We start from the raw sequence: 56100 nt of genomic DNA, 5'->3' as shown, positions 1-56100 counted from the left end.
GGTGGTGCGGCACTTGAATGAGTGCAGCACCGAATGCGCAGTACCTAACGAAGACGGTAATAAGCATGAATCTTCACGAGTATCAGGGTAAGCAGCTGTTCGCTGAATACGGCCTGCCAGTATCCCAGGGTTTCGCCGTAGACACCCCGGAAGCAGCAGCAGAAGCGTGCGACAAAATCGGTGGGACCGAATGGGTTGTCAAAGCCCAGGTTCACGCTGGTGGTCGCGGCAAAGCGGGCGGCGTCAAGCTGGTTCGCAGCAAAGAAGACGCTAAAGCATTCGCTCAACAGTGGTTGGGCAAGCGTCTGGTGACTTACCAGACTGATGCCAATGGTCAGCCAGTCACCAAGATCCTGGTTGAATCGTGCACTGATATCGCTAAAGAGCTGTACCTGGGCGCTGTCGTTGACCGTTCGAGCCGTCGCATCGTGTTCATGGCTTCCACCGAAGGTGGCGTGGACATCGAGAAAATCGCTCACGACACCCCTGAGAAAATCCTCAAGGCCACTATCGATCCACTGGTTGGCGCTCAGCCATTCCAGGGTCGCGAGCTGGCATTCCAGCTGGGTCTGGAAGGCAAGCAAGTTGCTCAGTTCGCCAAGATCTTCGTAGGTCTGGCCAAGCTGTTCAAGGATCACGATCTGGCTCTGCTGGAAGTGAACCCGCTGGTGATCAAGGCTGACGGCGATCTGCACTGCCTGGACGCGAAGATCAACATCGACGCCAACGCCATGTACCGTCAGCCTAAGCTGAAGACTTTCCACGATCCGTCGCAAGACGATCCGCGCGAAGCGCACGCTGCCAAGTTCGAACTGAACTACGTAGCACTGGAAGGCAACATCGGTTGCATGGTCAACGGTGCTGGCCTGGCCATGGGTACCATGGACATCGTCAACCTGCATGGCGGCAAACCAGCCAACTTCCTCGACGTGGGCGGCGGTGCTACCAAAGAACGCGTTACCGAAGCGTTCAAGATCATCCTGTCCGACACTAACGTCGCTGCAGTATTGGTCAACATCTTCGGCGGCATCGTTCGCTGCGACATGATTGCCGAAGGCATCATCGGCGCTGTGAAAGAAGTCGGCGTGAAAATCCCGGTTGTTGTTCGCCTTGAAGGCAACAACGCTGAGCTGGGCGCTAAAGTACTGGCAGAAAGCGGTTTGAACATCATCGCTGCTACCAGCCTGACCGACGCTGCTCAACAAGTCGTTAAAGCTGCGGAGGGCAAATAATGAGCGTCCTGATCAATAAAGACACCAAAGTTATCTGCCAGGGTATTACCGGTTCGCAAGGTAGTTTCCACACCCAGCAAGCCATCGAGTACGGCACCAAGATGGTTGGCGGCGTAACTCCAGGCAAAGGCGGCACCACTCACCTGGACCTGCCTGTCTTCAACACCGTGAAAGACGCTGTAGCAGCCACTGGCGCCACCGCCAGCGTGATCTACGTTCCAGCTCCTTTCTGCAAGGATTCCATCCTTGAAGCAGCGTTCGGCGGCATCAAGCTGATCGTTTGCATCACTGAAGGCATTCCTACCCTGGACATGCTGGATGCCAAGGTCAAGTGCGACGAACTGGGCGTGATCCTGATCGGCCCTAACTGCCCAGGCGTGATCACTCCAGGCGAATGCAAGATCGGCATCATGCCAGGTCACATTCACTTGCCAGGCAAGGTCGGTATCGTTTCGCGTTCCGGCACCCTGACCTACGAAGCTGTGAAGCAGACTACTGACGCCGGTTTCGGTCAGTCGACTTGCGTCGGCATCGGTGGTGACCCGATCCCGGGTTCGAACTTCATCGACATCCTGAAACTGTTCCAGGAAGACCCGAAGACCGAAGCGATCGTGATGATCGGTGAGATCGGCGGTTCGGCTGAAGAAGAAGCGGCTGCCTACATCAAGGCACACGTGACCAAGCCGGTTGTTTCCTACATCGCTGGTGTGACTGCCCCTGCGGGCAAGCGCATGGGCCATGCTGGCGCAATCATCTCTGGCGGCAAAGGCACTGCAGACGAGAAGTTTGCTGCCCTGGAAGACGCAGGCGTTAAAACCGTGCGTTCGCTGGCAGACATCGGCAAGGCTCTGTCCGAGCTGACTGGCTGGGCGATGAAGTAAGCTCGCGCTTACCTTACGCTTCACCAGACAAAGGCCACCTTCGGGTGGCCTTTGTGCTTTCTGGGGTTTATCGGTTGTCAGTCATGGCCTCATCGCGAGCAAGCTCGCTCCCACATTGAATCTCAAGTGCTCACAAAACCTATGGGAGCGAGCTTGCTCGCGATGGCGGACTTACAATCGCCCACCATTTACATGCGAAAACACGACATAGGCATGTCGTGTATCGGATAGTTCGCCCTGTAACAGTGCGTTTGTCAGACAAATTCGTTACGCTAGCCGCCATTTTGCGTTTGCTGCCCACAAGGACGCTGCGCGCTAAACGGGTCAGTCCTATACGGACCGACAGCATTTCCCTCACCCATAAGGGAAATCCCTCTCTAAATTCCGATTCAGTAGTGTGGTATTTCCTTAATGAAAGTGTTGAAAGGCCAGGACATCCTGGCACTTGGCTTTATGACGTTTGCCCTGTTCGTCGGGGCTGGCAACATCATCTTCCCGCCTATCGTCGGTTTGCAGTCCGGACCTAATGTCTGGATGGCGGCGCTGGGTTTTCTGATCACTGCGGTCGGTCTGCCGGTGATCACCGTTGTCGCGCTGGCCAAGGTCGGTGGCGCCATGGATGCCTTGAGCAGCCCGATCGGTAAAGTCGCCGGTGGCGTGCTGGCGGCCGCGTGCTACCTTGCAGTCGGCCCGCTGTTCGCCACCCCGCGTACCGCGACCGTGTCTTTCGAAGTGGGCCTGGCACCACTGACTGGCGAAAGCCCGCTGGCGCTATTCCTCTACAGCTCGGTGTATTTCCTGCTGGTGTTCTTCATCTCGCTGTATCCGGGCCGTCTGCTGGACACCGTTGGCCGTTTCCTCGCGCCACTGAAGATCATTGCGCTGGCCGTGCTCGGCATCGCCGCGTTCGCCTTGCCGGCGGGCGACATCGGCACCGCGACGCCTGAGTACGTCGCTGCACCGTTCTCCCAGGGGTTCATCAATGGTTACCTGACCATGGATACCCTTGGCGCGCTGGTGTTCGGCATCGTTATCGTCAACGCCATTCGTTCCCGTGGCGTCGAGTCTCCAGCCTTGATCACTCGTTACGCGATCATTGCCGGGTTGATTGCCGGCGTCGGTCTGGCGTTGGTGTACGTGAGTCTGTTCCGTCTGGGTTCGGGCAGCCATGAAGTGGCTGCTGGCGCTACCAACGGCGCAGCGGTCTTGCACGCTTACGTGCAACACACCTTCGGTTCCCTGGGCAGCGGTTTCCTCGCGGTACTGATCTCCCTGGCGTGCCTGGTGACGGCAGTCGGCCTGACTTGCGCTTGCGCCGAGTACTTCAGTCGCGTGCTGCCACTGTCTTACAAGACGCTGGTGATCATCCTGGCGGCGTTCTCGCTGCTGGTGTCCAACCTGGGCCTGACCAAGCTGATCGCATTCTCGATCCCGGTACTGACCGCGATCTACCCACCGTGCATCGTCCTGGTGGCGCTGAGCTTCTGCAAAGACTTCTGGCTTGAGCAAGGCCGCATTGTCGGTCCGGTAATGCTGGTGTCGTTCCTGTTCGGCATGATCGACGCTCTCAAGGGCGCGGGTCTGGCGGACTGGATGCCAACTCAGTTGGCGCACTTGCCACTGGCCGAGCAAGGTCTGGCGTGGCTGGTGCCATGCGTCTTTACCCTGGTTGTCGCATTCGCCTGCGATCGTTTGCTGGGCAAGCGCAGCGAAGCCCTGGCTTAATGTTTCAAGGCCTGCCACAAGCGGGTCTTGCGCAACAACAGAAATGCCCCGTATCAATCGATACGGGGCATTTTTATTGCGCTTTTACAGATCAAATGTGGGAGCGAGCTTGCTCGCGATGAGGGCATAACATTCAATAGTGATGCTGACTGAAAGTTCGCAATCGCGAGCAAGCTCGCTCCCACAGTTTCTGTTTTCGGTTCACCTATCCAAGGACCTGCATGTCGTTCATCCACACCAACCTGATCCACATTCTTGCCGCGCTCTGGTTCGTCATCTGCTGGGGCGGTTACACCCGCTACGCTATCTGGAAGGGCCGCGATACCGCGTGCCTGGCCAGTGTGCTGCACTTGTATCGCGAAGACTGGATGCGCCGCATGCTGCTGCGTGACAACCGCATCGCTGACGCCAGTGTGGTGGGCAACCTGGAGCGTAACGCCTCGTTCTTCGCCTCGAGTACCTTGATTATCCTCGCCGGTATTCTCACGGTGCTGGGCTCCTCTGAGCGGGCGCTGTCATTGCTGGCGGATATTCCGATGGTGCAGCAGGCTTCCCAAGGCATGTCGGAGATCAAGTTGCTGTGCCTGGCGCTGGTATTCGTCTACGCCTTCTTCACCTTCAGTTGGTGCATGCGCCAATACAACTTCGCAGCGATTCTGATTGGCTCGGCGCCGATGATTGGCGAGCGCCACGTTTCCGAGCAGGAGCGCAAGGCCTTCGCTTCGCGCGCAGCGCGGGTGATTTCGATGGCCGCCAACCAATTCAACTTCGGCCTGCGTTCTTATTACTTCGGCATGACCATGCTCGCCTGGTTCGTCAGCCCATGGCTGTTCATGTTGATGAGTACCGGCGTGGTGCTGGTGTTGTATCGCCGGGAGTTTCATTCCGACGTGCTGGACGTCATGGTCTATACCCCTACGGAGGCGCCATTGCCTGAAGCGATCAAGGAGATGAGTTGATGAGTATTCCGTTCTGGTGCGTGTTTATCAGTGCCGTGCTGATTTACGTCGCCCGAATGCCGGTGGCCAAGGCCATGAAAGAGCAGGGTGGTTATAACAATCACCTGCCACGCACGCAGCAAGCGCAGCTCACAGGCTTCGGCGCTCGCGCACTGGCCGCGCATCAGAACAGTTTCGAGGCCTTCATATTGTTTGCGGTCGGGGTGTTGATGGCGCACACCACGCAAACGGCGGGGTGGCTGATCGACTCGCTGGCAATCATCTTTGTGATTGCCCGGGTGATCTACTTGCTGTGCTACTGGGCAGACTTGGCCTGGCAACGAAGTCTGCTGTGGTTTGTTGGCTTGGTCTGTTCGTTTTTGCTGATGCTTAGTCCGACCTTGCGCACGCTGTTGCTCTAACACTTTATCGACGCGCAAAGTAAAGCCCGCACTTGGCGGGCTTTACTTTTGCAGCGCTAAAACCCGATTAGTTGGTTTTAGGAGCGGCTTCTTCAGTGGCTGCTTTTTTCGAATCAACCTGAGCTTTGGCAGCATCGGCGGCTTCTTTCGCAGCGTCGTTCACTTTATCCTGAGCTTCGCTGATTTTTTGCTGGGCTTGTTCAGCATGTTGGGTGGCTTCTTGAGCTTTGTCCTCGGGTTTTTTACCGCAGGCAGCGAGGCCGAGGGAAGCGGTCAACATCAAGGCAATAGCTAAAGTCTTACGCATGGGGTGTTTCTCCTGGTGGAAAGTATCTACTTGCCCTTTCGAACGCACCGCCGTGGGTTAAGTTCCATGTTTCCTACAGATATATAAGTTTTATCTGAACGGAACTTTTTCTTAGTCCCTTTACTGCTATGCAGCGACACTAAAAAGAGCCCTTATCGAATGACCGACAACCCCATTTTCGAGCGAGCGACGCGGTTCTTATCGGCGCTGCGGCATTGCCAGGTACTCGGGTTGCGTGTGCACAGCGCCAGTAACGACGGGCTGACGATCACGTTGCCGTACAGCCCGCAGATCGTTGGTAATCCGCAGACCGGTGTGATTCATGGTGGCGCCATCACCTCGTTGATGGACACTGCGTGCGGCATGGCAACGCTGTGTGTTTTGCCGGAGTTCGAGGTTTGTCCGACTCTGGATCTGCGTATCGACTACATGCACCCCGCCGAGCCGCATAAAGAGGTGCATGGTTTCGCCCAGTGCTACCGGGTGACGACCGATGTGATCTTTACGCGCGGGTTCGCCTACCAGGATGATCCGGATCAGCCGATCGCCCACGTGGTCGGGACCTTCATGCGTATGGGCAAGGGCGTCAAAGGCACCAAAGGTTTTGGTGGCGTCATCAGTGGTGGTACGAAATGACTGATAATTTCAAAGAACAATTGCAGCAGGCTCACGAGCGTGGGGATTACGCCTCGCTGCTGCAGCTGATTCCTTACGCCAAGCTGATTGGCGTCGAGTGCTCGCGTCTGGGCGATGAGCTGCTTTTTCGTCTGCCGGCGAACAAGGACAATATCGGTAACCCTTTGCTGCCAGCGATTCATGGCGGCGTGATTGCAGGCTTCATGGAACTGGCGGCGGCCCTGCATTTACTGATCTTCACCGGTTCCCCCGGTGTGCCGAAAATCATCGATTTCTCGCTCGATTATCTGCGTGCCGGGCAGTTTCGCGACACCTACGCCAAATGCCAGGTGTGCCGTCAGGGGCGGCGGGTCGCCAACGTTGCGATAACCGCCTGGCAGAGCACCCAGGCCGAGCCGATTGCCACGGCGCGTGCGCATTTCAAGATTGAAGAGACCCCCAGCCCTTGAAATCCCCGTCATAGCCCCCAACTCTGATGACATCCCGCCGCCACCCCCTCTGGGTGCGGCCACTGCCATCCAATCGGAGTTTGATGACCATGAGCGTGGAAACTCAAAAGGAAACCCTGGGCTTCCAGACCGAGGTGAAGCAACTGCTGCACCTGATGATCCATTCGCTGTATTCCAACAAGGAAATTTTCCTTCGCGAACTGATCTCCAACGCCTCCGACGCTGTCGACAAATTACGTTTCGAAGCCCTGTCCAAGCCTGAGTTGCTGGAAGGTGGCGCCGAACTGAAAATCCGTGTGAGCTTCGACAAGGACGCCAAAACCGTCACCCTCGAAGACAACGGTATCGGCATGAGCCGTGACGATGTCGTGACCCACCTGGGCACCATCGCCAAATCCGGCACTGCCGATTTCATGAAACACCTGTCCGGCGATCAGAAGAAAGATTCGCACCTGATCGGTCAGTTCGGCGTGGGTTTCTACTCGGCATTCATCGTTGCCGATAAAGTTGACGTATTCAGCCGCCGTGCAGGCTGTGCTGCCAGCGAAGGCGTGCACTGGTCGTCCAAGGGCGAAGGCGAATTCGACGTCGCCACCGTCGATAAGGAAGACCGCGGTACGCGCATCGTCCTGCACCTGAAGTCCGCTGAAGACGAATTCGCCGATGGCTGGCGTCTGCGCAACATCATCAAGAAGTACTCCGATCACATCGCTTTGCCGATCGAATTGCCGAAAGAAGTGACGGCTGCCGAAGGCGAAGAGACTCCTGCCGTTGAATGGGAAACCGTCAACCGCGCCAGCGCGCTGTGGACCCGTCCGCGTACTGAAGTAAAAGACGAGGAATACCAGGAGTTCTACAAACACATCGCTCACGATTTCGAGAACCCGCTGAGCTGGAGTCACAACAAGGTCGAAGGCAAGCTGGAGTACAACTCGCTGCTTTACGTGCCGGCCCGTGCTCCGTTCGACCTGTATCAGCGTGAAGCGCCACGTGGCCTGAAGCTGTACGTGCAGCGCGTGTTCGTCATGGACCAGGCTGAGTCGTTCCTGCCGCTGTACCTGCGCTTCATCAAAGGTGTGGTCGACTCCAATGACCTGTCGCTGAACGTGTCGCGGGAAATCCTGCAGAAAGACCCGATCATCGATTCGATGAAGTCGGCGCTGACCAAACGCGTTCTGGACATGCTGGAAAAACTGGCGAAGAACGAGCCTGAGCAATACAAAGGCTTCTGGAAAAACTTCGGTCAGGTCATGAAAGAAGGCCCGGCTGAAGATTTCGCCAACAAAGAGAAAATCGCTGGCCTGCTGCGCTTCGCCTCCACCCAGGGTGAAGAGGGCGAGCAAGTGGTCGCACTGGCCGAATACCTGGCTCGCGCCAAGGAAGGTCAGGACAAGATCTACTACCTGACCGGCGAAACCTACGCACAGGTCAAGAACAGCCCGCACCTGGAAGTCTTCCGCAAGAAAGGCATCGAAGTGCTGCTGCTGACCGACCGTATCGACGAGTGGCTGATGAGCTACCTCAGCGAGTTCGACGGCAAGAGCTTTGTCGACGTGGCACGCGGTGATCTGGATCTGGGCAACCTGGACTCGGCAGAGGACAAGAAAGCCGCAGAAGAAGTCGCCAAGAGCAAAGAAGGCCTGGTTGAGCGGATCAAGACTGCGCTGGGTGAAACCGTCAGCGAAGTGCGGGTTTCTCACCGTCTGACCGATTCCCCGGCGATTCTGGCCATCGGTGAGCAGGACCTGGGCATGCAAATGCGTCAGATCCTCGAAGCCAGCGGTCAGAAAGTTCCGGATTCCAAGCCGATCTTCGAATTCAACCCGGCTCACCCGCTGATCGAAAAACTCGACGGTGAGCAGAGCGAAGAGCGTTTTGGCGACTTGTCGCACATCCTCTTCGATCAGGCAGCCCTGGCTGCCGGCGACAGCTTGAAAGACCCGGCCGCTTATGTGCGCCGTCTGAACAAGCTGCTGGTTGAACTGTCGGTTTAACCGCGTTAAATAAAAACCCGCTTCGGCGGGTTTTTTCATTCTGGTGTTTCTTTACGGGAGTTAGTCATGAGCCAGGTTACTGTGCGTTCCGTGGTCTATCAGGTTGATGGTCAGTCTTACGAAGGTCGTCTGGCGTTCGATGCCAGCCACACAGGTCCGCGTCCGGGCTTGCTGATGGCACCGAACTGGATGGGCGTCAGCGCCGGGGCCGAGAAAATTGCCCAGGAGGTCGCCGCCAAAGGTTATGTGGTGTTGATTGCTGACCTGTATGGGCAGACGGTTCGCCCGCAAAACGGCGATGAGGCGGGTGCGGCGATGATGCCGCTGAAGAATGACCGTGCGTTGCTGCGCAAGCGCATGCAGGCGGCATTCGCTGCCTTGCAGAGCCAGAGTGAGGCAGCAGTCGATACCTCGAAACTGGCGACATTCGGTTTCTGCTTCGGCGGTTGCTGTGCTCTGGAGCTGGCCCGTACCGGCGCGCCGCTCAAGGCTGCGGTGTCGTTCCATGGCACCTTGGACACACCGAATCCTGCCGATGCGAAAAACATCAAAGGCTCGGTGCTGGTATTGCACGGTGCTGCCGATCCATTGGTTGCAAAAGAGCAGCTGCCGGCCTTCGAAGCTGAAATGAACGCTGCGGATGTGGATTGGCAATTGCTGAGCTACGGCGGCGCGGTGCATTCCTTTACCGACCCGCACGCCAAGGTGCCGGGCATGATGATGTACGACGCCAAAACCGCCAGGCGGGCCTTTGTGTCGATGCATAATTTGCTGGAAGAAGTGTTTAGCGGCTGATTGCTGTTTTTAGCCTTGGCATCGTGGTGTCAGGGCTGGCCTCATCGCGAGCAAGCTCGCTCCCACATTTGACCGAGTCGTACACAAGATTAACGGTCGGCGCCAATACAGTGTGGGAGCGAGCTTGCTCGCGATGGCGGTGTGACTAACACCGAAGATCTTAAGGGAGTTCGATTCGCTCGCTTTCGCCCGGCACCGTCGGCCAATCCCCGGCCGCCCAGCGTCGGCGGGCCTCATCGATTACCGCTGGATCGCTGGCGACGAAATTCCAGTTGATCCGTCGCGGTCCGTCCATGGGCGCGCCGCCGAACAGCATGGCGTGGCAATCGCTTTCGGCGAACAGGTCCATTTCCTCCCCGGCGGGCAGCACCACCAGCGAGTGCGGTTCAATCGGCTCGCCATTGAGTTGGGCATCACCGTCCAGCACGTAAAGCGCGCGTTCTTCATGTTCCGTGGGGATCAGCAGCGTCGTCGCCGTTTTCAACTCAAGCTCTGCGTACAACGTAGGCGAGAGCACCGGCACCGGTGACTCCAGGCAGAACCCTTTCCCGGCAATCATCCTGATCTTTACCCCAAGATTCTCGCTGACCGGCAGGCTGGCGGCCGGATGATGGCTGTAATGGCCCGGGCCTTGTTCGTGCTCTTTAGGCGAGGCCAGCCAGATTTGCAGGCCGTGCATCTTGAAATCGGTGTCCAACAGCGCTTTCGGTGTGCGCTCGACGTGAGCTATCGCACTGCCTGCGGTCATCCAGCTGACGTCACCCGGTTTCACGATCTGATCAGAGCCCAGGCTGTCCTTGTGCTGGAGTTCGCCTTCAAACAGGTAGGTGAGGGTGGACAGACCGATGTGCGGATGCTGGCGGATGTTCATGCCACGACCTGCCGGATAGCGGGTTTCGAGCATGTGATCGAAAAACACGAAAGGTCCGACGCTGCGGCATTGGGCCGACGGCAACTGGCGCAGGATCGGTTGGCCTTCGACATCTTCGGTGCGTGGGCGGATCACGAGCGGACTGTTCATGGTGCATTCCAGGCTGTACGAGTGATGCCGTTGAGCATAACCCGCACAGCCTGTGCTTGCCGCTATTGGCTGAAGGCGCCTTCAGACAGGAGAGTCTCGATGGTCACTTCGCTGGTGGTCATCAGCTTGTGCACCGGGCAACGGTCGGCCACGCGGTGCAACTCTTCGCGCTGGGCGTCGGTGAGCACGCCCTTGAGGGTCAGTTTGACCTGCAGTGCGTATTTGCCTTTCTGCTCCTGGCTGTTGTCGCGTTTGACCTCGACCGTGACGCCGGTCAGCGGGATTTCCTTCTTCTGTGCGTAAAGCTTGAGGGTCAGTGCCTTGCACGCCCCCAGCGCCGCATCGAAGTAATCGTGGGGCTCTGGCGCGGAGCCTTCGCCGCCGAAGGCTTTGGGCACGTCGGCGAAAAGTTGATGGTCGTCGATCTGGATGCTGTGACGAAAACCTTCGCTGGATTCTGTATTGACGGTAATGGTCATGACAAACCTCATAAGCAGTAGGAAAGAGTACGCGTCAGGAAAAGACCTTGCAGTTATAGAACATCCGGCGATTCAGGCGTTCCACTGGCTTATCGATCGCCCAATAAAAAACGCCCCGAACCAGTCGGGGCGTTTTTATGTGCAGTGAAAGCAGCGGGGCGTTATTTGCCCTGCCAGCGCTTCAGGACCAGGGTGGCGTTGGTGCCGCCGAAGCCGAAGCTGTTGCTCATCACGGTGTTGATGGTGGCGTCTTCGCGAGTCTTGGTCAGGATTGGCATGTCAGCCACTTCCGGATCCAGTTCGTCGATGTTGGCAGAACCTGCCATGAAGTTGCCTTCCATCATCAGCATGCAGTAGATCGCTTCGTGAACGCCGGCGGCGCCCAGGGAGTGACCCGACAGGCTCTTGGTGGAGCTGATGGCCGGAGCCTTGTCGCCGAAGACTTCACGTACACCTTTCATTTCCGCGACGTCGCCGACCGGAGTCGAAGTGCCGTGGGTGTTCAGGTAGTCGATCGGCGTGTCGACGGTGGACATGGCCATCTGCATGCAGCGGATGGCACCTTCGCCGCTTGGAGCGACCATGTCGTAGCCGTCGGAGGTCGCGCCGTAGCCGACGATTTCCGCGTAGATCTTCGCGCCACGGGCCAGAGCGTGTTCCAGCTCTTCGACCACGACCATGCCGCCACCGCCGGCGATGACAAAACCGTCACGCTTGGCGTCGTAGGCACGGGAGGCTTTTTCCGGTGTCTCGTTGTACTGGCTGGACAGTGCGCCCATGGCGTCGAACAGGAACGATTGGCTCCAATGCTCTTCTTCACCGCCACCTGCGAACACGATGTCCTGCTTGCCCATCTGGATCTGTTCCATGGCGGTACCGATGCAGTGAGCACTGGTGGCGCAGGCAGAAGCGATGGAGTAGTTCAGGCCCTTGATCTTGAATGGCGTGGCCAGGCAAGCGGAAACCGTGCTGCTCATGGTCCGCGTAACGCGGTATGGGCCAACGCGCTTGACGCCTTTTTCGCGCAGGATATCCAGCGCTTCCATCTGGTTCAGGGTCGATGCGCCACCGGAGCCGGCGATCAGGCCGGTGCGCGGGTTGGAAACCTGCTCGTCGGTCAGGCCGGAGTCAGTGATGGCGTCTTTCATGGCCAGGTAGGCGTAAGCCGCAGCGTGGCCGACGAAGCGATAGATCTTGCGATCGATCAGCTCTTCGAGTGGCAGGTCAATGGAGCCGGAAACCTGGCTACGCAGACCCATTTCGGCATATTCCGGGTTGAACCGGATGCCAGGGCGACTTGCACGCAGGTTAGCGGAGACGGTCTCTTTGTCATTGCCCAGGCACGAAACGATGCCCAGACCAGTGATAACGACGCGGCGCATGCGGATAACCCTTAGAAGTTGTCAGTGGATGTGAATACGCCGACCCGAAGGCCTTCGGCGGTGTAGATCTCGCGGCCGTCGACGCTGACCGAACCATCGGCGATGGCCAGGTTCAGCTTGCCCTTCAGAACGCGTTTGATCTGGATGTTATAGGTGACTTTTTTGGCGGTCGGCAGAACCTGGCCGAAGAATTTCACTTCGCCCGAGCCCAGGGCGCGGCCGCGGCCCGGCAGACCTTGCCAGCCGAGGAAGAAACCGACCAGTTGCCACATGGCGTCGAGGCCCAGGCAGCCTGGCATCACCGGGTCACCTTCGAAGTGGCAGGCGAAGAACCACAGGTCCGGAGTGATATCCAGCTCGGCGACCAATTCACCTTTGCCGTACTTGCCACCTTCTTCGCTGATATGAGTGATGCGATCCACCATCAGCATGTTCGGGGCGGGCAGTTGCGCGTTACCAGGGCCGAACAGCTCACCGCGACTGCAGCGCAGCAGGTCTTCCCGGGTAAAGGCGTTTTGTTTGGTCATGCGAGCTCCTCAATAATCCCATGCGGCAGGTGGGGCAAATCTTCCCGGCCGATCGAAGCATTCATGCTTCGAATTGGCAGCCTACTCATAGACTATTGCGTTGTGGTGAAAGTCACAGCACAAGGGACATGAATGTACACTTGTGCACTGAAATTATTTTTCAAGCCCAATTTCGAGCTGTCAAGGTGCCTAAGACTGCCGCACTTTCGCCTTTCACGCCAGTCGCAGATGGTCGATCACTCTGCACTAGCGTACCCAACGTTGCAGAATTTGCTGCAGATCAGTGCGTTTGAAAGGTTTGGCCAGATAATCATTCATCCCCGCCGATAGACAGGCCTCGCGGTCACCCTGCAAAGCGTTGGCCGTCAGGGCGATAATCGGTAGATCGGCGCAGCCGGGCAGTTGGCGGATCTGCCGGGTGGCTTCGTAACCGTCGATGACCGGCAGCCGGCAATCCATCAGAATCGCCTCGAAAATCAGGCTCTCGGCGCTGCGTACCGCCTGCGCGCCGTCGGTGGCGACGCTGACAGTAAAGCCCAGGCTGCGCAGCATCGCTTCGATAACGGTCTGATTCACCGGGTTGTCTTCTACCAGCAGCACATTGCGCCCCTCGCCGTGGTCGTTGCCGGCCAGCGTGCGCGGTGTCAGGGCCGGCGGCGTCTGCAGGGACAGCGCCAGCGGAATCTCCAGAGTAAACACCGAGCCACGGCCTTCCTCGCTCTGGGCGCGCAGTGTGCCGCCCATCCGCTCGGCCAGCGTGCGCGCAATCGGCAGGCCCAGGCCGGTGCCGCCGTAGCGCCGGGAGATCGAGCTGTCGGCTTGCTGGAACGCGTTGAACATCAGCTCCAGGCTTTCGGCCGAAATGCCAATCCCGCTATCGCGCACGGTGCAGGTGAACCACAGCAGTTCATGGTCCAGCGATTGCCATTGCGGTTCAATCGTCACCCGACCTTTCTCGGTGAACTTCAGGGCATTGCCGATCAGGTTGACCAGGATCTGCCGGATCCGTGTCGGGTCGCCCTGGACTTGCAGCGCCTGCATGTCGTCGGGGATTTGCAATTCCAGGCTCAGGCCACGTTGCACCGCACTGTGCTGGAAGGCCTGGGCGCAGCTGCCGATCAGCTCGGCGAGGTTGAACGGGATGTGCTCCAGCTCCAGGGCCGAGCGTTCAATGCGCGAGAAGTCGAGAATGTCGTTGATGACCTTGAGCAAATGCTCGGTGGATTCCGACGCCAGTGCGGCGTACTCGATCTGTTCCTCGGTCATGTCGGTGGTTTCGAGCAGTTGCAGCATGCCCAGCACGCCATTCATCGGCGTGCGCAATTCATGGCTCATCATCGCCAGGAAGTCGGACTTGGCGCTGTTGGCCTTTTCCGCTTCTTCGCGGGTCTGGATCAGTTGCGCCATGGCCTGATGCTGCTCGCGGCTGGCGAGTTCGAGGCCATCGGCGAGGTTGTTGATGTGGCGCGACAGGTTGCCCAGTTCGGCGTCATCGACGATGGGCAGCGGTGTTTTGAAATCGCCCTGCTGAATTGCCTTCACCGCATTACCCATGGCGCTGATGGGCTCTGACAGGCTGGCGGCCAGGCGCCGGGCGAGCAGGAAGGTAAAGAGCAGGGCGAACAGCGCAAGGATCGCGGCCTTGAGCAGGATTTCCTGTTGCCGCTGGCTGAAGGCATCGTTGGACATGCCGACGATGACCCGCCCCAGATAGTCTTCGGAGGGGCCAATGGCCGGCGGCGGCCCCTGCAGGAAATCGTCGCTGAGCTTGATCCGTTGCAAGCGCACCGGTGCCTGGAACGCTTCGATCTGTTGCGAGCGTTGGCGGCTTTCCGAGGGCTGCTCGACGTGTACCAGAACCTTGTTGGCGTTGTCCTGCACCTCCAGAAAACGCACATGCGGCGTTGTCAGCGAGGCCTTCATCAAGCTTTCGAGCACCTCATTGTTACCGGAGATCACGCCGTACTCGGTGGCCGGGGCCAGTTGATTGGCGATCAGTTGGCCGGTGTGGTTGAGCTCCTGGCGCAAGTCCTGGATTCGCACGATGGTAAAGAAGCTGATCAGCAGCAACGTCAGCAGCAGCGCCGGGCCGAGGCTGATGATCTGGGTGCGGGTATTGATGCCCCAATGGCGACGGAAGGTCATGGGCGGTTTTCTCCTTCGGCCAACTGTGTTGCAACAGCTGCGGGGTCAATCTGTTCGATGCCTAAGGAACGAGCGACCTGCGGATTACTTAACACCTTGAAGCGCTGCGGATAGAGCTCGCGCGGCCAAACGGCCGGTGAGCGGTCAAGCAAATCATCAAGGATAGCCAGCCAATCGCTCTGATCGCTGTAGCTGCTGGCCAGGCTGCCGGCCTTGACGAAGCCCGCGTTGGGACCGATCAACGCGAGCTGTCGGCCATAACTGCTGAGCAGCAGATTCTTGGCGGTTTTCGGGTTGTACAGGTCCGGGTCGTCGAGCCCCAGCAATACGTCGCTGTTCTTCAACAGGGTTTGCAGAGGCCGGCTGTCATTGGTGTTGTCCCAACGCTCGGCGACGATCTCCAGCCCCAGTCGGTGCGCGGCGTAGTGCAGTTCCTTGAGCAGAAATTCGCTGTTCGCCCCGTACAGCACGCCGACTCGTCGCGCTTGTGGCAACAGGGCCTGGGTCAGGCGAAGCTGGCGGCTCAGCGGTGGGTCGCTCCACAACAGACTCAGGTGCAGGGGCAGGGCATTACCCAAGCGTTGATTGGCTTGCAGGCGGCTAATGCGCAGCACCAGAGTCTCCGGCCCCTGGTTGTCTTGCAGGCGCCAGTCCAGGCTCGGCAGGTCGAGCAGGATCAGTCGGGTTGCGCTGGGTAGCCGGGACGGCGCGGGGAGGTCGGCAAGGCGTGTGAAGCGCACGCTGTCTTCGGGCCGCTGCTTGGCCAGGGCGCGGGTAAAGGCTTGCACGCCGGGACTGTCTTCGGCGCCGGTCAGCAACACGTCGGCAGCGCGCACGGGCAGACTGCTCAGGCAGACAAGCAACAGTCCCCAAACCCAAGGCCGGCGGCTTCGGGGGGAGAGAGTACGAGTCTGGCTGTGGCGCATGTCAGAACTCTAACTCGGCGCTGAAGTAGAGCGCGTGGCGCGAGTCATAGTTGTTGTCGACGAAGGTGGTCGGCTGATTGTCGAGGCGTCGTTGCAGGATGCCGGCCAGTTCGAGGTTGGCCTTGCCCAGTGCAATGCGTTTGGCGATGCGCGTGTCGACACGTTCGAAGCGGTAGCCATTCAATGCGTCGTCACCGTAGTAGAACAGCGCGCTATTCCAGCCGTCGCCCCAATCGTGCAACCAACCGGCCGAGCCGCTGTTGCGCGCGGTGAATTGTGCGTCCTGGGGGTTGCTGGCGTCGGCATCGACATAGGCGTAGGTCAGGCGCAACCGGTCGGCGGCGCTGACGCGCCAGTCAAGCTGGGTTTCAGTGCCGCTGAAGCGCGAGGCATTGCTGTTGCTGGCGATGTACTGATTGTTGCGCAGCGGCTCGCTGATCATGTTGGTGATTTCGTCGTAGAACAGTTTCACGTCGACGTTCAGCCCTAGGTCAGCGAAGAAGCCGTTATACCCCAGTTCCCGCGAACGCATGTGTTCTTGATCGAGGTTGCCGGGACCACGGGTCTTGACGAAATAACGGGCACTGGTTTGACCGTAGGCCCCGGGCCTGAGGTTGGTCACCTGGTAGCTCCAGTTGACGTTGTTCTCGAACATGTCGGGCGAGCGAATAGCCTCCGAATACACCGCGCGCAAACCGTGGCGCGGGTTGATCAGGTAATTGATCGCCACCCGTGGGGTTAGCGAATCGCCGATCAATTGGGTTTTTTCGTACATCGCACCGCCTTGCAGCAACCAGTGCTCGGTGGCACGCCACTCCAGTTGACCGAACAACCGCCAGATGGTGTCGTCAAGGGTGCCATTGAAGTACGTCTCGGAGTCGGCCCGGTCGTATCGATAGTTCATGCCACTGACCAATCGCAGGCTGTCGGACAGGCTCAGGGTGTCCTGCAGCTCAAGGTCGTAACGCGACTCGCGGGTGCTCTGGTCGATGTCACCGCAGACCGTGCGTTTGGCGCCACCCTTCCATTGATCGAGCACCTGGTTGGCCAGCGTCTGCTCGGCGGGTGTGCCGCGCGGTGCCCCTGTGCCGGTATAGCTTTCCATGTGCCGCGCCAGTCGCTCGGCATAGTTGGGGTTGAGCTGCCAGAGTTCGGTGAGTTCGGGGCTGAAGGACACTTCGGCGTCGCAGGCGCGCCAGACCTGCTGGCGATCCCAATGCTGCGCCGAACCCTGGACGTAGAGGCTGTGATCCGGGTTGAGCTCCAGGTTCCAGCGCAACGAACCGGCGTAATCCTTGGCTATCACGTCGGAGTTGTCGCCGGCCGAGGTAATCCCGGAAAACACCGGGCGGTAGGTATAAGGCCGCTGGTTGGTGCCGTCTTTGGCATTCAGCTGCCAATCGATGCTTTGCTGTTCGTTGAGCGTCTGGCTGACGGCCAGGTTGAAGCGGTTCAAGTGGCGACTGTCGCGGTAATCCGCACCCCAGCGATCCGAGTCGAAACCGTGGTCTTCCTGACCGGACAGCGACAGGCGCAGGTCGCCGGTTTCCCAGCCGGTGCCCTGGCTGGCGTACCAGTCGTTGATGCCGCGTTCACCGCGGGTGACTTTCATGCGCGTGCCATGGCTGTTGGCCGGCGCGCGGGTGATGATGTTAACCACTGCCATCAGCGCGTTGGCGCCATAGCTGACGGTGTTCGGGCCACGGAAAACCTCGATGCGCTCGATGTCTTCCATGGCCACCGGAATGTCGCTCCAGTCCACGGTCGCCAGGCCGGCGCGGTACACCGAGCGGCCGTCGATCAACACTTGCATGCGCCGTGCTTCGCTGGCATTGGTGCCGTGATAGTTCACCGCTGCCTGGTTGCCGCTGACGTTACCGACCATCATCCCCGGTACCAGCCGCAGCAATTCGCTGATGTCCCGGGCACCGCTGGCCTTGATCAACTCGCTGTCGATCACCGTCATGCTGCCGGGCACGGCGGCTGGCGACTGTTTCAGTCGAGTGGCGGTCAATACCTGGGGCAGTGGAGAGTTGTCGAGGAACAGGTCGTCGGCCAATAGCGGGTCGCTGAGCATCAACGCCAGAGCCAGCGATGAACGAAAGTGTGGGGGGCCAACAGACACGGAGCAGCCTTGATAGCGGTTGATTGCGGCGCATGTTAACCGAGCTGTTCGAGTTTTTCAGTCACGATGCCGGCATTTTCCTCGGATTTTGTGGTCTGCTTCCTACAAGTGCCGGTAATTGACACAGGGGCTGGCCGGCGCTGGACCGCTCCGTATAATGCGGTTATTGCCACTGGTATTGGATTAACGGATTACATATGACTGAACAGCGCCCGATTGCGGTCCTGGGAGGCGGAAGTTTTGGTACCGCCGTGGCTAATTTGTTGGCCGAGAACGGTCATCAGGTCCGGCAGTGGATGCGCGATCCTCAACAGGCCGAGGCCATTCGGGTTAACCGCGAGAATCCACGCTACCTCAAAGGCATCAAGGTTCACCCTGCGGTGGAGCCGGTCACCGACCTGCTGGCCACCCTGAATGATTGCGACCTGTGTTTCGTCGCACTGCCTTCCAATGCCCTGCGTTCGGTACTGGTGCCGTATGCCGAGCGCCTGAGCGGCAAGTTGCTGGTGAGCCTGACCAAAGGCATTGAAGCCCATACCTTCAAGCTGATGAGCGAAATTCTTCAGGAAATCGCCCCGCAAGCGCGCATCGGCGTGTTGTCCGGGCCGAACCTGGCCCGTGAAGTGGCCGAACACGCGCTGACCGCCACGGTGGTCGCCAGTGAAGATGAAGAGCTTTGCCAGCGGGTTCAGGCTGCGCTGCACGGTCGGACCTTTCGCGTGTACGCCAGTGCCGACCGTTATGGCGTGGAGCTGGGCGGGGCACTGAAAAACGTCTACGCGATCATCGCCGGCATGGCGGTGGCGTTGGGTATGGGCGAGAACACCAAGAGCATGCTGATCACCCGGGCATTGGCGGAAATGACCCGCTTCGCGGTGAATCAGGGCGCCAACCCGATGACTTTCCTCGGACTGGCCGGGGTAGGCGACCTGATCGTTACCTGTTCGTCACCGAAAAGTCGCAACTATCAAGTTGGTTTTGCTCTCGGCCAGGGCATGAGCCTGGAGGAGGCGGTGACGAGCCTTGGTGAAGTCGCCGAAGGCGTCAACACCCTCAAGGTGCTTAAGACCAAGGCACAGGAAGTCGGGGTTTACATGCCGTTGGTCGCTGGTTTGCATGCGATTCTGTTTGAAGGGCGCACGCTCAATCAGGTCATTGAACTGTTGATGCGCGGCGAGCCGAAAACCGATGTCGACTTTATCTCCACCAGCGGTTTCAACTGAGTACTCAATTCACAGGGGCAGGGAGCGAGACATGAACGATCCAAAAGTAGAAGCCAGGTACGAATCCATTCTGCTGCGCGTGCTGTGGATGCTGGTGTATGTGCTGGTCTGGCAGGTCGCGCAATTTATCCTTGGCGCCGTGGTGCTGGTGCAGCTCATCTATCGGTTGATCTACGGCGCACCGAACGCCGGCCTGATGAACTTCGGTGACAGCCTCAGCCAGTTCCTGGCGCAGATCGGCCGTTTCGGCAGTTTCCACAGCGACCAGAAACCGTGGCCATTCGCCGACTGGCCAGCCCCGCGGACACCGGAAGGCGAGGCGCCGCATGCCGTACCGCCAGCGCCGCATCCGGCCCGTGATGAGGAGCCGAAGCTATGAAAGTCTGGGTGTTGCGCCACGGTGAAGCCGAGTCTCACGCCCGTAGCGACGCTGAGCGGGAGTTGACCGCGCAGGGTCGCGAAGAAGTGCTGCGCAGTGCCGCGCAACTGATCGGTCAACCGATTCAGGCAATTATCGCCAGCCCGTATGTACGGGCGCAGCAGACTGCGCAATTGGTACGCGAGGCGCTGGGCTTCGAGCCGGAGATCCGCACCGAGGCATGGCTGGCGCCTGACAGCAATCCGTTGAGCGTCGTCGATCATCTCGACTCGGCGGAGAACATCCTGTTGGTCAGCCATAACCCGTTGGTGGGGAGTTTGATCGGCTACTTGCAGCACGGCCATTTGCGTGAGCCGCAGCCGATGAGCACCGCCAGCCTGGCCGAGCTTGAGGCTGATTTACCGTTGGCCGGGGGCATGACGCTCAATAGCGTCAAGAACCCGTAATCTGCGGGGGGAATGGATAATCCGTAGCAGCTGCCGAACGCAGGCTGCGCCAGCTGCTACGGGAATGCGTTCTCTTGCTTGGATTTTGTTTTGAAATAGCCAACCAAGCAGTTGCTTGGTTGACTACGCTTGCCGCCACACCGAACAAAAAGGAGCGCATCGCATGTCCGCCGCTTTTCGTTTGCCGCTGCAAGTGTTCTACGAGCGTGAAGCTCGCCATCCCCGTCAGCGTTTTCTGGTCCAGCCGATTGGCGGTGGCCAGGTTGAGACGCTGACCTGGGCCGACGTCGGCCATCAGGCGCGGTGCGCCGCTCACTGGCTGCGTGCCCGGGAGCTGCCCCAAGGCAGCCACATTGCCCTGATCTCGAAAAACTGCGCGCACTGGATCATCGCCGATCTGGCAATCTGGATGGCCGGGCATGTCTCCGTTCCGTTGTACCCCAACCTCACCGCCGACTCGGTGGCCCAGGTGCTCGAACACTCCGAAGCCGCGCTGGTGTTCATCGGCAAGCTGGACGATTGGCCGGGCATGTCCAGGGGCGTCAGAGCCAATCTGCCGAGCATCAGCCTGCCGTTGTGTCCGGCGGGTGAATTCGATTTCAGTTGGGCCGACCTGCAACGCAGTTCACCGATTCAGGATGATCCGACACCCGGCGCCGACCAGTTGGCGACGATTATCTACACGTCTGGCACCACCGGTTTGCCGAAAGGTGTGATGCACAGCTTCGGCAACCTGGGCTTCGCCACCACTCATGGCACACAGCTGTTTGGTCTCAATGAGTCGGACCGCTTGTTGTCGTACCTGCCGTTGTGCCACGTCGCCGAACGGATGTTTGTCGAGCTGGCGTCGATCTACACCGGGCAAACGGTATTTTTTGCCGAAAGCCTCGACACCTTTCTCACCGATTTGCAGCGCGCGCGGCCGACGGCGTTGTTTGGTGTGCCGCGCATCTGGAGCAAATTTCAGATGGGCGTGTACAGCAAGATTCCGGCAAAGCGCCTCGACTTTCTCCTTGGCTTGCCGATCATCGGCAAGCGGATCGGGCACAAGGTGCTCGCAGGTTTGGGGCTGGATGCCTTGCGTATTGCCTTGTCGGGCGCTGCGCCGGTGCCGCCGGCCTTGTTGCACTGGTACAAACGCCTGGGGCTGGAGGTGCTTGAGGTCTACGGCATGACCGAAAGCTGCGGTTATTCCCATATTTGCCTGCCGGGCCAGAACAAGCCTGGCTGGATCGGCAAGCCGTGCCCGGAGGTGGAGGTGCGGATCGAGGACTCGGGTGAAGTGCTGGTGCGCAGTGGCGCGACCATGCTCGGCTATTTCAAGGAGCCGCAGAAAACCGCTGAGGCGATCACCGAGGACGGCTTTCTGCGCACCGGTGACAAGGGCGAACAGGACGCCGAAGGCAACTTGCGTCTGACCGGGCGACTCAAGGAAATTTTCAAGACCAGCAAGGGCAAATACGTAGCACCGGCGCCGATTGAAAACCGTCTGGCGGTGCATTCGCGCATCGAGCAGGTGTGTGTGGTCGGCGACGGTCTGAGTGCGCCACTGGGGCTTTGCGTGCTCTCGGCAGTGGGTTTGCGGGACGCCGCCAGCGTGGCGCGCAATGCCTTGCAGTCGAGCCTGGAAAGCTTGCTCGAAGAGGTCAACGGCGCCCTCGACAAACACGAACGCTTGCGCCAACTGGTGGTGGTCAAGGACAGTTGGGCGGTGGAAAACGGCTTTCTCACGCCGACTTTGAAGATCAAGCGTAACGTGATCGAAGCGGCGTATGGCGCACGGTTCGAAGAGTGGAGTGCACGCAGCGAAGCCGTGTTGTGGCAGGATTGACCTGAACTAAAACCAACGAAGGATGCAGCGATGAGTCTGTGGCGTACCGCTCCCAACATTGAACAGTTGAACGCGATTCAGAAAAACACTATCGGCGAAGTGCTGGATATACGCTTCGAGGCGTTTGATGATGAATCGTTGACTGCCAGCATGGTTGTCGACCATCGCACCCATCAGCCCTACGGTTTACTGCATGGCGGCGCCTCGGTGGTCTTGGCGGAAACCGTCGGCTCCATGGCCAGCTTCCTGTGCATCGACACCAGCAAATTCTATTGCGTGGGCCTGGAAATCAACGCCAACCACTTGCGCGGCCTGCGCAGCGGTCGGGTGACGGCGGTGGCCAAGCCGATCCACATCGGCCGCACCACGCACGTCTGGGATATTCGCTTGAGCAGCGATGAAGGCAAAGCCAGCTGCGTGTCGCGGTTGACCATGGCGGTGGTGCCACTGGGTGAAACGCCGCCGGTGCGTTGATGAGGATTGATCGTGTGAGCATCGGTGCGGAACTCGTACCGATGCTCTTTGTATTTCGGATCAATGTTGTTCACGAAATAGCCTGTCCAGATGCAGACTTCCTTCCCAGTATCCCCGGTGTGGATTGGAAGGTGTTGCATCACTACCTCGTTTCGCAGCACCAGGTGCTTCAATGTCAAGCAGCGGGGATAGAGAATCTTTGATATACCCCTTCTTGACTTGCTCCATGGCCAGTCCGCGACCTTCAGTGTAGAAACCGAGCAGGCCGCTCAGTGCTCCCTGTAGTGCTGGATGCAGACTCTTGATGTAAGGGGTGAGCAATCCGTTCAGAAAACGGTACGTGGAGCCCGATACCGAACGCCCTGCGCCCCCATGAAGTGTGTTTCCCCAGTTACTCGGTATGGCAGCGTTGGTGCTGTCGTCGTAGTAGGTATGGTCTGAAGGATAGGGCCGCATATAGGTCCCTAGAAAGCCATCTATCGATTCGGCCACAGGACCCAGGATTCCACTGATCGACGAGGGCAGGAGCGAATTGAGCGCGCCTATGCCGGCTCGAATGACCCCATATCCCAGCGATGTCTTAAGCACTGAGGGGGATTTTTCGGAGAAGCCGGCAGTCGCTTGGAATTTGATTGCTGCGCCAGGGGTGAATGTATCCGCTGCAAATTGGCGTGCATATCCACCGAGCACGGCGGCGATGCGTCCGATGGCATCGCTGTGGAGTTCTGGATCTGAACCGGCCGATGGGACACCTTGTTCACTGAGCAACGCAGGAGTTGCAGCAGAAATAGCACCTACAACGCCGACAATTGCGGCTATGCCACTGCTTTGCGTATAGCCTTTTGTGAGCCCGTAGCCGACATACAAGGCTGCTCCCCCCTCTAATGATGCGGCTAGCATATGCAGGCCAAAATTGACTTCGGGACTCGGTGGGATTTGTTCGAGTATATGCCGTGTTGCAAGTTGCACCCCGATGCCGAAGGCAGCGGCAGCTCCGTCGCGCACTGCTGCTGCGGCGGCTGCGTTGAAGCGACTGGCATCGACCTTCATCAAGCCTTGCATATCCACATGGCTTATTGGGTTGCCAGCGACCATCGCATACAGATTCAACCCATCCGCCGTCCCCGCAGGATCGGCGCTCAGCCAGCGCTGGCGCCAGGGCAGGTAGTACCGATGGCCGTAGTAATACAACCCCGTTGCATCCCGCTCCTTGCCTGAGTAGCGAATAGTCTTGTAACTCGCCTCGACCTTGTCCCGCCCGGCCCACCAGCATGTCCCGCCATAGGGGTAGTAGTTTTCCTGGCTGATGAGTTCGGCCAGGTCATCCAGCTCCTGCGTGCTGGAACCCAGATGATCGGTGAAGGTGTAGCGGTGCTGGTTCTCGGGAATGTCAGCGCGCATACCTTTTTTCCAGTGCAGCACCTGCACCGTGCAGCGTCCGGCCTGCACGGTGATGACGTGCAGGGTTTCCTTGGGGCCTGTGCGAGTTTCCACGCCGGGTAGGTAGCGGGTTTCGTGGGTGTGGGTCAGTGTGCCGGTGTAAGCCGTGCGGATTTTTCGTTGGCGTTGGCCGCCGCTGTCGTAAATGTAGATTTCGGCGTCGTGGGGCTCTTCTTCACGTTCCACCTGATCTACCTGGCGCAACTGGTTGCGCAGGTCCCACATCAGGGATTGGCCGGGTTGCAACGTGTTCAAGTTGCCATTGAGGTCGTAACCGGCGTGAATCTCATCTTCGTCAGGATGTTCACCATCTGCGTTGTAGGGCAGGCTGCGGTTGCTAAGTGCGGCGACAGCGGTGTGCTCGGTACGGCTGCCACTGTTGGCAGAGTGTTGCAGCAGTTCCAAATTGCCTGCGCGGTCGTAGTGGTAGGTCTGCTGGTAGTTTTCCAGTTGGCCGGGATCGGCGGGTGACTGAAAGGCCGGTAAGTGCGGGCCGCCCGGAGCATTACGGGTTTGTCGGCCGCTGGCAAAGATCAATCGATACAGGCTGTCGTACTCGTAGGTATTGATCGCAGCCACTCGCTGATTGCGAAAGTAGCGAGTCGACTGGGCTGCATCGCTGACGCTGTAGATATTGCCCGCGGGATCGTAGTCGTAGGTCAGGTCTTGCAACGGTGCTTTTCCCTGGGCCTGTGCCTTGAGCTGGAGTAGCCGGCCGTCCTCGACGGCATAGGTCGCGTAGGACACCACCCCATTGCCTGCACGTTGCTGTTCAATCTGGCCGAAGGCGTTGTAGCGGATGGCGCTGACCAGCGTCTTCTCTTCGGCAGCGCCGTCCAGTTTCAGGCGCACCTCTTGCAATTTGCCAGCGCGGGTCTGACTGAAGATTTGCCGGTTGCCCCCGGCGTCGGTCTGTTCGCACGGTTCGCCAACGGCGTTGTGGCGTACGCGGGTGATAGCTGGCTCGAGTTCCAGCAAGGCGTCGCGTTCGGTTTCGACGTCGGGCCAATTCACCAGCCACTGCGGGTCAGCGATGAATTGTCGAGACTGCTCGAGGGGGGCACTCGCAAGGCTGAATTCAGTGAAGTGCTGGGTGCCGGCGGTATCGTCAAGGCGGATCAATCGACCGCAGCGGTTGTGGGCTGCGGTTTCTGCTGTGGCATCGGCGTAGGAAAAGCGCTCGGTACAACGCTCCGGTTCACCGTGAGCCTGTTCGAAAACTGCACTCGGTCGCAGCAGATCGTCATGGATCGCGCGGCTTTGGTTACGTTTTTGATCCCAGCCTTGCAACTGTTGTCCGGTAGCACCCAGTAATCCCAGGCGCCATCCGGCGTCGCTGTTATCGGACAGCAGTGCCGCGCCCGACAGGCTGAATACCGTGGACTGGTTGACCGCCACCCCGGAGCCGCTTTCGAACAACTGGAACAGACGCGGGTCACGGCTATGAACGGCGCGCCCAGCCGCATCGTAGACCTGCTGAGTGATGTGTGAATCCACCGTGTCGCCTGCTTTGCGCCGATGATAAGCCACTGCCCGCACCGCTAGCCCGCGAGGGTCGATTGCAGCAATGGTCGGCGTGTTGGCGTGTGTCATGGACTACCCATATTAACGACGTTGGGGGACCGGTCCTTTTCGAACTAACCGGGCCCGTTGTCAACTGTCAGAATTAACAGGTAAGCCCATTACCACGGCAGGACTGTCATCATTCCTGGCAGTTACGGTCATTGCTGTGAGCGTGCGTCTTACGGACAATCAACACCTGATTTTGTTTATGGACGCGCCGTTATGTCGCAGCAGATATTTTTCGCCCATGCCAATGGCTTTCCTTCAGGCACTTACGGCAAGTTGTTTGCCGCGCTGGCGCCGGAGTACCAGGTCGCGCATCTGCAGCAGCACGCCCATGACCCACGGTTCCCGGCGGACGACAACTGGCACAACCTGGTGGATGAACTGATCCATCACCTTCAGCTGCAACCCGAACCGGTGTGGGGCGTTGGCCATTCCTTTGGTGGTGTCTTGCACCTGCACGCGGCGCTGCGTTGCCCTGAACTGTATCGCGGCGTGGTGATGCTGGATTCACCGGTGCTGACCCGCCCCGATCAGTGGGTCATCCGCGCGGCCAAGCATTTTGGCTTTATCGATCGCTTGACTCCGGCTGGCCGCACTTTAGGGCGTCGCGAGGAGTTCGCCGATCTGGAATCGGCGCGCAGTTATTTCGCCGGTAAAACCCTGTTTCGCGGCTTCGACCCGGAATGCTTCGATGCCTATTTGCAACACGGCCTGCACAAGGTCGGTGATCGCCTGCGCTTGCGCTTCGATCCGGCCACCGAGATCAGCATCTACCGTGGCGTGCCGCACACAAGTCCAGGCCGTCCTCGCCAGTTGAAAGTGCCGCTGGCGGTGGTTCGTGGCCGGCAGAGCCGGGTGGTGATGCGCCATCACGCAAGCTTCGTGGGGCGTATGCCGCAAGGCGAGTCGTTGACGATGCCCGGCGGCCACATGTTTCCCCTCGAACGCCCGCAAGACACCGCGACGTTGCTGAAAAGCCTGTTCAGCCGTTGGGAAGGGCGCAGCGAACGGAGTTGCGCATGAGCAACGTCGAAGAAGTTCGTTTGAGCCTGCCGCATATCGAGTTGGCCGCGCACTTGTTCGGCCCCGAAGATGGCCTGCCGGTGATTGCCTTGCACGGTTGGCTCGACAACGCCAACAGCTTTGCGCGCCTGGCGCCGAAGCTTGAAGGTTTGCGGATTGTCGCGCTGGACATGGCCGGTCACGGGCATTCCGGGCATCGGCCGTTGGGCGCCGGTTATGCGTTGTGGGATTACGCTCACGATGTGCTGCAAGTCGCCGAGCAGATGGGCTGGAAGCGTTTTGCGCTGCTGGGTCACTCCATGGGCGCGATCGTTTCGGTGGTGCTCGCCGGTGCCCTGCCTGAGCGCGTGACGCACCTGGCGCTGATCGATGGGGTGATTGGGCCCACCGCCGCTCATGACAACGCCGCCGAACGCATGGGCATGGCCCTGCAAGCGCAGCTGGACCTGCAAGAAAAGCGCAAACCGGTTTACAACACCCTGGATCGAGCCATCGAAGCGCGCATGAAAGGCCTGGTCGCGGTCAGTCGCGAAGCCGCTGAATTACTCGCTCAGCGTGGATTGATGCCCGTGCCGGGCGGCTACACCTGGCGTACCGACAGTCGCCTGACGCTGGCGTCTCCATTACGTCTGTCAGATGAACAGGCAATGTCCTTCGTTCAGCGCATCGGTTGTCCCACGCAGCTAGTGGTTGCCGCTGATGGCATGCTCGCCAAACATCCAGAATTGCTGGAACGTCTACCCTTTAGCCGTGAACAGCTGCCTGGCGGCCATCATTTGCACCTGAATGACGAGCCCGGCGCCGCCCTTGTTGCAGACTGTTTCAATCGGTTCTTCGCCGTTCCTTGACTTGCAGCGGGCAACTGTCGAGGCTGGGCGGGTTGAAATGGGAGACAACCATGATAGATCTCTACACTGCTGCGACCCCGAATGGCCATAAGGTCTCTATCGTGCTCGAGGAACTCGGCATGCCCTATACGGTGCATGCCTTGAGTTTCGACAAGAAGGAACAAAAGGCTCCAGAGTTTCTCAAGATCAATCCCAATGGCCGGATCCCGGCGATTGTCGACCGTGCCAACGGTGATTTTGCCGTGTTCGAATCTGGCGCGATTCTCATCTACTTGGCTGAACTGAGCGGGAAACTGCTGCCCAAAGACCCGAAAGGGCGCTCGGTGGCGATCCAGTGGCTGATGTTCCAGATGGGCGGCATTGGCCCGATGCAGGGCCAGGCCAACGTGTTTTTCCGTTACTTCCCGGAAAAGCTCCAGGGCGCCATCGACCGCTATCAACATGAAACCCGGCGTTTGTATGAAGTACTGAACACACGCCTGGAAACCGTCGAGTACCTGGCCGATGAGTACAGCATTGCTGACATCGCCACGTATCCGTGGGTTCGTGGCTATGAATGGTCGGGTGTTTCGGTAGACGGTCTACCTGCCTTGCAGCGCTGGATGGCTGCGATGGAGGCCCGTCCTGCGGTGCAGCGTGGCTTGCAGGTCCCGCCGCGTACCGAAGATGCCGATGTGGTCAAAGGCGCCCAGGCCATGCTGATCCGATGAGAGTACCTTCAAGGTTGAAAAGCATGCGTTTGATCGGTTTGTTGGGGCTGGGGTGTTTCAGTTCGCTGGTGTTTGCCGTCGATGTACCTGGAAGTCACGATTTGCCACTGGTGCCGCGTCTGGCCGATGCGCAGATCGTCGACTATCGCCCGGCGGCTGAGCTTGAACGGATCTATCCCGTTGGCTCGATCCGCAAAATCAGCGGCCAGCTGCGTTTTGATGGTCAGGTCAGCGCCCGTGGAAAAGTAACGTCGGTTACCTATGAGTTGCCGCCGGAGCACTCGTCCACCGAGGCCTTCACCGCCGCTCGCGAAGCCTTGCAGAAGCAGGGCGCCGAGCTGTTGTTCTGGTGCCAGGCCCGCGATTGTGGCGAAAGCAGCCTGTGGGCCAATCAAGTGTTCGGTAACGCAAAACTCTATGGTGCCGACGATCAACAGGCTTATCTGCTGCTGCGACTCGCGGCACCGCAGGATAACTCGCTGGTGGCGCTTTACAGCATCACTCGCGGTAATCGAAAAGCCTATCTGCATGTCGAGCAATTCGAGGCCAGTACACCACTGGGCGAGTTGTTGCCGACTTCGGCGACCCTGTTGCGTCAACTCAAGGACACCGGCGTGCTCGATCTGCCGCGTCTGACGGGTGATCCACAAGCGGTTTGGCTGACGTTGCTGTCGCGTGGCTTGAACCTCGATACCACCTTGCGCGTCAGCGTTTCCGGAATCAACGCCGAGGCCTGGCGTCAGGCGCTGATCGGGCAAGGCGTGCGTGCAGCACGGATGGAGCTTGGCAACGTGCCAGCAACCGGTCTGCACATCGAGTTTCTGCGCTAGGCTTTTCCCTTTGGCGAACGTGCCATTGGCCGTTCGCCTACTTTTTGTTGGTTGACTTTGCTCGAGATTTTTCATGCTCAATAACGATCGACTGTTGGTGCAGATCCTGCTCCTGGTGTTGTTCGGTGCCAGCTTCTGGGTGATGGCGCCCTTCTGGTCGGCGCTGTTCTGGGGCGCTGTGCTGGCGTTTGCCAGTTGGCCGCTGATGCGCTTGCTGACCCGCTGGCTCCACGGTCGCGAATCCCTCGCGGCGGCGCTGCTGACGCTGGGCTGGATGGTGCTGGTGGCGGTGCCGTTGGTGTGGCTCGGTTTTAACCTGGCCGATCATGTGCGCGATGCAACGGTGTTCATCAAGGACGTGCAGGTTGAAGGTTTGCCGGAAGCTCCGGTGTGGCTCGGCGGGATTCCGCTGGTGGGTGAGCGGCTGGTAGGACTCTGGAACAGCATTGACCAGCAAGGCGCGGCGTTGATGCTGGCGGTCAAACCCTATCTGGGGCAGGTCGGCAACTGGTTGCTAGCGCGCAGTGCGCAAATCGGCGGGGGGATTCTCGAGCTGACCTTGAGCATCGTTTTCGTGTTCTTTTTCTATCGGGACGGCCCGCGACTGGCGACGTTCGTTCATCGTCTGCTGGAGCGGCTGATCGGCGAGCGTGCCGGTTACTACATCGAACTGGTGGCCGGAACGGTGCAGCGGGTGGTCAACGGCGTCATCGGCACTGCCGCCGCCCAGGCGATCCTGGCGTTGATCGGTTTCCTGATTGCCGGTGTGCCCGGCGCGCTGGTGCTGGGTATCGTCACCTTCCTGCTCAGCCTGATTCCCATGGGTCCGCCGCTGGTGTGGATTCCGGCCACTGCCTGGCTGGCCTGGAAGGGCGAATACGGCCTGGCGGTGTTCCTCGGCATTTGGGGCACGTTCATCATCAGTGGTGTCGACAACGTGCTCAAACCTTACCTGATCAGTCGTGGCGGCAACCTGCCGCTGGTGATTGTGTTGCTTGGGGTGTTTGGCGGGTTGATCGCCTTTGGCTTTATCGGGTTGTTCATCGGCCCGACCCTGTTGGCCGTGGCGTACAGCCTGTTGATCGACTGGAGTAACAGTCAGGCGCGGGTTGACAACAAGAGTTGAGTCGTCTGTGAAAAGATCGCAGCCTGCGGCAGCTCCTACGGTAAATGCGAATACCGCGTAGGAGCTGCCGCAGGCTGCGATCTTTTCAGGGTTTCACTTGAATCAGGCTGCGGCGCTCAGGTTTTTGCTTGAGTTCAGCGAATTGGTCTGCGAGTACTGCTGATTCATGCTGACGATCAACTTGCTCAAGGCCTCGGCGACGGCGCTTTGATCGATGGTGCCGCTGGTTTGGCTGCTGCCCGTTTGCAATGCGGTGAGCAGGTCTGCGCCATTGTCGGTGCTGCTGGTGGATGAGCTTGAAGCCAATGCGCTGTTCAGTTCGCTGGCGCTGATACTACCATCACCGTTTGTGTCGAGTTGACCAAACAAGGACTGGCTGGACAGTTGTTGCGGCGGCTGAGGCGGTGTGAGGGCGGCAACCAATTCGTCCTTGCTCACGGTCCCGTCGTTGTTCGTGTCCAGCGTGGCGAACAGGCTCTTGCTGTCGGCAGTGCTGCCGGCTTTCGTCAGGCCCGCGCTCAGCTCATCGCTGCTGATGCTGCCATTACCGTTGCTGTCCAGGAGACTGAGCATTGAGTCGGCCAGTTCCGTGCTGGGCGGCTGATCCTGATTGCTGCACTGTGACTGCGGGGTCATGGCGGCCATTTCAGTGCTGCTCAAGCCACCGCTGTTATCGGCATCCAGGCTGCTGAATTGCTGGCTCAGGCTGTTCAGTACGCGGCTGTCGCTTTTCTTCGCCAGGGCGGTGTTCAGTTCATCCTTGGAAACGGTTCCGTCGCCATTGGTGTCGAGCTTGGCGAACAGTTCTTTCTGACGCTGCTGGAGGCGGGCGGCATAGGCCGCACTGGTGGCGCTGGTATAGCTGGAGTTACTGCTGACGCTGCCGATCATGGGCTCACTCCCTGCGGATGGATAAAACCGGTGAAGGCACCGGCCCATGCAGCCTCGGGGGAGGAGTTGTCGTGGGTATGTGGAATTTGTACGAATCAGCACACAGAGGCTGTTCAGACCCGTGGCAGGCATACCACGGCGGTCAGGCCGCCGCCCGGGGTTTCTTCCAGGCTTAACGCGCCGCCCAACCGTTCGGCAGCTTCGCGCGCGATGGTCATGCCCAGGCCAACGCCGCCGGAGTTGCGGTTGCGCGAGCCTTCCAGGCGATAGAAGGGTTCGAACACCGCTTCGCGTTTGTCGGCGGCGATACCGGGGCCATGGTCGATCACTCGAATAATCAGCTGTTCGCGGCTGTCTTCAAGGTTGATCAGCGCCTGGCCGGCGTAACGCAAGGCATTGTCCAGCAAGTTGTTGATGCAGGACCGCAAGGCCATTGGCTGGACTTGCAAGGGCGCACAGTGCCCGCTGGCCAGCACGTCCGCGCCCTGGTCCTGGGCGTTTTCGCAGAGCGATTCGATCAGCGCCTGCACGTCCATCCATTGCAGGGCTTCGCTGGTACGTTGTTCGTGCAGGTAGCTGAGGGTTGCGTCGAGCATGCGAATCATGTCGTCGAGGTCCTGACGCATCTGCCCTTGCAGTTTGTCGTCGTCGATCTGCTCCAGACGCAACTTGAGCCGCGAAAGGGGTGTGCGCAAATCATGGGAGACGGCGCCGAGCATGCGCGAGCGCTGCTGCACCTGTTCACGGATACGCTTTTGCATCAAGTTGAAGGTGTGCGCCGCTTGCCGCGCTTCCCGTGGGCCGGATTCATCAAGCGGTGGGCTGTCGAGGTTTTCGCTGAGGCTCTCGGCGGCCGCGCTCAGGCGTTGAATCGGCCGGGAGAGCAGCTTCGCGCCGTACCAGGCGGCGATCACCAGCGAGATCATCTGAAAGGTCAGCGGTACGATCGGGCCGCCAAACCAGGGCCGCGGCGGTCTGTTTTTGAAGGGCGGCGGTTGCCCGTTGAACCCGGCGGAAAACTCCGGCGGTGGAGGGGGCGGGGGATGGCCGTAATGGTGGAACCAGAAGAACGCCAGCAGGTGCGCCAGGATAATCGCCAGCAACAGCACGCCAAACAGGCGGCCGAACAGCGTATCGAAGCGCGCACGCATCAGCCGATGTCTCGGGCGTCGAACAGGTAACCTTCGCCGCGAACGGTTTTGATCAGCGCAGGTGATTTGGGATCGTCACCCAGCTTTTGCCGCAAGCGCGAAACCAGCAAGTCGATACTGCGATCAAACGCTTCGATCGAGCGTCCACGGGCGGCATCCAGCAATTGTTCACGGCTGAGCACCCGTCGCGGGCGTTCGATGAAGACCCAGAGCAAGCGGAATTCGGCGTTCGACAGCGGTACCACCAGGCCATCGGCGGAGATCAACTGGCGCAGCACGCTGTTGAGGCGCCAGTTGTCGAAGCGGATGTTGGCGCGTTGTTCGGTACGGTCATCGCGCACACGGCGCAGGATGGTTTGAATCCGTGCGACCAGCTCCCGTGGCTCGAACGGCTTGGCCATGTAATCGTCGGCACCGAGTTCCAGGCCGATGATGCGGTCGGTGGGTTCGCAGCGGGCGGTGAGCATCAGGATCGGGATGTCCGATTCGGCGCGCAGCCAGCGGCACAGTGACAGACCGTCTTCGCCGGGCAGCATCAGGTCCAGCACCACTACGTCGTAATGCTCCGCTTGCAGCGCCAGGCGCATCGCGGCGCCATCGGTAACGCCACTGGCGTGGATGTTGAAACGGGCCAGGTAGTCGATCAGCAGTTCGCGGATCGGCACGTCATCGTCGACGATCAGTGCACGGATGTTCCAGCGTTTGTCTTCGCCGGCTGCTGGGGCTTTTTGATCGTCGTTCAGAGGAGCGGGGCTATTATGCATGCGTACGTTCATCTGCCAGAGAGGCTGCCAACCACAAAAGATGGGCTGCGAGGTTGTGGCTTCAGCATAGGCGTCCGGCCGTGAGGCGGGAAGTGCTGTAGGAGGTCTTGCGGTTCGCGAGGCTAACCTTTGGCGGTGTTGAGGGCGTGTCGTGAGTGTATCGGACTCGACACAATTGCGCTGCCTGCGGGGTTTATCATCCGGTGTTCGGCACCGTTGAAGATGATTTACCGATCATCGGGTCCCGGACGGGCTCGCGTTCCGCTACAATGCGCGCCGATTTCGACTTGCCTGAGAGCCCACTCATGTCCGCCTGCCAGACTCCTATCATCGTCGCCCTGGATTTCCCTACCCGTGACGCCGCACTGAAGCTGGCCGACCAGTTGGACCCGAAACTGTGCCGGGTCAAAGTCGGTAAAGAACTGTTCACCAGCTGTGCTTCGGAAATCGTCGGGACCTTGCGTGACAAGGGTTTCGAGGTGTTTCTCGACCTTAAATTCCACGACATTCCGAACACCACCGCAATGGCCGTCAAGGCGGCTGCGGAAATGGGCGTGTGGATGGTCAACGTGCATTGCTCCGGCGGTCTGCGCATGATGGCAGCCTGTCGCGAGGTGCTCGACCAGCGCAGCGGTCCAAAACCGCTGTTGATCGGCGTGACCGTGCTGACCAGTATGGAGCGTGAGGATCTGGCCGGGATTGGCCTGGACATCGAACCGCAGGAGCAGGTATTGCGTCTGGCGGCACTGGCGGAAAAAGCCGGGATGGACGGTCTGGTGTGCTCGGCACTGGAAGCCAGGGCGTTGAAAACGGCACATCCGTCGCTGCAACTGGTGACCCCGGGGATCCGTCCAGCCGGCAGTGCCCAGGACGATCAGCGCCGCATCCTGACGCCGCGCCAGGCACTGGATGCCGGTTCTGATTATCTGGTGATTGGTCGTCCGATCAGCCAGGCGGCTGATCCAGCCAAGGCCTTGGCCGACGTCGTGGCCGAACTGGCCTGATCAATCGCTGAAGATCTATTGTGGGAGCGAGCTTGCTCGCGATGAGGCCATAACAGTCAGCATTGATGTTGAATGTCAGTCCGTCATCGCGAGCAAGCTCGCTCCCACAGGGTTTTGATGTAGTCAGATACTTCGTTAAACCTTTAGAACCAGCTTGCCAAAGTTCTCCCCGCTGAACAGCTTCATCAGCGTTTCCGGGAACGTCTCCAGTCCTTCGACGATGTCTTCCTTGCTCTTGAGCTGCCCCTTGGCCATCCACCCGGCCATTTCCTGCCCGGCGGCGGCAAACTGCGCGGCATAGTCCATCACGACAAAGCCTTCCATTCGCGCACGGTTGACCAGCAGCGATAGATAATTGGCCGGGCCTTTGACCGCTTCCTTGTTGTTGTACTGGCTGATGGCGCCGCAGATCACCACGCGAGCCTTCATGTTCAGACGGCTGAGCACGGCGTCGAGAATATCCCCGCCAACGTTATCGAAATACACGTCCACTCCTTTCGGGCATTCGCGTTTGAGGCCGGCAACGACGTCTTCGTGCTTGTAGTCGATGGCACCGTCGAAACCCAGTTCATCGATCAGGAACTTGCACTTGTCTGCACCGCCGGCGATACCCACCACGCGGCAGCCTTTGATCTTGGCAATCTGCCCGGCAACGCTGCCCACTGCGCCTGCCGCGCCCGACAGCACCACGGTGTCACCGGCTTTTGGAGCGCCAACGTCGAGCAGCGCGAAGTAAGCGGTCATGCCGGTCATGCCCAGCGCTGACAAATAGAGCGGCAATGGCGCCAGTTTCGGATCGACCTTGTAGAAACCTCGTGGCTCACCGAGGAAGTAATCCTGCACGCCCAGCGCACCGTTCACGTAGTCACCCACGGCAAAACCCGGGTTGTTCGAGGCAATCACCTTGCCCACGCCGAGCGCGCGCATAACTTCGCCGATGCCCACCGGCGGGATGTAGGACTTGCCTTCGTTCATCCAGCCACGCATGGCCGGGTCCAGTGACAGGTACTCGTTCTTGACCAGGATCTGGCCCGCCACCGGTTCGCCGACCGGGACTTGCTGATAGGTGAAGGTCTCGCGGTTCGCAGCTCCCACCGGGCGTTTGGCGAGCAGGAACTGACGGTTGGTCTGGGCGGTCATGGCGGGCACTCAAGGTTGAATGAAGTCTGATTGATAGACCCTCATGGCCGTTGTCGCAAGGTTTGCTGACGCAGCGAATACAAGCCGATCCAGCGGAGTGATAGTTGGACGGGGATATCCATCACTGCAACTCATAAGCAATCAACCGGCCCTCTGATAGTGCTGCCGCGTGACGGGGCCGGATGGCTAGACTGCGAAAACGCGATCACCCATATTTTTCGAGGACATAACAATGAGCATGACGTTTTCCGGCCAGGTAGCGTTGGTGACGGGTGCAGCCGCCGGTATTGGCCGCGCGACCGCCCAGGCGTTTGCCGCCGAAGGGTTGAAAGTGGTGGTCGCGGACCTCGATGTGGCGGGCGGCGAAGGCACCGTCGAGTTGATCCGGGCGGCCGGTGGCGAAGCGCTGTTCGTGCGTTGCAACGTGACCCTGGAAAGCGACGTACAAAACCTGATGGCCCAGGCGGTGAGCACTTACGGCCGCGTCGATTACGCCTTCAACAATGCCGGGATCGAAATCGAAAAGGGCAAGCTGGCCGAAGGCACCGTCGATGAGTTCGACGCGATCATGGGCGTCAACGTCAAAGGCGTCTGGCTGTGCATGAAGTACCAGCTGCCGCTGATGCTTGCCCAGGGTGGCGGCGCCATCGTCAATACCGCTTCGGTGGCGGGTCTCGGTGCGGCGCCGAAGATGAGCATCTACGCGGCGTCCAAGCATGCGGTCATCGGCCTGACCAAATCGGCGGCCATCGAATATGCGAAGAAGAAAATCCGCGTGAATGCGGTCTGTCCGGCGGTTATCGACACCGACATGTTCCGCCGCGCCTATGAAGCCGATCCGAAGAAAGCCGATTTCGCCGCCGCCATGCACCCGGTTGGACGTATCGGCAAGGTCGAGGAAATTGCCAGTGCGGTGCTGTACCTGTGCAGCGATGGTGCTGCGTTCACGACCGGTCACTCGCTGGCGGTGGACGGTGGTGTGACGGCGTTCTGATGGTTTGACAATAAACCGTGCGTGCATGTGTGGAGCAGACGGCAGTGACGTAGGAGAAAGCCCGCGCATTTAGGCTGGTTTTCTCATTGCACGGTTTGCCTGAGGCGAATCACCGGACATTGTGTTTCAAAGGGTTAGAAGATCGTGTTTTGGCGGCGTTGTCGCACATCTTCATCAGAGCGCCTGTGCTTAACTGGCTCCAGAAAAACAGTTGGAGTTGGTCTCTCATGGAATTGAGAATCGATCGACAGGCGTTGGTGCCCGTCGTGCAGCAAATTGTTGACGCCCTGGCTGGCTGGATTCGCCAAAGTGCCGTTGAGCCAGGAACGCGTTTGCCGTCTATTCGGCAACTGGCCCGGGATAACTTGCTCAGTCAGTCCAGTGTCATTGAAGCGTATGAACGCATGGTCGCCCAAGGCGTGCTTGCGTCGCGTCACGGCTCGGGCTTTTTCGTCGCCGGGCCTTTGGTTGCGACCTATCGTTGCGGTGATCAATCGGGCCCCGTGGGGGCTGACGCAAACAGCGTCTGGTTGGGCGATAGCCCGTTGGGCAAGCTGCCGCTGGGGCGTGGCGGTATGCCCGAAAGCTGGCGTGAAAGCGACGATCTCAGTTATGCCATTCGCCAGGTTTCTCGTACCGACATGGCTGGATTGTTCAACTACAGCACCTCGTATGGGTTGCCTGCCTTGCGCCAGCAGATTCTCAAGCGTCTGCAACAGATCAATATCACCCTCGATGAGAATCAGGTACTCACCACCGCGGGGGCCACTCACGGGCTTGATCTGATCGTACGGGCTCTGCTCAAGCCGGGTGATTGCGTGGTGGTCGAAAGTCCGGGCTATTCGAATCTGTTCGACCTGCTCAGGCTGCACGGCGTCAGAATGCTGGAGGTGCCACGCACCCCTCGCGGTCCGGACATTGAAGTCCTGGAGGCACTGTTGAGTGCGAATAATCCCCGCGCCTTGTTCATCAATAGCCTGTTCCACAATCCGACCGGCAGTAGCCTGGCCCCCGCCGTTGCGCAACGGATTCTTGAGTTGGCGAAGCGTCATGAGCTCATCGTTATCGAAGATGACGTCTACGCTGATTTCCAGAGCAGTGTCGGTACTCGTCTGGCGGCGATGGACGCGGGGGAGAGCGTGGTCTATGTCGGCAGTTTTTCGAAAACCCTCAGCAGTTCGCTGCGAGTCGGTTATGTCGTGGCCAGCGCCGCAATCATTGCCCGCCTGGCAGAAGTGAAGATGATTACCAGCCTGGGGGCTTCGCGGTTTTGCGAGTCGGTGCTGAGCAGCCTGTTGGCCAATGGCGCCTATCGCAAACTGGTACAGCGCCAGCGTCAGCGTTTGAAGCGAGATATGGCGGCGACGTTGCTGGTGCTTGAAGACGCCGACTGGGAGGTGTTCGGCAAGCCCGCCGGTGGGTTGTACATTTGGGCCCGACCACGAGCGCACGAGCCGGCGCAGGTGCGCGCGCTGGCTCACGAATTCGGTATCGTGCTGTCATCCCGAACGGCTTTCACTCCCGGTGGCGAGGCCAGCGACTGGTTACGCATCAATGTGACTTATGCCAGTGATCCACGGGCACAGGCGTTTTTTCGGGCCTGCGGATTACCGGATCGACTTCGACCGTTCTGAAAACGACTTCTGCGTAGCTTTTTGCCATTATTGCGGCGGCAAAGACTTGTGCTTGAGTACGCCCCGTTGCGAACCTGCAACAACTGAAAATGGCCATGTTGCCATTGGGTATGGGAAGGGGGTTACGAGCAATGATTTCGGCCGTGCAAGGACGTTTTGCCAACCTCGGTATGGCAAAAAAACTGGGTGTCGGTTTTGTTCTGGTCTTGCTGTTGACGGCCCTGGTGGCCGCTATCGGCGTCTGGTCCTTGCAAACCATCAGTCAGCGCTTCGACGGGCTCAAGCAGATGTCGTCGCTCAACAGTGGTTTGCTCAAGGTACGTTTGCTGGAGCAGGAGTACGCCTTGCACAGTGATCCGAAAACCGTCGATGCCTTGCACAAGGGCGTTGACGCGTTGATCGCCCTCGCAACGCAACTCAAGGCTCAGTCGGCGGCTAACGTCCCGGTGATGAATGATGTCGAGCAATCGCTGGGGGCTTACCGCAAAGCCTTCGATGAGTTCGTTGAGCTGACCCAGTCCAAGGACCTGGCGCTGGAAATGGCCAGTTGGTCGGTGTCCAGCGTGGCGAATAACCTCGATGTGCTGCAGGCCGGTCTTGCCGATGATGGCGCTTATGCGCTCAAGGATTCGCAAGGTAAGGAGGGTGCAGAGTTTATCGAGCAGGCCAATCAGGTCAGTCAGGTGTCGCGACTGATGTTGCAGGCGATGAACGAGGCGCGGGTGCGCCTTGATCAAAGCCGCAAGGCCAGCGCCGAAAGCGCCGGACAAGGCAAGATCGAGCAGGCCGATCAGGCGCTGACGCAGGCTGAGACGCTGAAGAACACGGTCAAGGATGCGGGTTACCAGACCGTGCTCAATGAAGTGACCGGGCATATCGCCAGTTTCAGCGAAAAACTTGCCGAGTACACGGGACTCCTTACTCAGGAGAAACAGGTTTATCAGCAGTTGCATGAGCGCGCCGCCGAAGTGGTGCAGCGGGTTGATCAGGCCTACGGCGCTGAGGACCAGTCGATGCAGGCAGAGCTGAAGAAGAATTCGCTGCTGATCATCGCTTCGTCGGCGCTGGCATTGCTGGTTGGGTTGATTGCAGCGTGGGTGATTACCCGCTTGATCGTTGCGCCACTGCGCACTGTGATTCTCGTCGCTCAGCAAATTGCCGCGGGCGATCTGAGCGCGACCGTGCAGGTGACACGACGTGATGAAATCGGCCAGTTGATGCAGGCCATGCAGCAAATGGGTGCCGGGTTGAGCAGTATCGTCAGTGGTTTGCAGGCCGGCATCGAGCAGCTTGCGAGTTCCGCGCAATCACTTTCTGCGGTGACCGAGCAGACCAACCTGGAAGTCAGCAGCCAGAAGGAAGAAACCGAGCAAGTCGCCACCGCGATGAATCAGATGACCGCGACCGTTCACGACGTTGCCCGCAACGCCGAGGAAGCGGCACTGGCGGCGCAGACGGCGGATGGCAAGGTCGAAACCGGCCAGCAGGTGGTGCGTCAGAGCATGCAGCGCATCGAACAGCTGGCTGATTCAGCGACGTCGGCCAGTTCCAGCATCGAAAGCCTCAGCGCGGAAATCCAGAACATTGGCACTGTACTGAGTGTGATCAAGAGCGTTGCCGAGCAAACCAACCTGCTGGCGCTCAACGCGGCCATCGAAGCCGCACGAGCAGGTGAGCAGGGCAGGGGCTTTGCCGTGGTGGCCGATGAAGTCCGTGCCTTGGCCAAGCGTACTCAGCAATCCACCGAAGAAATCGAGCGTCTGGTGAGTGCCTTGCGTTCAGCTGCGCAGGCGTCGGTGCAGCAAATCCAGAGCAGCGGTGAGTTGGTCAAACTCGCCGTCAGTGATGCACTACAGACCGAAAGTGCGCTGGGCAGTATCGCTGCGGCGGTATCGTTGATTCAGCAGATGAACCAGCAGATCGCTGCTGCGGCCGAACAACAGAGCTCGGTTGCCGAAGAGATCAATCGCAGCGTGACCAGCATCCGCGCCAGTGCCGATCAATCCTCGGTGGCCATGCAAGGTAATGCTACGTCGAGTATCGAGCTGGCGCAGTTGGGGGCTGAGCTGAAGGGGATGGTGGGGCATTTCAGGTTGTAAGCGTGAGAGAGCTCAGAGTCTGTGGCGAGCGAGCTTGCTCCCTCGCCACAGGTGTTGTGTCAGCCTTTAGAGCGGCCTTGCACAACATCACTATCAGTCGTAGATAGCCTTCTTTTTCCAGTCAGCGTCGGCTTCCACGTCTTTGAGGCCTTCGGTCAACTCGTTAACTTCACCTTCCACCGGTGCAATGTTGGTCAGTACCATGGAGTTGGCGCGCGCCAGGAGTTTTTCCAGGTACTGCAACTGTTCGCTGTAAACCTGCGGGTCTTGCTGTTTACGCAAGTACTGCACGCCACGCTCGAACGCCAGGCGGGCTTGCCCCGGTTGTTCCTGTTGCAGCGCATGTTGGCCGAGGTTGTTGAAGAACTCGATGTGCAGCAATACCAGGATGTGCCGAACTTCACGAATCCAGCGCTTGGCTTCGTTGGCTGGCAGGAAACCGTCCTGTGCCGCGCGAGTGATCTGGCCATGCAAGGCTTCTAGCAAAAAGCGTACGTCCTTGGCCTTGGCTTCGGTCTGGATCGGTGCCGGCGGGTTGTTGACCGGAATCGATTGGCCTTGTGCGACCAGCGCACTCAGTTCGTCAATGCGGGCTTTGGCCGCCGAATTGGCTTTATCCAGATTAAGCAGGCGTTGGCAGACGTTGAGTTCCAGTCGCGTCAGCAGCAGCTTGAGCGCCGGAGTCATCAGCTGGCCTGGGAAGGTCTCGGTGATTTCGCCACAGCGACGCAATCGATCATTGAGTTCGACCTTGGTGCGGGCCTTTTCCAGTTTATTGTTTTCCACCACATGGTTCATGTAGCCAATGGCGATCAATATTGCGATCCCGACTATTACTAGCAGGGTGATCATGAGTGGTGTCACCGTGAAGACCTCTTTATAGGGTTTGCGTGCGAGTGTAGTGGCTAAGCCAGAGAGCGCATAGGGTGGCGCGACGAGTTGAATCGAGCCTGTGCGCTGTCTATATAGGTAATGTGTGGATGGATGCACATTGCCATCATCTGCTGGTGAGGACTATAGCGTCTTGGCGAGTGACAGAATATAGGCGTCAAACGCTGGTCGGACGAAAACCTCGAATTGCCCCTCAAAGGGCGGCGAAGTCATTGATTTAAATAAATTTATAGTTGGGGGTTGACGACCCCTCAATCCATCCATAGAATGCGCGCCACTTACAGCGTAAAGCGAACAGCGAAACGCGGTAGGGAGTGAATGTTGTACGTGTGTCCCCTTCGTCTAGTGGCCTAGGACACCGCCCTTTCACGGCGGTAACAGGGGTTCGAGTCCCCTAGGGGACGCCAATGCGGGAATAGCTCAGTTGGTAGAGCACGACCTTGCCAAGGTCGGGGTCGCGAGTTCGAGTCTCGTTTCCCGCTCCAATTTTAAACAGCGTTGCTTTCGGGCAGGGCTGAGTGAAACCAGAACCAAGTCTTCGGATGCGGATCTGGGCACCGAAACACACACCATGTGTTCCGGGCAGCGTGTCCCCTTCGTCTAGTGGCCTAGGACACCGCCCTTTCACGGCGGTAACAGGGGTTCGAGTCCCCTAGGGGACGCCATTTGCGGGAATAGCTCAGTTGGTAGAGCACGACCTTGCCAAGGTCGGGGTCGCGAGTTCGAGTCTCGTTTCCCGCTCCATATTTAACAAAAACGCCGCTCAATTGAGCGGCGTTTTTGTGTGCGCGTTAAAAAAACACCTCAGCCTCCGAGGCTATGGATCAGGCTATCCAGCACTTCGGCGGTTGTTTCATCCAACTCAGCGACTACCGACGCTCTAAGCTGGTGCGCCAAGCGGTATTCGCTGGGTGTGCAGTTGGCGGAATGCTTGAAGGCACGAGCGAAGTAGGAAGGGTCCTTGAAACCGGCTTCATAGCCAATACTGGTGATAGGCATCTGGCTGTTGCCGAGCAATTCCTTCGCAAAACTCATGCGCTTGTTCAAGATGTAATCCATGAAGCCGAGTCCGTAGGCTTCCTTGAACAGACGGCTGAAGCGAAAGGTAGTCATGCCGCAGCGTTTGGCCACATCCCTTTGATCGATGTTGTCCCGAAAGTGCTGATCGATGTACAGCAGTACATTGCTGAGCGCCTGGTGTTTTTGGTGTCCCGACGTCATCCGGATACTGCCTGGAAGGATCGGGGAATGGTCGATCTGCAATGTCTTGCGCTGGTCGCGAACATTGCGGCGCAGCTCGTGAAGCTGAACGACAGCCGTCAGGTAGCGATTCTTTTCGGAGGCTGAAAGGGGCAGCACCATGTATTCCCAGACACACGAACGCATCGCCCATACGGCCAGTTCTTCGGAGTGCTGCACGGTGAACATGGTGATCGGAATAGCCGGTGCGGTGCGTTTGATCTCCAGCAGCATCCTCAGGCCAGGTGTGTCGGGGCGATCAAAATGGATGCAGATCATGTCGGCCTGCATCCCGCTGGAAAATGCGGAGTCTTTCACCAGTTTGCAGTCGCAGGCGTGCTCGAACTGCGCCATGAGTCCTGAGGTGGACCGATCGTGGGTCCGATCGAACCAGAGTAGTGATGGTTTCCTGATCACGTTTGACGTCATGTGTTTAGCTCTGGCTTCTGAGGTTCTTCGTGCCTCTATCCGCTGAGTAGTATTGTCAATGTGATATCGCTTTGCAGACTAAATCCTGATAAGAAAACCCGAATTTAGTTCTATGCGCTCTATGTTTCGCCTGGGGGCCGGGGCCGGGCGGTTATTTATTGGCGTGTTGGCGGCGGATTTGCGATCAACCGTTCGTCGCTTGTGAATCAAGGCAATGGCCTTTGCCCGCCGTTCCTTGTTTAGAGCCTTTCCTTTCCCTTCTTTTCCTTCTGCGGACAGCCACTACTCGCTAGTTGGCCGTGCCCGCAAAAAAGTCCTAGCGATGCGCAAAATCCTCCTAACCCCCTTGGGGATGCCCTGACTAAGGTAGCTACAAGCAGTGCAAAAAGTGCTGCTCCCCGGAAGAACAACAATCGAAAGTGAGGTGGGCAAAATGACTCTGCAAACTATCAAGGCTTCGGTAATGAAGTTCGCCAAAGACGAAGACGGCCTGACCATCGTGGAATACGCGGTGGCTGGCGGGCTGATTACGGTAGCGGTTGCCGCCATGTTCACTCTGTTGGGCGGCGCAGTGAATACCAGAATCACAGCGTTGTGCGCCGCGGTCAAAGGTGCTGCCTGCTGATAACGGCAACTCACGGTGGGGAGACGCGGCGATGTCCATGGAGCAACCGGTTGTGACTGTTTCGCTGAATAGAGCAGCCGGACAGCTCAATGGACTTCGCGCCGTCTCTGCAAGTGTATGTACTGAACCGTATAAGCGCAGAAGTGAGGTACACAAAATGACTCTGCAATTGATAAGAACGTCGGTACGCAAGTTCGCCAAAGACGAGGATGGCCTGACCATCGTGGAGTACGCGGTGGCCGGTGGCTTGATTACGGTCGCTGTCGTCGCAGCGTTCGTGCTTTTGGGCGGCGCAGTGAATACCAGAATCACGGCGCTGTGCGCTGCGGTTAACGGTGGTGCTTGCTGATAACGATAATCCCGGTCGGGAGACACGCCATGTCCACGGAACTGATGGTATCGACTGTTTTACTGATAGGACTTTTGGGCGTGGCGGTGGTGAGCGATCTGCTTCGCCACCGTATTCCCAATACGCTGGTTCTGTTGGGCCTTGCCCTGGGATTGGCTAGTCAGACTTATTCAGGGGGTGTCAGCGGATTGGGAGACGGTCTGCTGGGCATCTTGATCTGTTTTGCGCTGTTCCTGCCCATGTACGCCTTGGGTGGCATGGCCGCCGGCGACGTCAAGTTGATGGTCATGGTCGGCAGTTTTCTACCGTTCCATTACGCGTTGTGGGCTGCATTATTCAGCCTGATCGCCGGTGGCGTGTGCGGTTTCCTGATAGTGCTGGTTCGCGGTCAGTTGTTACAGACCCTGGGGCGCTATTGGCTGATTCTGAGGGCGCAGGCTTATCTGGCGCCGACTTCAGATGAGGTGGCCGGCAAGCCTTTCCCTTATTCGATTGCCATTTTGCTCGGCACTTTAAACGCCGTTCATTGGCAACTCTTTGCCAGTGGGTTGGGAGGTTAGTCATGCACGTCATCGTCGAGAGTGATGCCTATCACAATGAGCGAGAAGCGGTGCAGCGACTGGCTCCCCAGCCATGCACTATCAGCGAGACGGGGCTGACAGACAGTTTTCTCGGTGAGTTGGTGTGCAAGCATTTGTACGACGCCGGCGTGCTGGACATGCCGCGGCTGGTAGAGCGCCTGGCGCTGACCGGAGTCGTCATGGAAGAGGTCCTGGCGTTTCTGCGCAAGGATGGTCGCGTCGAAGTGCTTGGGCAGATGGGAGCGCAAACGGGAGGCGGGCAGTCGCTGCGTTATGGCCTGACCGAACGCGGTCGCAGTGCCGCCCGCGATGCCCTGTCGCGTAGCGGCTATATCGGAGCAGCACCCTTCCCGGTGAGTTCCTACCGTTCCCTGCTCAAGGTGCAGACCATTCACCATGGGCGCATCAGCGCTCACGATATGCACACGGCGCTTAACGGCGTGGTGCTCACTGAGGGGATGCTCGATCAACTGGGTGTAGCGCTGAACTCCGGGCGCGCGATCATGATTTATGGCCCCGCGGGGACTGGCAAGACCTACGTCAGCAGTCGGTTGATCCGGCTGTTCGCCGAGGCCATCTGGGTGCCGCATGCCATCGTGATCAACGAGTCGGTGATCGAGATCTATGACCCGCAGGTACACCAGCGTCTGGATGATAACGGCCAACAGAACAATCTGATGCTCAGCGAAGGGATCGACCGTCGACTGCTGTGCTGCAAGCGCCCGATCGTCATTACCGGTGGTGAGTTGAGCATGGAACAGCTGGACGTTCGTTATGACCCCTTCACCCGTCAGTACCAGGCCGCCTTGCAGCTCAAGGCCAGCAATGGCCTGTTCATCATCGACGACATGGGGCGCCAGCGTATGGCACCTGCAGAACTGTTGAATCGCTGGATCGTCCCGATGGAAGAGAAACGCGACTTCCTCAACCTGGGCGGCGGGCGGCATTGCGAGCTGCCCTTCGATCTGATTCTGGTGTTTTCCACCAACCTCAATCCCCTGGAGTTGGCCGACGAGGCCTTCCTCCGTCGGATTGGTTACAAGCTGCAATTCGGTTACCTGAAGCCCGAAGAGTACGAACGGATCTGGCAACAGGAGTCCGAGCGTCTGGGCATACGTTATGACCCGCTGCTGGTGCGTTATGTACAGCAGAGACTTTACGCCATTGAAGGCATGCCGCTGGTGCCTTGCCACCCCCGCGATCTCCTGAACATGGCGCTTGATCGTCAGCGTTACCTGGGAGGTTCCGGGCCACTGTCGCCGCAGGAGCTTGAATGGGCGTGGCACAACTACTTCGTCCAGCTCGACTTTCTTTGAGTAGGAGATACAGACATGAGCTCTCGTACTGCAACGCTGATTGGTATTTCGTTGGTCATGGGCCTCGGCGCCGCATGGATGGCCAACAGCTGGCTAAGCGCACGGCTTAATGCCAGCCCGGATGACCACCTTCGAAGCGTGGTAGTCGCCACGGTCGAGATTCCTTTCGGGCAGATGGTCGAGGCTCAACAGGTCACGACGATGCGCATGCCCATGGATACGATCCCGGACGATGCCTTCGATTCCAGCGACAAGGCGGTGGGCAAAATCGCCACGTTCGACATCTTGAAAGGCGACATCGTGCGTGGTGCACGCCTCAGTGAACACTTGGGTGGCAGCACCCTGGCCTCTTTGATTGCACCCGACAAACGTGCCATTTCGGTACGGGTGGACGATGTGGTCGGTGTCGGCGGATTCCTGTTGCCGGGTAACCGGGTTGATGTGCTGGCCACCAAACACACCGATGGCAGCAGCAACAGCGCCGTGTCCCGAACCATCCTCGAGAACTTGCGAGTATTGGCGGTGGATCAGACCGCGGGTACTGACAAGACTCAACCGGTGGTGGTGCGTGCGGTGACGCTGGAGATGACGACCAGTGAGGCGGAAACCCTGGTTACGGCGCAGACCGAAGGGAAGTTGCAACTGACTCTGCGCAACCCTCTGAATCTCACGAAAAAGCCGGCGACCGTCGCGCCTGCTCCGCAGGCCATCGCCATGGTCACCGAAACCGCGCCAAGGCGCGTGGTGCACCGTAGTGTCGGTGGCGGCGGGGCTATCACGGTTATCCGTGGTATCGAAACCCGTGTAGTCAACGTGCACTGACAGGGTGAAACAGGTGCTTGGGCACCCAGGTAGTGGCGGAGCCAATCCGGGTCCGTATCGGCAAATGAGGGCTTGATGATGAATTCTCGAATTCAACGGCCGTTTCCGGTAACGCCAAGGCGCCAGCGGGGATCGGTGACCGTAATGATGGTGATCGCGTTGGCCGCGATCGGCATGATGGCGGCATTGGCGCTGGACGGCGGCCACCTGTTGCTGAACAAGACCCGCCTGCAAAATGCAGTGGATGCCGCGGCCCTGAGCGGCGCCAAAACCCTGAGTCAGGTCACCGGCGGTACCGGCATTGCCAGCACAACGCGCACTGCCGCACTGAATACGCTGACGCTGAATGCCAGTGCCGCGGGCAACACTGAATTGAACACGGCCATTGGCAACAATGCGGGCACCTTCGCTGTGGTGGAACTGGCCAACAACGTCTATGGACCGTTCTCCTACCCAGGCCCGGCGAATGCAACTTATGTACGGGTAACGGTACCGAACTATAGCCTGACCGGTTTTTTCTGGAGCTTCATCCAGGCATTGGGCGGTGGCGGTCTGGGCAACAAGTCGGTAGCGGCGATGGCTACTGCCGGCCCCAGCCCCACCAGCCCTTGCGATCTCGCGCCATTGATGGTCTGTGGTGACCCGACCAAATACAGCCCGAGCACCGGAGTGTTCTGGGGCTATCAATTTGGCGATTTGCAGGATTTGAAAACAGGCTCAGGCACTACATCCGCCATTGGCCCAGGCAATTTTCAACTGCTCGATTTTGGCTCGGGCGGCAGCACAGTCAGGGATGACCTGGCTGGAGGCGGCTCGGTATGCCGCAGCGTCGGGCAAAATGTCACGACCAAACCGGGCAACAACGTCGGCCCGGTGTCCCAAGGTTTGAATACCCGTTTCGGTCAGTACAGTGGAGGGCTCAAAGCCGCGGATTATCCGTCAGACCTGATCGTCAGCTACAGCACGCCAGTGATCACCAACAGCTCAGGCACACTGCAATACAAGGGTCAGACCATCATTTCGAGCAATGGCACGCTCACCGCTGGCGGCAAGGCGGTGCTTGGCTACAACGACTGGCTGGCGAGCTCCGCGGCGTGTATTGCCGGCTCAGGCACGGGGTGCCAGAACCCAGGAGTCTACGAACGACGGATGCTGAAAGTCGTGATAGGCAACTGCACTGGGCAAAACAATGGTGCGACCTCGATTCCGGTCCTGGGTTTTGGCTGCTATTTCGTGGTGCAGCCGGCCGGTAGCACGGGCAGTACCTCGGAGATCTTCGGGCAGTTCGTGCAGGAGTGTTCAGGCGACAACGTGCCCGGCCCCAATCCTTCAGGTGATGCCGGCCCACGGATCATTCAGCTCTACAAAACCTATATCAATGGCAGCGGCACTCCGAGCACTGACTCGTAGGAGGCGTCATGAGACTTCACGCGTTGAAACAACCGCAGGGCCAGCGCGGAATGGCAATGGTGGAATTCACCATCGTCCTGCCGTTAATGCTGCTGCTGTTGCTGGCCCTCGGCGAGTTTGGCCGCATGCTCTTTCAGTACAACACCCTGTTGCAGGCCAGCCGTGATGCCGGCCGTTACGTCGCCAGTCAGGCGTGGAACTCGACGCTTGGCTATGCCGTTGTTACGAGTGGCAGCACGCTCGAGACCCAGACGAAAAACGTGGCGGTCTATGGCGTGCCTGTCAACACCGGGACGCCTGTAGTGTCAGGGTTGACGACCGGCAACGTGACCGTCGTCGCAGTAGGCACCGACCATGTACGGGTCACCATCACCTATACCTTCTGCCCGGTGATTGGCGCTGGTGCTTGTACCGGTTCGATTACCGGGCTCTTTGCCAATACGATTGCGCTGAGTATTCCGCTGGTCGCCTCAACTGTCATGAGGGCTCTGTGATGAATCGCAAACAGATGCGTGGCGTCTATGTGGTGGAGTTCGCCGTCATAGGCTTGCTGGTGTTCATTCTGTTGTTCAGCGTGCTGGAAATGGGCCGCCTGTACTTCACGGTGAATGCCCTCGATGAATCCGTGCGGCGCGGCGCGCGCCTGGCGGCGGTATGCAATATCAGCGATCCGATCGTGTTGCAGCGGGCGATCTTCAATCCCGCGGGCAACACCGGCACCAGCCAGCTGATCACCAATCTGGGCACTGGCAACCTGACGCTGACCTACCTGGATGCAAACGGTGCTGTGGTGGCCAACCCCACCGACACCGTCAACGTCACCGGATTCCGTGCCATCCGTTATGTCCAGGTGAGCCTGCAAAGCTACGTATTCAATCTGTTTATTCCCGGGTTTGGCGTGCCCATCACGTTGCCCACCATCAGGGCAACCTTGCCACGCGAAGCCCTTGGGCATCATTCCGAATCAGGGGAGGTCACTCCATGCTGAATATCAAGGAAACTCCACTAAGCACTGCGACCGGCAAACCAGGGCTGCGATTGCTGATCAGTAGCCGTGACGCCACGGCGTTGCGTGATCTGCAAGGCGTTTGCCAACGCATGCCCAGCCTGGAGGTGAGCACGCGTCTGGTGAGTAATGGGCATGTCGACCCGCTCTATGGTCTGGAGCGGATGCCCGATCTGCTATTGGTACGCGTTAGCCACCTGTGGCGCGAGGAGCTGGCGGCACTGTTACTGCGTCCGGCCCATGAGCGTCCGCCGCTGTTGGTGTGTGGCCTGTTGAACGAGCAGGACGCCATGCGCCTGGCGATGCAGGCCGGCGCTCGTGATGTCCTGCCGGAGCCGATAGCCGAGACTGAGTTGGTTGCAGCCTTGAGTCGTCTGGTCTCAGAGGTCCGGGTCAACAGTGGGGCAGAAGGGAAGCTGATCGCGGTGATTGGCGCCAAGGGCGGCTCCGGCGGCACCTTGCTGGCCTGCAACCTGGCTCACCAGCTCAGCGTCAAGGGCGGCAACACCCTGCTTTTGGACATGGACCTGCAATTTGGCAGCGTGACGCATTACCTCGATGTGGCGCAGTCGCACAGCCATCTGGAGGTGTTGCAGCAGGTCGAGGACATGGACAGCGTCGCGTTGCGCGGTTTTTGCAGCCACTTCAGCCCGACTTTGCATGTGCTCGGTGGCCGGGCCGGCGAGCTGTGCCTGCCGCAGGATGCCCAGCCCGAGCAACTTGACAGACTGTTGCAGTTGGCCCGTGCCAGCTATGACTGGGTGGTGGTTGACCTGCCGCGGCAAATCGACCACCTCACAGGTTCTGTGCTGGAGCAGGCAGACCGGGTGTACGTGGTGGTGCAGCAGAGCGTCAGCCACCTGCGAGATGCCAGCTCCCTGACGCGGATTCTTCGCGAGGACCTGGGCGTGCGCGGGGATCAATTGCAGGTGGTGGTCAACCGCTATGACAAGGCGGCGGCAGTCAGCCTCAAGGATATTGGCGAGGCGCTGCGCTGCGCGAATCTGTTGAAATTACCCAACGACTTCAACCTGGTCAGCCAGAGCCAGAACTCTGGCGTGCCGTTGGGGGTGCAAGCACCGCGGGCTCCGATCACCGTCGCCGTGCGCGAGATGACCGAGGCGTTGGTCGGTCAACAGATGACCGGAAACAAAGGCTTACTCAAACGCGCCTTCAACCGTTTTTTCGGGGGATGACCCATGATCAGCGAATTCCGTAACCGTTTGCGCAAACAGTCCGCTAAACCCGCCGCATCGTCGCCTGGTCAACCGGGCGACGACCTGCTGGACCCGGCAGAGGAATTGATGGCGTGGGAGCGTGCAGCACCGGACATTCTTTACGAGACCAAAAGCCAGGTCACCCCGGTAGAGGCCGAGTGGCGGGAAAAGATCTATCAGCAATTGCTTAAAGTCATGGACTTGTCCTTGCTCGATTCGCTTGAACCGGCCGAGGCCACACGGCAGATTCGCGATATTTGCCAGCGTCTGCTGGATGAGCATTCAGCGCCCGTGAGTTCGGTCAGCCGCCAGTTGATCATCAAGCAGATCACCGACGAGGTGCTCGGACTTGGCCCGCTGGAGCCGTTACTGGCCGATCACAGCGTGTCCGACATTCTGGTCAACGGCTTTGCCTCGGTGTATGTCGAGCGTTTCGGCAAGCTGCAGAGGACCGATGTGCGCTTTCGTGACGATCAGCATTTGCTGAACATCATCGACCGCATCGTTTCCAGTCTGGGGCGGCGCATCGATGAGTCCTCACCGTTGGTGGACGCCCGGCTCAAGGACGGTTCGCGGGTCAACGCGATCATTCCGCCGCTGGCCATTGACGGACCGAGCATGTCGATCCGCCGCTTTGCCGTGGACCTGCTCAATACTGATAGCCTGATTCAGGTCGGTACCTTGACCCCGGCCATTGCTTTGCTGCTCAAGGCGATTGTTCGCGGGCGTTTGAACGTATTGATCTCCGGCGGCACCGGCAGCGGCAAGACCACCATGCTCAATGTGCTGTCCAGTTTCATTCCGCAAAACGAGCGGATCGTCACCATCGAAGACTCGGCCGAGCTGCAACTGCAGCAGCCCCATGTGGTGCGCCTGGAAACCCGTCCTTCGAACATCGAGGGGCGTGGCGAGGTGAGCCAGCGCGAATTGGTGCGTAACAGTCTGCGGATGCGTCCGGATCGCATTGTGATCGGCGAAGTCCGTGGCGCCGAGGCGCTGGACATGCTGACGGCCATGAACACTGGCCACGACGGCTCGCTGACCACGATCCACGCCAATACCGCACGCGATGCATTGGGGCGAATCGAGAACATGGTGTCCATGACCGGTGCCACTTTCCCGATCAAGGCCATGCGTCAGCAAATTGCTTCGGCCATTGATGTGGTGATCCAGTTGGAGCGTCAGGAGGACGGCAAACGGCGTCTGGTCAGCGTGCAAGAGATCAACGGCATGGAGGGCGAGATCATCACCATGACCGAAATCTTCTCGTTTGCCCGCAGTGGCATGGGCGAACACGGTGAAGTGCTCGGTGATTATCGTCCCAGCGGCATGATCCCGTCCTTTCGCGATGTGTTGGCCAAGCGTGGCATCGAGTTGCCACTGACCTTGTTCAGGCCTGAATGGATGGAGGGACGGCAGTCATGAACCATATATCCGGTGAATTCATTCTGATCTTTCTCGGTATGGTGTTTATCGCCGTCTTCCTCCTGTCCCAGGGCGTGGTGGTGCCGGTGTTCGGCGAGGCGGGCAAGATGCGCAAGCGCATTCGCGGCCGCCTGCATGTGCTGGAGAGAGCCAACAATTTGCCCAACATGCAAACCGTGCTGCGGCAGAAGTACCTGACACGCTTGTCGCCATTGGAGGCCAGGCTTGAGCAACTGCCGTTCATGGCGAGCCTGACACAGCTGATCGAGCAGTCGGGGCACGAATATCGGGCCTATCGGGTGCTGTTCCTCGGGATCGCCATGGGTGTGGGTGCAGGAGCCCTGGTCTTGTTGCTCTCGTCACCCTGGTGGATGGCGCTGGCGGTGGCTTTTGGGGTGGCCTGGTTGCCGTTGCTGAAAATCCTCCGTGACCGCAACAAACGCTTTGCTGCGTTCGAAGAGGGCTTGCCGGATGCGCTGGATGCCATGTGCCGGGCTCTGCGCGCCGGGCATCCATTCAACGAAACCTTGCGTCTGGTCGCCGAAGAGCACAAGGGGCCGGTGGCTCATGAGTTCGGCCTGACCTTCGCCGATATCAACTATGGCAATGATGTGCGTCGCGCCATGCTCGGCCTGCTGGAGCGCATGCCGAGCATGACGGTGATGATGCTGGTGACGTCGATCCTCATCCATCGCGAGACCGGCGGCAATCTGACCGAGGTGCTGGAGCGATTGAGTAGGCTGATCCGGGGGCGCTTCCGCTTTCAGCGCAAGGTCAAGACGTTGTCGGCCGAAGGGCGGATGTCGGCCTGGGTGCTGGTGGCCATTCCTTTCGTGCTGGCGGCGTTGATCCTGATCACAACCCCCACCTACTTGCCTGTGCTGATCAATGATCCGATTGGCCATAAGCTGATCATCGGCGCTTTCTGCGCGATGTTGGTAGGGATTGTCTGGATCCGCAAAATCATCCGGATTCAGGTTTAAGCGGTATTCGCTACGCGGAGGTGCAGGTCATGGACTATTTGCTCGGGTTGTTGGGTCGGGTGACGGGTAATGAGGCGCTGGCGCGCCTGTTGTTCGTCAGTGCGATAGGGTTGAGTACCGTGCTCGCGGTCGTCACCGTGATATTACTGGTGTTGGGGCTTCAGGACCCGATGCAGCGTCGCCTTGCGCTGATCAAACGGGGGCATTACGGGAGTGCAGGGGGGCCGGATGCGCCAGGTAATCTGCAACTGTTGCTGGAGCGGGTCGGCCAGCGTTTTGGCTCAGCCGAAACCGCTCAGACGTCCGAAACCCAGCTTCTGTTGATGCACGCGGGGTACCGCTCGTCTTCGGCGGTGCAGATGTACTGGGCTGTGCGCCTGTTGTTGCCGCTGATACTGGTCGGCATTTCGCTGCTGGTGTTGCCGCTGATTCCCAGGCTTTCCCTGATCTTGGGGCTGCTGCTGGTGCTCATGGCTGCCGCTGTCGGTTGGCTGGTGCCAGCAATGTATGTCGGCAAGCGCAAGCAACTGCGACAAGGCCGGCTGCGCGCTGCGTTTCCGGATGCCCTGGATCTGATGGTGGTTTGCGTGGAGTCGGGTCTGGCCTTGCCTACGACCATCGAGCGGGTGGCTGAAGAGATGTCGGTCAGTCAGGTCGAGTTGGCAGAGGAACTGGCGCTGGTCAATGCGCAAATCCGCGCCGGCATTACCAGTACCGAGGCGCTCAAGCAACTGGCTGTGCGCACCGGGCTGGAAGATGTGCAAGGGTTGGTCAGCCTGTTGGGGCAGAGCATCCGCTTTGGTACCAGCGTGGCCGATACCTTGCGTATCTATGCCGATGAGTTTCGCGATCGGCGTACGCAGGCAGCCGAAGAAATGGGCGCGAAAATCGGTACCAAACTGATATTCCCACTGATTTTCTGTCTGTGGCCGAGCTTCTTTTTGATCGCCATCGGGCCAGCCCTGCTCGGGGTGCTCAAAGCATTTGGGTGAGATAAGCGCGGGGGGCTGCCGAGCAGGATGGCGGCTCCTTTCGGAGTACAGGGTGGAGCAAATCCTATGTGGGTCAGGCCCGGCGCCTGATCCACTTTTATCCTTTTACTCTTTTACCCACGCACGTTATTGGCCCCGACGTTCTCGCCAGGTAACGCTGGGCTACGCCAGAGGCTGATCGCCCACTGACGTGTCTCATTTGCTGGTGCTCATACTTCCCGAGATCTTTTGCTCATAACGTTCAGGAATCGGGTAGGTAAAGCTATTCAGCCAGCGTTGCATGGACAGGTCACGTTCGGTGGACGAAACGGTTTGCAGCTTAGGGGAGGCAACCACGCCGCGAATCTGTAGTTGCAACCATTGTTCGGTGCCTTGTTGCGGCACCGAAGAGGGGCCCGGCTCAATAGCCCAGGCGGTCGTGGACAGGCAAGCCATGCACACTATCAACAGCCTCTTGGTATTCATCTCGACTCCTCGTAATGTCTACTTGATCGCACTGGCTGAGGCATCGACTACCTCTGCCGCGCGACTCCCCTCGGCAGCCACCACTTTTTTAGCGGGGGCCTTGAGTCTTTCTGCGCGAGCTTGAGCGTCTGCGACTTGCTTGGGGCTCAGGCTGGCGCGGTTCGCGAGTTCAGCAGCTTGCTTCCAGTTATCCTGATAGATCAGCAGTGTCACCAGATTGAGCGCAGCCAGTGAATCCGACTGCTTGAGCTCCATGGCGGTCATAAACTGAAAGCGTGCTTCATTGATCCGACGCTGATTGAGGTAGACGACCCCCAGGTCATTGCGGATTTTATCGTCGGTAGGGGCCATCCTCATCGCGCGCTCAAGGTGATCCGCGGCGGCCGCATTATCATTTCTGGCCGCGGCCAACTGGCCCAGGCCATGCTCGCCTTCAGCGGCCATACACGTGCCGAGCAGGCTCTTGTACAACGGTTCGGCCTCGTTACGACCCAGCAGGCGCAGGACTCGAGCCTTGCGCAGGCGAACCTGCGGCAGGTCTTCGGGCAGCCCCTCCAGATTCGCCAGGCTGGCGTACAAACGGCCATCGTTGGTCATGTCGTCGGCCAGGTTCAGGGACAACTGTTGATCGGAACCTGGACTCGCGCAGCTACTCGGTCGCGAAGACAGGCCATTGGTGGCACAACCTGCGAGCATCACCGTCGCCGCAATTGCAATAACCGCTTTCATTGAGTGTCCTCTGGCTACAACACGTTGAACCAGGCTCATTGCGAGAGCCCCATGCGGCTGTCGAAGTCGCCGTTGTCGAGGAAGTACATGCGGTAGAAGTTCGGGTCATAATTGCGCAGTTGTTCGCCAGGCAATGTCGGCAGTTGTGCGTTGACCGCCAGCGGTTGAACCAGGTGCGGAGTGACGATCATCAACAGTTCGCGCTCTTCACGGTTGATGGAGTTATTGCGGAAGAACGCGCCGAGAATCGGGATATCGCCCAGCCCCGGAAACTTGTTCACCTGGGAGCTGTTGCTGGTGCTGATCAGACCGCTGATGACGAAACTTTCGCCATCGGCCAGGGAAATGCTGGTGTCGGTACGGCGCACGGTAAATGCCGGGACCACGGTGCCGGCGATCTGAATGGCCTTGGTGAAGTCCAGCTCGCTGACCTCGGGCGCGACCTTCAGGGCGATGCGGTTTTTCCCGATGATGGTCGGGGTCAGGGTCAGGCGGACACCGAATTCCTTGTACTCGATGGAGATGTTGTCGCTGCCTGAACTGGGCACCGGAATCGGCACTTCACCACCGGCCAGGAAGCTCGCACTCTGTCCGCTGAGGGCCACCAGGCTCGGCCGCGCCAGGGTGTAGGCAAAGCCACTGCCTTCCAGCGCATTGATCATCCCCAGCACATTACCGCCGCCAAAGCCGATATTGAACGTGCCGTTATTCAGCGGGATGTTTGGCGCCAGATTACCAATATGGCCGGGGGTCACAGTCACCCCGGGCACAGACCCTGGCGAGCCGAACAGAAAATTACCGCTCTTGCCGAAGATCGACGTGCTGGCTTCTTTCAATTTGGTGCGGCTGACTTCGACGAAGCGAATGTCGGTCTGCACCTGGCTCGGCAGCAGCGGGTCTTCAGAAGGCACCGTCGACACGCTGGTCAGTGCTGCGGTGGCCCTGCCCTTGACGAATACCATGCTTTGGCGCGGCGTGGGTGAACAGGCGGTCCAGACCATCAGGCTGGTGGCGCCGGGAGCTACACCCGTGAGTATGAAGGAGTTGCTGCTACTGGTTTGCACATCGGCAACTTTCGGGTCGCCGACTGCCAACTGCTTGATCGGGACTGGCATGCGCAACTCATCCTGAAGTCCCTGACCGACCTCGAACACGGCGGGCAGATTTGCCAGTTGCGAGCAATTGTTCGCCGCGGCCTGAGCTGCGTCCACTCCAAGGCCCATCCACAACAGACCATGGATAATTCGTTTGAAAGCGGGCACGGTACGATAGCTCATTAAGTGCATCCTCGCTGAATAGGCCATCTACGGGCTGACCTGGTTGCCTTGGATCGCTTCAAGGGGCCCGGGCCGGCCCTCCACTTCGCCAGACCACTAACCATTAATGGTCCCGGCAATATTCCTTGGTGCTGCGCGCGAGCAGGCGCAATACGCAGGTCTTTGACCTGCGAGCGACCTACGCTAAAACTGTCGTCAGTGATCCAGATACCTGGGCTCAGGACACGCGAGGTTTTTTTGCCAACCTTGTCTGGCTCGGACAGGCTACCGACCAGAGCAATAGGCACAGGCTCGACAGCAGCAGTGGTTATAGAAAGCACTGTCAGCCGACGCGGTTCCCCCAATAAGTAACCGGCAATCAAGGCACAAAGCAGAAAAACGCCAGCCAGGATCATGGTGAGGTAACTCCTTGTGCCAATCCGCTATCTGATCGCTGAACAAAACGTGGACAACTCACGCCGGTATAACTTTTCCTTGTTTGAAAGTAGTTCAACCAAGGCAAAGCGCCATGAATTAGAAGAAAAACCTCAGTGAAAATGTGCGCGCGTTGCTATTTTTCGAACCGTGCACTTACCTGCGAGCTGGCCCCGCGACGGGGTATTTCCGCACGTAATGCGTCCTTTCAAATTGTTACCGGATGCACCAACACGACACAAAACGCGGCTCAGGTAACAGTCGCGAACGCGGCTCGACAGCCCTCGAGAATTTTTTTGTCATCGCCAAAGCCCCGTTCCAGAGGCCTTCCTGTTGCTTTAAAAGCTTTCTTCAGCTCCCGTTCAGCGAG

Annotated in this window: 53 protein-coding genes, 4 tRNA genes and 1 pseudogene; 40 read left to right on the top strand and 18 right to left on the bottom strand. The window is 59.0% G+C overall.

The window, feature by feature from the left end; genetic code table 11:
- Window positions 1-65 precede the first annotated feature (65 nt).
- The 5 genes from sucC to BK659_RS00570 all read left to right on the top strand — a co-directional run bounded on the left by sucC (window position 66) and on the right by BK659_RS00570 (window position 5198).
- Window positions 66-1232, top strand: a complete 1167-nt coding sequence (sucC, locus tag BK659_RS00590) for an ADP-forming succinate--CoA ligase subunit beta (protein ID WP_008148602.1) — start codon at window positions 66-68, stop codon at window positions 1230-1232.
- The gene (sucD, locus tag BK659_RS00585) at window positions 1232-2113 is read left to right on the top strand and encodes a succinate--CoA ligase subunit alpha (protein WP_123423265.1); all 882 of its coding nucleotides are present in this window, start codon (window positions 1232-1234) and stop codon (window positions 2111-2113) included. The genes sucC and sucD overlap by 1 nt, the downstream gene beginning before the upstream one ends.
- Window positions 2114-2524: 411 nt before the next feature.
- On the top strand, window positions 2525-3838 hold the full coding sequence (brnQ, locus tag BK659_RS00580; protein WP_123423264.1) for a branched-chain amino acid transport system II carrier protein: 1314 nt from the start codon (window positions 2525-2527) through the stop codon (window positions 3836-3838).
- 221 nt (window positions 3839-4059) lie between these two features.
- A complete protein-coding gene (locus BK659_RS00575; RefSeq protein WP_123423263.1) occupies window positions 4060-4797 on the top strand; it encodes a DUF599 domain-containing protein in 738 nt (245 codons plus the stop codon).
- A complete protein-coding gene (locus tag BK659_RS00570; RefSeq protein ID WP_123423262.1) occupies window positions 4797-5198 on the top strand; it encodes an MAPEG family protein in 402 nt (133 codons plus the stop codon). Before BK659_RS00575 ends, BK659_RS00570 begins: the two co-directional genes overlap by 1 nt.
- 67 nt (window positions 5199-5265) lie before the next feature.
- Here the strand turns inward: BK659_RS00570 and BK659_RS00565 are convergent, their stop codons facing one another.
- Window positions 5266-5505 carry a hypothetical protein gene (locus tag BK659_RS00565; protein WP_123423261.1) on the bottom strand — a complete coding sequence of 80 codons (240 nt, stop codon included), beginning with the start codon at window positions 5503-5505 and terminating at the stop codon, window positions 5266-5268.
- A 159-nt stretch (window positions 5506-5664) separates the two neighbouring features.
- Here BK659_RS00565 and BK659_RS00560 point away from each other — a divergent pair, with 159 nt between their 5' ends.
- The 4 genes from BK659_RS00560 (at window position 5665) to BK659_RS00545 (ending at window position 9379) form a co-directional block, all read left to right on the top strand.
- Window positions 5665-6141 (top strand): PaaI family thioesterase, encoded by a 477-nt coding sequence (locus BK659_RS00560; RefSeq protein WP_123423260.1) that lies wholly within the window; start codon window positions 5665-5667, stop codon window positions 6139-6141.
- The gene (locus BK659_RS00555) at window positions 6138-6590 is read left to right on the top strand and encodes a PaaI family thioesterase (protein ID WP_123423259.1); all 453 of its coding nucleotides are present in this window, start codon (window positions 6138-6140) and stop codon (window positions 6588-6590) included. Before BK659_RS00560 ends, BK659_RS00555 begins: the two co-directional genes overlap by 4 nt.
- An 89-nt stretch (window positions 6591-6679) precedes the next feature.
- Window positions 6680-8584, top strand: coding sequence for a molecular chaperone HtpG (htpG, locus tag BK659_RS00550; RefSeq protein ID WP_123423413.1), 1905 nt, complete (start codon window positions 6680-6682; stop codon window positions 8582-8584).
- 66 nt (window positions 8585-8650) lie between these two features.
- Complete coding sequence (locus BK659_RS00545) at window positions 8651-9379, top strand: dienelactone hydrolase family protein (protein WP_123423258.1); 729 nt, start codon at window positions 8651-8653, stop codon at window positions 9377-9379.
- A gap of 160 nt (window positions 9380-9539) precedes the next feature.
- Here the strand turns inward: BK659_RS00545 and BK659_RS00540 are convergent, their stop codons facing one another.
- The 7 genes from BK659_RS00540 to BK659_RS00510 form a co-directional block, all read right to left on the bottom strand.
- Complete coding sequence (locus tag BK659_RS00540) at window positions 9540-10400, bottom strand: pirin family protein (RefSeq protein WP_123423257.1); 861 nt, start codon at window positions 10398-10400, stop codon at window positions 9540-9542.
- 62 nt (window positions 10401-10462) lie between these two features.
- Complete coding sequence (locus tag BK659_RS00535) at window positions 10463-10879, bottom strand: OsmC family protein (protein ID WP_123423256.1); 417 nt, start codon at window positions 10877-10879, stop codon at window positions 10463-10465.
- Between the two features lie 161 nt (window positions 10880-11040).
- The gene (gene fabB, locus BK659_RS00530; RefSeq protein WP_123423255.1) at window positions 11041-12261 is read right to left on the bottom strand and encodes a beta-ketoacyl-ACP synthase I; all 1221 of its coding nucleotides are present in this window, start codon (window positions 12259-12261) and stop codon (window positions 11041-11043) included.
- A gap of 11 nt (window positions 12262-12272) precedes the next feature.
- Window positions 12273-12788 carry a 3-hydroxyacyl-[acyl-carrier-protein] dehydratase FabA gene (fabA, locus tag BK659_RS00525; protein ID WP_010211704.1) on the bottom strand — a complete coding sequence of 172 codons (516 nt, stop codon included), beginning with the start codon at window positions 12786-12788 and terminating at the stop codon, window positions 12273-12275.
- A gap of 246 nt (window positions 12789-13034) precedes the next feature.
- Complete coding sequence (locus tag BK659_RS00520; RefSeq protein ID WP_123423254.1) at window positions 13035-14933, bottom strand: ATP-binding protein; 1899 nt, start codon at window positions 14931-14933, stop codon at window positions 13035-13037.
- A complete protein-coding gene (locus BK659_RS00515) occupies window positions 14930-15859 on the bottom strand; it encodes an ABC transporter substrate-binding protein (protein ID WP_123423253.1) in 930 nt (309 codons plus the stop codon). Before BK659_RS00515 ends, BK659_RS00520 begins: the two co-directional genes overlap by 4 nt.
- Window position 15860: 1 nt before the next feature.
- Complete coding sequence (locus BK659_RS00510) at window positions 15861-17984, bottom strand: TonB-dependent receptor plug domain-containing protein (RefSeq protein WP_123423252.1); 2124 nt, start codon at window positions 17982-17984, stop codon at window positions 15861-15863.
- A gap of 197 nt (window positions 17985-18181) precedes the next feature.
- Between BK659_RS00510 and BK659_RS00505 the strand changes: the two genes are divergently transcribed.
- From BK659_RS00505 to BK659_RS00485, 5 genes are all read left to right on the top strand, one after another.
- Complete coding sequence (locus BK659_RS00505) at window positions 18182-19207, top strand: NAD(P)H-dependent glycerol-3-phosphate dehydrogenase (RefSeq protein ID WP_123423251.1); 1026 nt, start codon at window positions 18182-18184, stop codon at window positions 19205-19207.
- Between the two features lie 31 nt (window positions 19208-19238).
- Window positions 19239-19586: a DUF4389 domain-containing protein gene (locus tag BK659_RS00500; protein WP_123423250.1), complete on the top strand. Its 348-nt coding sequence runs from the start codon at window positions 19239-19241 to the stop codon at window positions 19584-19586.
- A complete protein-coding gene (gene sixA / locus BK659_RS00495; RefSeq protein ID WP_123423249.1) occupies window positions 19583-20032 on the top strand; it encodes a phosphohistidine phosphatase SixA in 450 nt (149 codons plus the stop codon). The genes BK659_RS00500 and sixA overlap by 4 nt, the downstream gene beginning before the upstream one ends.
- Window positions 20033-20195: 163 nt before the next feature.
- Window positions 20196-21863 carry an AMP-binding protein gene (locus tag BK659_RS00490; RefSeq protein WP_123423248.1) on the top strand — a complete coding sequence of 556 codons (1668 nt, stop codon included), beginning with the start codon at window positions 20196-20198 and terminating at the stop codon, window positions 21861-21863.
- A 30-nt stretch (window positions 21864-21893) separates the two neighbouring features.
- On the top strand, window positions 21894-22337 hold the full coding sequence (locus tag BK659_RS00485; RefSeq protein ID WP_123423247.1) for a hotdog fold thioesterase: 444 nt from the start codon (window positions 21894-21896) through the stop codon (window positions 22335-22337).
- A gap of 60 nt (window positions 22338-22397) precedes the next feature.
- Here BK659_RS00485 and BK659_RS00480 read toward each other — a convergent pair whose 3' ends face one another.
- A complete protein-coding gene (locus tag BK659_RS00480; protein ID WP_259740200.1) occupies window positions 22398-25175 on the bottom strand; it encodes an RHS repeat-associated core domain-containing protein in 2778 nt (925 codons plus the stop codon).
- Window positions 25176-25562: 387 nt separating this feature from the next.
- On the opposite strand from BK659_RS00480, the gene BK659_RS00475 reads away from it, so the two are divergent.
- The 5 genes from BK659_RS00475 (at window position 25563) to BK659_RS00455 (ending at window position 29883) form a co-directional block, all read left to right on the top strand.
- Window positions 25563-26369, top strand: a complete 807-nt coding sequence (locus BK659_RS00475) for an alpha/beta fold hydrolase (protein ID WP_123423245.1) — start codon at window positions 25563-25565, stop codon at window positions 26367-26369.
- Window positions 26366-27217, top strand: coding sequence for an alpha/beta hydrolase (locus tag BK659_RS00470; protein ID WP_123423244.1), 852 nt, complete (start codon window positions 26366-26368; stop codon window positions 27215-27217). The genes BK659_RS00475 and BK659_RS00470 overlap by 4 nt, the downstream gene beginning before the upstream one ends.
- Before the next feature lie 50 nt (window positions 27218-27267).
- Window positions 27268-27927 carry a glutathione S-transferase family protein gene (locus BK659_RS00465; protein WP_123423243.1) on the top strand — a complete coding sequence of 220 codons (660 nt, stop codon included), beginning with the start codon at window positions 27268-27270 and terminating at the stop codon, window positions 27925-27927.
- 23 nt (window positions 27928-27950) lie between these two features.
- Window positions 27951-28757: a DUF4892 domain-containing protein gene (locus tag BK659_RS00460; RefSeq protein ID WP_123423242.1), complete on the top strand. Its 807-nt coding sequence runs from the start codon at window positions 27951-27953 to the stop codon at window positions 28755-28757.
- Window positions 28758-28830: 73 nt separating this feature from the next.
- Entirely contained in the window at window positions 28831-29883 is a 1053-nt protein-coding gene (locus BK659_RS00455; protein WP_123423241.1) for an AI-2E family transporter, read from the top strand.
- Window positions 29884-29985: 102 nt separating this feature from the next.
- On the opposite strand, the gene xopAW is transcribed toward BK659_RS00455, so the two are convergent.
- The 3 genes from xopAW to BK659_RS00440 form a co-directional block, all read right to left on the bottom strand.
- Window positions 29986-30774, bottom strand: a complete 789-nt coding sequence (gene xopAW / locus BK659_RS00450; RefSeq protein WP_123423240.1) for a XopAW family type III secretion system calcium-binding effector — start codon at window positions 30772-30774, stop codon at window positions 29986-29988.
- 113 nt (window positions 30775-30887) lie between these two features.
- Window positions 30888-31925 (bottom strand): sensor histidine kinase, encoded by a 1038-nt coding sequence (locus tag BK659_RS00445; RefSeq protein ID WP_123423239.1) that lies wholly within the window; start codon window positions 31923-31925, stop codon window positions 30888-30890.
- On the bottom strand, window positions 31925-32689 hold the full coding sequence (locus BK659_RS00440; protein WP_123423238.1) for a response regulator: 765 nt from the start codon (window positions 32687-32689) through the stop codon (window positions 31925-31927). The genes BK659_RS00445 and BK659_RS00440 overlap by 1 nt, the downstream gene beginning before the upstream one ends.
- Window positions 32690-32994: 305 nt before the next feature.
- Here BK659_RS00440 and pyrF point away from each other — a divergent pair, with 305 nt between their 5' ends.
- Window positions 32995-33693, top strand: coding sequence for an orotidine-5'-phosphate decarboxylase (gene pyrF / locus BK659_RS00435; protein WP_185015265.1), 699 nt, complete (start codon window positions 32995-32997; stop codon window positions 33691-33693).
- A 135-nt stretch (window positions 33694-33828) separates the two neighbouring features.
- On the opposite strand, the gene BK659_RS00425 is transcribed toward pyrF, so the two are convergent.
- Window positions 33829-34833, bottom strand: coding sequence for an NADP-dependent oxidoreductase (locus BK659_RS00425; RefSeq protein WP_123423235.1), 1005 nt, complete (start codon window positions 34831-34833; stop codon window positions 33829-33831).
- Between the two features lie 232 nt (window positions 34834-35065).
- Between BK659_RS00425 and BK659_RS00420 the strand changes: the two genes are divergently transcribed.
- From BK659_RS00420 to BK659_RS28195, 4 genes and pseudogenes are all read left to right on the top strand, one after another.
- On the top strand, window positions 35066-35827 hold the full coding sequence (locus BK659_RS00420; protein ID WP_123423234.1) for an SDR family oxidoreductase: 762 nt from the start codon (window positions 35066-35068) through the stop codon (window positions 35825-35827).
- A gap of 227 nt (window positions 35828-36054) precedes the next feature.
- Entirely contained in the window at window positions 36055-37461 is a 1407-nt protein-coding gene (locus BK659_RS00415; RefSeq protein WP_123423233.1) for an aminotransferase-like domain-containing protein, read from the top strand.
- 89 nt (window positions 37462-37550) lie between these two features.
- Window positions 37551-38699: pseudogene (locus BK659_RS28200) on the top strand (HAMP domain-containing protein); the annotation flags it as partial.
- On the top strand, window positions 38679-39560 hold the full coding sequence (locus BK659_RS28195; RefSeq protein ID WP_404942499.1) for a methyl-accepting chemotaxis protein: 882 nt from the start codon (window positions 38679-38681) through the stop codon (window positions 39558-39560). The pseudogene BK659_RS28200 and the gene BK659_RS28195, both read left to right, overlap by 21 nt.
- 93 nt (window positions 39561-39653) lie before the next feature.
- Here the strand turns inward: BK659_RS28195 and BK659_RS00405 are convergent, their stop codons facing one another.
- A complete protein-coding gene (locus BK659_RS00405) occupies window positions 39654-40412 on the bottom strand; it encodes a hypothetical protein (protein WP_123423231.1) in 759 nt (252 codons plus the stop codon).
- Window positions 40413-40782: 370 nt separating this feature from the next.
- Here BK659_RS00405 and BK659_RS00400 point away from each other — a divergent pair.
- The 4 genes from BK659_RS00400 (at window position 40783) to BK659_RS00385 (ending at window position 41195) form a co-directional block, all read left to right on the top strand.
- Window positions 40783-40858 (top strand) — tRNA-Glu (locus BK659_RS00400).
- Between the two features lie 2 nt (window positions 40859-40860).
- Window positions 40861-40936 (top strand) — tRNA-Gly (locus BK659_RS00395).
- Between the two features lie 104 nt (window positions 40937-41040).
- Window positions 41041-41116: transfer RNA gene (locus tag BK659_RS00390), tRNA-Glu, on the top strand.
- A gap of 3 nt (window positions 41117-41119) precedes the next feature.
- Window positions 41120-41195: transfer RNA gene (locus tag BK659_RS00385), tRNA-Gly, on the top strand.
- Between the two features lie 60 nt (window positions 41196-41255).
- On the opposite strand, the gene BK659_RS00380 is transcribed toward BK659_RS00385, so the two are convergent.
- On the bottom strand, window positions 41256-42119 hold the full coding sequence (locus BK659_RS00380) for a helix-turn-helix transcriptional regulator (RefSeq protein WP_123423230.1): 864 nt from the start codon (window positions 42117-42119) through the stop codon (window positions 41256-41258).
- Between the two features lie 433 nt (window positions 42120-42552).
- Between BK659_RS00380 and BK659_RS00375 the strand changes: the two genes are divergently transcribed.
- From BK659_RS00375 to BK659_RS00320, 12 genes are all read left to right on the top strand, one after another.
- Window positions 42553-42744, top strand: a complete 192-nt coding sequence (locus BK659_RS00375) for a Flp family type IVb pilin (protein ID WP_123423229.1) — start codon at window positions 42553-42555, stop codon at window positions 42742-42744.
- A 157-nt stretch (window positions 42745-42901) separates the two neighbouring features.
- Window positions 42902-43093, top strand: coding sequence for a Flp family type IVb pilin (locus tag BK659_RS00370; protein WP_123423228.1), 192 nt, complete (start codon window positions 42902-42904; stop codon window positions 43091-43093).
- Between the two features lie 29 nt (window positions 43094-43122).
- Entirely contained in the window at window positions 43123-43653 is a 531-nt protein-coding gene (locus BK659_RS00365; RefSeq protein ID WP_123423227.1) for an A24 family peptidase, read from the top strand.
- Window positions 43654-43655: 2 nt separating this feature from the next.
- Window positions 43656-44990 carry a P-loop NTPase family protein gene (locus tag BK659_RS00360; RefSeq protein ID WP_123423226.1) on the top strand — a complete coding sequence of 445 codons (1335 nt, stop codon included), beginning with the start codon at window positions 43656-43658 and terminating at the stop codon, window positions 44988-44990.
- A gap of 15 nt (window positions 44991-45005) precedes the next feature.
- Window positions 45006-45812 carry a Flp pilus assembly protein CpaB gene (gene cpaB / locus BK659_RS00355; RefSeq protein ID WP_123423225.1) on the top strand — a complete coding sequence of 269 codons (807 nt, stop codon included), beginning with the start codon at window positions 45006-45008 and terminating at the stop codon, window positions 45810-45812.
- A 75-nt stretch (window positions 45813-45887) separates the two neighbouring features.
- A complete protein-coding gene (locus BK659_RS00350) occupies window positions 45888-47222 on the top strand; it encodes a pilus assembly protein TadG-related protein (protein WP_123423224.1) in 1335 nt (444 codons plus the stop codon).
- 8 nt (window positions 47223-47230) lie between these two features.
- A complete protein-coding gene (locus tag BK659_RS00345) occupies window positions 47231-47716 on the top strand; it encodes a TadE/TadG family type IV pilus assembly protein (RefSeq protein WP_123423223.1) in 486 nt (161 codons plus the stop codon).
- On the top strand, window positions 47716-48210 hold the full coding sequence (locus BK659_RS00340) for a TadE/TadG family type IV pilus assembly protein (RefSeq protein ID WP_123423222.1): 495 nt from the start codon (window positions 47716-47718) through the stop codon (window positions 48208-48210). Before BK659_RS00345 ends, BK659_RS00340 begins: the two co-directional genes overlap by 1 nt.
- A complete protein-coding gene (locus BK659_RS00335; protein WP_123423221.1) occupies window positions 48204-49424 on the top strand; it encodes an AAA family ATPase in 1221 nt (406 codons plus the stop codon). Before BK659_RS00340 ends, BK659_RS00335 begins: the two co-directional genes overlap by 7 nt.
- A 3-nt stretch (window positions 49425-49427) precedes the next feature.
- On the top strand, window positions 49428-50870 hold the full coding sequence (locus BK659_RS00330; protein ID WP_123423220.1) for a TadA family conjugal transfer-associated ATPase: 1443 nt from the start codon (window positions 49428-49430) through the stop codon (window positions 50868-50870).
- Window positions 50867-51853 (top strand): type II secretion system F family protein, encoded by a 987-nt coding sequence (locus BK659_RS00325; protein WP_123423219.1) that lies wholly within the window; start codon window positions 50867-50869, stop codon window positions 51851-51853. The genes BK659_RS00330 and BK659_RS00325 overlap by 4 nt, the downstream gene beginning before the upstream one ends.
- A gap of 29 nt (window positions 51854-51882) precedes the next feature.
- Entirely contained in the window at window positions 51883-52845 is a 963-nt protein-coding gene (locus tag BK659_RS00320) for a type II secretion system F family protein (RefSeq protein WP_123423218.1), read from the top strand.
- 195 nt (window positions 52846-53040) lie between these two features.
- On the opposite strand, the gene BK659_RS00315 is transcribed toward BK659_RS00320, so the two are convergent.
- From BK659_RS00315 to BK659_RS00305, 3 genes are read right to left on the bottom strand one after another with little or no spacing between them, the layout of a single operon-like run.
- Window positions 53041-53310 carry a DUF3613 domain-containing protein gene (locus tag BK659_RS00315; protein WP_123423217.1) on the bottom strand — a complete coding sequence of 90 codons (270 nt, stop codon included), beginning with the start codon at window positions 53308-53310 and terminating at the stop codon, window positions 53041-53043.
- Window positions 53311-53328: 18 nt separating this feature from the next.
- A complete protein-coding gene (locus tag BK659_RS00310) occupies window positions 53329-54039 on the bottom strand; it encodes a tetratricopeptide repeat protein (RefSeq protein ID WP_123423216.1) in 711 nt (236 codons plus the stop codon).
- 35 nt (window positions 54040-54074) lie between these two features.
- Window positions 54075-55316, bottom strand: a complete 1242-nt coding sequence (locus BK659_RS00305) for a type II and III secretion system protein family protein (RefSeq protein WP_123423215.1) — start codon at window positions 55314-55316, stop codon at window positions 54075-54077.
- Between the last annotated feature and the right edge of the window lie 784 nt (window positions 55317-56100).

Origin of the sequence: Pseudomonas brassicacearum, assembly GCF_003732225.1 — a bacterium.
GTDB lineage: Bacteria > Pseudomonadota > Gammaproteobacteria > Pseudomonadales > Pseudomonadaceae > Aquipseudomonas > Aquipseudomonas brassicacearum_E.
This window is presented reverse-complemented; position numbering and strand designations above follow the sequence as displayed.

Excerpts from the sequence above, each read along its gene's own strand:
- BK659_RS00320 (WP_123423218.1), top strand. The coding sequence starts at position 51,883 with ATGGACTATTTGCTCGGGTTGTTGGGTCGGGTGACGGGTAATGAGGCG.
- BK659_RS00415 (WP_123423233.1), top strand. The coding sequence starts at position 36,055 with ATGGAATTGAGAATCGATCGACAGGCGTTGGTGCCCGTCGTGCAGCAA.
- fabA (WP_010211704.1), bottom strand. The coding sequence starts at position 12,788 with ATGACCAAACAAAACGCCTTTACCCGGGAAGACCTGCTGCGCTGCAGT.
- BK659_RS00440 (WP_123423238.1), bottom strand. The coding sequence starts at position 32,689 with ATGCATAATAGCCCCGCTCCTCTGAACGACGATCAAAAAGCCCCAGCA.
- BK659_RS00470 (WP_123423244.1), top strand. The coding sequence starts at position 26,366 with ATGAGCAACGTCGAAGAAGTTCGTTTGAGCCTGCCGCATATCGAGTTG.
- BK659_RS00520 (WP_123423254.1), bottom strand. The coding sequence starts at position 14,933 with ATGACCTTCCGTCGCCATTGGGGCATCAATACCCGCACCCAGATCATC.
- BK659_RS28195 (WP_404942499.1), top strand. The coding sequence starts at position 38,679 with ATGCAGGCCATGCAGCAAATGGGTGCCGGGTTGAGCAGTATCGTCAGT.
- BK659_RS00350 (WP_123423224.1), top strand. The coding sequence starts at position 45,888 with ATGATGAATTCTCGAATTCAACGGCCGTTTCCGGTAACGCCAAGGCGC.
- BK659_RS00560 (WP_123423260.1), top strand. The coding sequence starts at position 5,665 with ATGACCGACAACCCCATTTTCGAGCGAGCGACGCGGTTCTTATCGGCG.
- BK659_RS00405 (WP_123423231.1), bottom strand. The coding sequence starts at position 40,412 with ATGATCACCCTGCTAGTAATAGTCGGGATCGCAATATTGATCGCCATT.
- BK659_RS00325 (WP_123423219.1), top strand. The coding sequence starts at position 50,867 with ATGAACCATATATCCGGTGAATTCATTCTGATCTTTCTCGGTATGGTG.
- BK659_RS00545 (WP_123423258.1), top strand. The coding sequence starts at position 8,651 with ATGAGCCAGGTTACTGTGCGTTCCGTGGTCTATCAGGTTGATGGTCAG.
- BK659_RS00455 (WP_123423241.1), top strand. The coding sequence starts at position 28,831 with ATGCTCAATAACGATCGACTGTTGGTGCAGATCCTGCTCCTGGTGTTG.
- BK659_RS00330 (WP_123423220.1), top strand. The coding sequence starts at position 49,428 with ATGATCAGCGAATTCCGTAACCGTTTGCGCAAACAGTCCGCTAAACCC.
- BK659_RS00540 (WP_123423257.1), bottom strand. The coding sequence starts at position 10,400 with ATGAACAGTCCGCTCGTGATCCGCCCACGCACCGAAGATGTCGAAGGC.
- BK659_RS00305 (WP_123423215.1), bottom strand. The coding sequence starts at position 55,316 with ATGAGCTATCGTACCGTGCCCGCTTTCAAACGAATTATCCATGGTCTG.
- cpaB (WP_123423225.1), top strand. The coding sequence starts at position 45,006 with ATGAGCTCTCGTACTGCAACGCTGATTGGTATTTCGTTGGTCATGGGC.
- BK659_RS00465 (WP_123423243.1), top strand. The coding sequence starts at position 27,268 with ATGATAGATCTCTACACTGCTGCGACCCCGAATGGCCATAAGGTCTCT.
- BK659_RS00570 (WP_123423262.1), top strand. The coding sequence starts at position 4,797 with ATGAGTATTCCGTTCTGGTGCGTGTTTATCAGTGCCGTGCTGATTTAC.
- htpG (WP_123423413.1), top strand. The coding sequence starts at position 6,680 with ATGAGCGTGGAAACTCAAAAGGAAACCCTGGGCTTCCAGACCGAGGTG.
- BK659_RS00335 (WP_123423221.1), top strand. The coding sequence starts at position 48,204 with ATGCTGAATATCAAGGAAACTCCACTAAGCACTGCGACCGGCAAACCA.
- fabB (WP_123423255.1), bottom strand. The coding sequence starts at position 12,261 with ATGCGCCGCGTCGTTATCACTGGTCTGGGCATCGTTTCGTGCCTGGGC.
- pyrF (WP_185015265.1), top strand. The coding sequence starts at position 32,995 with ATGTCCGCCTGCCAGACTCCTATCATCGTCGCCCTGGATTTCCCTACC.
- BK659_RS00340 (WP_123423222.1), top strand. The coding sequence starts at position 47,716 with ATGAATCGCAAACAGATGCGTGGCGTCTATGTGGTGGAGTTCGCCGTC.
- BK659_RS00345 (WP_123423223.1), top strand. The coding sequence starts at position 47,231 with ATGAGACTTCACGCGTTGAAACAACCGCAGGGCCAGCGCGGAATGGCA.
- BK659_RS00535 (WP_123423256.1), bottom strand. The coding sequence starts at position 10,879 with ATGACCATTACCGTCAATACAGAATCCAGCGAAGGTTTTCGTCACAGC.
- BK659_RS00315 (WP_123423217.1), bottom strand. The coding sequence starts at position 53,310 with ATGAATACCAAGAGGCTGTTGATAGTGTGCATGGCTTGCCTGTCCACG.
- BK659_RS00425 (WP_123423235.1), bottom strand. The coding sequence starts at position 34,833 with ATGACCGCCCAGACCAACCGTCAGTTCCTGCTCGCCAAACGCCCGGTG.
- BK659_RS00460 (WP_123423242.1), top strand. The coding sequence starts at position 27,951 with ATGCGTTTGATCGGTTTGTTGGGGCTGGGGTGTTTCAGTTCGCTGGTG.
- BK659_RS00490 (WP_123423248.1), top strand. The coding sequence starts at position 20,196 with ATGTCCGCCGCTTTTCGTTTGCCGCTGCAAGTGTTCTACGAGCGTGAA.
- BK659_RS00365 (WP_123423227.1), top strand. The coding sequence starts at position 43,123 with ATGTCCACGGAACTGATGGTATCGACTGTTTTACTGATAGGACTTTTG.
- BK659_RS00445 (WP_123423239.1), bottom strand. The coding sequence starts at position 31,925 with ATGCGTGCGCGCTTCGATACGCTGTTCGGCCGCCTGTTTGGCGTGCTG.
- sucD (WP_123423265.1), top strand. The coding sequence starts at position 1,232 with ATGAGCGTCCTGATCAATAAAGACACCAAAGTTATCTGCCAGGGTATT.
- BK659_RS00485 (WP_123423247.1), top strand. The coding sequence starts at position 21,894 with ATGAGTCTGTGGCGTACCGCTCCCAACATTGAACAGTTGAACGCGATT.
- BK659_RS00420 (WP_123423234.1), top strand. The coding sequence starts at position 35,066 with ATGAGCATGACGTTTTCCGGCCAGGTAGCGTTGGTGACGGGTGCAGCC.
- BK659_RS00360 (WP_123423226.1), top strand. The coding sequence starts at position 43,656 with ATGCACGTCATCGTCGAGAGTGATGCCTATCACAATGAGCGAGAAGCG.
- BK659_RS00515 (WP_123423253.1), bottom strand. The coding sequence starts at position 15,859 with ATGCGCCACAGCCAGACTCGTACTCTCTCCCCCCGAAGCCGCCGGCCT.
- BK659_RS00310 (WP_123423216.1), bottom strand. The coding sequence starts at position 54,039 with ATGAAAGCGGTTATTGCAATTGCGGCGACGGTGATGCTCGCAGGTTGT.
- BK659_RS00505 (WP_123423251.1), top strand. The coding sequence starts at position 18,182 with ATGACTGAACAGCGCCCGATTGCGGTCCTGGGAGGCGGAAGTTTTGGT.
- BK659_RS00565 (WP_123423261.1), bottom strand. The coding sequence starts at position 5,505 with ATGCGTAAGACTTTAGCTATTGCCTTGATGTTGACCGCTTCCCTCGGC.
- BK659_RS00370 (WP_123423228.1), top strand. The coding sequence starts at position 42,902 with ATGACTCTGCAATTGATAAGAACGTCGGTACGCAAGTTCGCCAAAGAC.
- BK659_RS00500 (WP_123423250.1), top strand. The coding sequence starts at position 19,239 with ATGAACGATCCAAAAGTAGAAGCCAGGTACGAATCCATTCTGCTGCGC.
- BK659_RS00555 (WP_123423259.1), top strand. The coding sequence starts at position 6,138 with ATGACTGATAATTTCAAAGAACAATTGCAGCAGGCTCACGAGCGTGGG.
- BK659_RS00375 (WP_123423229.1), top strand. The coding sequence starts at position 42,553 with ATGACTCTGCAAACTATCAAGGCTTCGGTAATGAAGTTCGCCAAAGAC.
- BK659_RS00475 (WP_123423245.1), top strand. The coding sequence starts at position 25,563 with ATGTCGCAGCAGATATTTTTCGCCCATGCCAATGGCTTTCCTTCAGGC.
- sucC (WP_008148602.1), top strand. The coding sequence starts at position 66 with ATGAATCTTCACGAGTATCAGGGTAAGCAGCTGTTCGCTGAATACGGC.
- BK659_RS00380 (WP_123423230.1), bottom strand. The coding sequence starts at position 42,119 with ATGACGTCAAACGTGATCAGGAAACCATCACTACTCTGGTTCGATCGG.
- brnQ (WP_123423264.1), top strand. The coding sequence starts at position 2,525 with ATGAAAGTGTTGAAAGGCCAGGACATCCTGGCACTTGGCTTTATGACG.
- sixA (WP_123423249.1), top strand. The coding sequence starts at position 19,583 with ATGAAAGTCTGGGTGTTGCGCCACGGTGAAGCCGAGTCTCACGCCCGT.
- BK659_RS00575 (WP_123423263.1), top strand. The coding sequence starts at position 4,060 with ATGTCGTTCATCCACACCAACCTGATCCACATTCTTGCCGCGCTCTGG.
- xopAW (WP_123423240.1), bottom strand. The coding sequence starts at position 30,774 with ATGATCGGCAGCGTCAGCAGTAACTCCAGCTATACCAGCGCCACCAGT.